The organism is Streptomyces sp. NPDC043908 (assembly GCF_056435525.1).
The window spans coordinates 284,325-341,995 of sequence record NZ_JBWKEI010000008.1; the positions used below are offsets into that span (position 1 = coordinate 284,325).

Annotated in this window: 46 protein-coding genes, 1 tRNA gene and 1 other RNA gene (1 of these 48 only partly in view); 12 read left to right on the forward strand and 36 right to left on the reverse strand. The window is 72.2% G+C overall.

The window, feature by feature from the left end; all coding sequences use genetic code 11:
* A protein-coding gene (locus AC069K_RS19865; protein ID WP_478617936.1) for a nicotinate phosphoribosyltransferase crosses the window boundary here: on the forward strand, window positions 1–167 show its end. 1,162 nt of this gene lie to the left of the window's left edge; only the last 167 of its 1,329 coding nucleotides appear in the window; the start codon falls outside the window, past its left edge; its stop codon occupies window positions 165–167.
* Between the two features lie 99 nt (window positions 168–266).
* Entirely contained in the window at window positions 267–854 is a 588-nt protein-coding gene (locus tag AC069K_RS19870; RefSeq protein WP_478617939.1) for a nicotinamidase, read from the forward strand.
* Between the two features lie 27 nt (window positions 855–881).
* Here the strand turns inward: AC069K_RS19870 and AC069K_RS19875 are convergent, their stop codons facing one another.
* Window positions 882–1,184 (reverse strand): hypothetical protein, encoded by a 303-nt coding sequence (locus tag AC069K_RS19875; RefSeq protein ID WP_344078477.1) that lies wholly within the window; start codon window positions 1,182–1,184, stop codon window positions 882–884.
* 122 nt (window positions 1,185–1,306) lie between these two features.
* Window positions 1,307–3,715, reverse strand: coding sequence for an immune inhibitor A domain-containing protein (locus AC069K_RS19880; RefSeq protein ID WP_365109174.1), 2,409 nt, complete (start codon window positions 3,713–3,715; stop codon window positions 1,307–1,309).
* 402 nt (window positions 3,716–4,117) lie between these two features.
* On the opposite strand from AC069K_RS19880, the gene AC069K_RS19885 reads away from it, so the two are divergent.
* Window positions 4,118–4,381: a hypothetical protein gene (locus tag AC069K_RS19885; RefSeq protein ID WP_365109176.1), complete on the forward strand. Its 264-nt coding sequence runs from the start codon at window positions 4,118–4,120 to the stop codon at window positions 4,379–4,381.
* A gap of 30 nt (window positions 4,382–4,411) precedes the next feature.
* Here AC069K_RS19885 and AC069K_RS19890 read toward each other — a convergent pair whose 3' ends face one another.
* Together AC069K_RS19890 and AC069K_RS19895 are read right to left on the reverse strand one after the other, a co-directional pair.
* Window positions 4,412–5,176 carry an RDD family protein gene (locus tag AC069K_RS19890; protein WP_365109178.1) on the reverse strand — a complete coding sequence of 255 codons (765 nt, stop codon included), beginning with the start codon at window positions 5,174–5,176 and terminating at the stop codon, window positions 4,412–4,414.
* Window positions 5,177–5,284: 108 nt separating this feature from the next.
* Window positions 5,285–6,973, reverse strand: a complete 1,689-nt coding sequence (locus tag AC069K_RS19895) for an RDD family protein (protein ID WP_478617947.1) — start codon at window positions 6,971–6,973, stop codon at window positions 5,285–5,287.
* A gap of 278 nt (window positions 6,974–7,251) precedes the next feature.
* Between AC069K_RS19895 and AC069K_RS19900 the strand changes: the two genes are divergently transcribed.
* Window positions 7,252–7,743 carry an SsgA family sporulation/cell division regulator gene (locus AC069K_RS19900; RefSeq protein WP_358837742.1) on the forward strand — a complete coding sequence of 164 codons (492 nt, stop codon included), beginning with the start codon at window positions 7,252–7,254 and terminating at the stop codon, window positions 7,741–7,743.
* A gap of 28 nt (window positions 7,744–7,771) precedes the next feature.
* Here AC069K_RS19900 and AC069K_RS19905 read toward each other — a convergent pair whose 3' ends face one another.
* A complete protein-coding gene (locus tag AC069K_RS19905) occupies window positions 7,772–9,181 on the reverse strand; it encodes an FAD-binding oxidoreductase (protein ID WP_358837743.1) in 1,410 nt (469 codons plus the stop codon).
* 97 nt (window positions 9,182–9,278) lie between these two features.
* Between AC069K_RS19905 and AC069K_RS19910 the strand changes: the two genes are divergently transcribed.
* Window positions 9,279–10,784 carry a tetratricopeptide repeat protein gene (locus AC069K_RS19910; RefSeq protein WP_478617951.1) on the forward strand — a complete coding sequence of 502 codons (1,506 nt, stop codon included), beginning with the start codon at window positions 9,279–9,281 and terminating at the stop codon, window positions 10,782–10,784.
* 135 nt (window positions 10,785–10,919) lie between these two features.
* Here AC069K_RS19910 and hppD read toward each other — a convergent pair whose 3' ends face one another.
* Entirely contained in the window at window positions 10,920–12,065 is a 1,146-nt protein-coding gene (gene hppD / locus AC069K_RS19915) for a 4-hydroxyphenylpyruvate dioxygenase (RefSeq protein WP_365109189.1), read from the reverse strand.
* Window positions 12,066–12,186: 121 nt separating this feature from the next.
* On the opposite strand from hppD, the gene AC069K_RS19920 reads away from it, so the two are divergent.
* The 4 genes from AC069K_RS19920 (at window position 12,187) to AC069K_RS19935 (ending at window position 14,966) form a co-directional block, all read left to right on the forward strand.
* Window positions 12,187–12,666, forward strand: coding sequence for an Lrp/AsnC family transcriptional regulator (locus AC069K_RS19920; protein WP_365109192.1), 480 nt, complete (start codon window positions 12,187–12,189; stop codon window positions 12,664–12,666).
* Between the two features lie 129 nt (window positions 12,667–12,795).
* The gene (locus AC069K_RS19925) at window positions 12,796–13,404 is read left to right on the forward strand and encodes an ArsR/SmtB family transcription factor (protein ID WP_478617956.1); all 609 of its coding nucleotides are present in this window, start codon (window positions 12,796–12,798) and stop codon (window positions 13,402–13,404) included.
* A 33-nt stretch (window positions 13,405–13,437) separates the two neighbouring features.
* Complete coding sequence (locus AC069K_RS19930; protein ID WP_478617959.1) at window positions 13,438–13,635, forward strand: hypothetical protein; 198 nt, start codon at window positions 13,438–13,440, stop codon at window positions 13,633–13,635.
* Entirely contained in the window at window positions 13,632–14,966 is a 1,335-nt protein-coding gene (locus tag AC069K_RS19935; protein WP_478617962.1) for an MFS transporter, read from the forward strand. The genes AC069K_RS19930 and AC069K_RS19935 overlap by 4 nt, the downstream gene beginning before the upstream one ends.
* A gap of 168 nt (window positions 14,967–15,134) precedes the next feature.
* On the opposite strand, the gene AC069K_RS19940 is transcribed toward AC069K_RS19935, so the two are convergent.
* The 4 genes from AC069K_RS19940 to AC069K_RS19955 all read right to left on the reverse strand — a co-directional run bounded on the left by AC069K_RS19940 (window position 15,135) and on the right by AC069K_RS19955 (window position 20,812).
* A complete protein-coding gene (locus tag AC069K_RS19940; protein ID WP_365109203.1) occupies window positions 15,135–15,923 on the reverse strand; it encodes a YlbL family protein in 789 nt (262 codons plus the stop codon).
* Window positions 15,924–16,125: 202 nt separating this feature from the next.
* Window positions 16,126–16,770, reverse strand: a complete 645-nt coding sequence (locus tag AC069K_RS19945) for an IclR family transcriptional regulator (RefSeq protein ID WP_190091831.1) — start codon at window positions 16,768–16,770, stop codon at window positions 16,126–16,128.
* A 360-nt stretch (window positions 16,771–17,130) separates the two neighbouring features.
* On the reverse strand, window positions 17,131–18,915 hold the full coding sequence (locus AC069K_RS19950) for a DEAD/DEAH box helicase (protein WP_478617967.1): 1,785 nt from the start codon (window positions 18,913–18,915) through the stop codon (window positions 17,131–17,133).
* A 397-nt stretch (window positions 18,916–19,312) separates the two neighbouring features.
* A complete protein-coding gene (locus AC069K_RS19955; RefSeq protein WP_365113949.1) occupies window positions 19,313–20,812 on the reverse strand; it encodes an MFS transporter in 1,500 nt (499 codons plus the stop codon).
* A 230-nt stretch (window positions 20,813–21,042) separates the two neighbouring features.
* Here AC069K_RS19955 and AC069K_RS19960 point away from each other — a divergent pair.
* A tRNA-Cys gene (locus tag AC069K_RS19960) sits at window positions 21,043–21,117 on the forward strand.
* 65 nt (window positions 21,118–21,182) lie between these two features.
* Here the strand turns inward: AC069K_RS19960 and AC069K_RS19965 are convergent.
* The 13 genes from AC069K_RS19965 to AC069K_RS20025 form a co-directional block, all read right to left on the reverse strand.
* Window positions 21,183–21,605, reverse strand: coding sequence for a hypothetical protein (locus AC069K_RS19965; protein ID WP_478617972.1), 423 nt, complete (start codon window positions 21,603–21,605; stop codon window positions 21,183–21,185).
* A 695-nt stretch (window positions 21,606–22,300) separates the two neighbouring features.
* Window positions 22,301–22,906: a hypothetical protein gene (locus tag AC069K_RS19970; protein ID WP_478617975.1), complete on the reverse strand. Its 606-nt coding sequence runs from the start codon at window positions 22,904–22,906 to the stop codon at window positions 22,301–22,303.
* A gap of 66 nt (window positions 22,907–22,972) precedes the next feature.
* Window positions 22,973–25,303 carry a hypothetical protein gene (locus tag AC069K_RS19975; RefSeq protein WP_478617977.1) on the reverse strand — a complete coding sequence of 777 codons (2,331 nt, stop codon included), beginning with the start codon at window positions 25,301–25,303 and terminating at the stop codon, window positions 22,973–22,975.
* A gap of 59 nt (window positions 25,304–25,362) precedes the next feature.
* Window positions 25,363–25,788 carry a hypothetical protein gene (locus AC069K_RS19980; RefSeq protein ID WP_358835172.1) on the reverse strand — a complete coding sequence of 142 codons (426 nt, stop codon included), beginning with the start codon at window positions 25,786–25,788 and terminating at the stop codon, window positions 25,363–25,365.
* 170 nt (window positions 25,789–25,958) lie between these two features.
* A complete protein-coding gene (gene mycP, locus AC069K_RS19985) occupies window positions 25,959–27,146 on the reverse strand; it encodes a type VII secretion-associated serine protease mycosin (protein WP_478617981.1) in 1,188 nt (395 codons plus the stop codon).
* 61 nt (window positions 27,147–27,207) lie between these two features.
* Window positions 27,208–28,806, reverse strand: a complete 1,599-nt coding sequence (locus tag AC069K_RS19990; protein WP_478617984.1) for a hypothetical protein — start codon at window positions 28,804–28,806, stop codon at window positions 27,208–27,210.
* Between the two features lie 109 nt (window positions 28,807–28,915).
* A complete protein-coding gene (locus AC069K_RS19995) occupies window positions 28,916–29,455 on the reverse strand; it encodes a hypothetical protein (RefSeq protein ID WP_365113960.1) in 540 nt (179 codons plus the stop codon).
* 302 nt (window positions 29,456–29,757) lie between these two features.
* Entirely contained in the window at window positions 29,758–32,088 is a 2,331-nt protein-coding gene (locus AC069K_RS20000) for a xanthine dehydrogenase family protein molybdopterin-binding subunit (RefSeq protein ID WP_365113962.1), read from the reverse strand.
* Window positions 32,085–34,013 carry a (2Fe-2S)-binding protein gene (locus AC069K_RS20005; RefSeq protein WP_478617988.1) on the reverse strand — a complete coding sequence of 643 codons (1,929 nt, stop codon included), beginning with the start codon at window positions 34,011–34,013 and terminating at the stop codon, window positions 32,085–32,087. The genes AC069K_RS20000 and AC069K_RS20005 overlap by 4 nt, the downstream gene beginning before the upstream one ends.
* Window positions 34,010–34,909, reverse strand: coding sequence for an FAD binding domain-containing protein (locus AC069K_RS20010; protein WP_358835166.1), 900 nt, complete (start codon window positions 34,907–34,909; stop codon window positions 34,010–34,012). Before AC069K_RS20010 ends, AC069K_RS20005 begins: the two co-directional genes overlap by 4 nt.
* A 279-nt stretch (window positions 34,910–35,188) precedes the next feature.
* Window positions 35,189–36,844 (reverse strand): beta-N-acetylhexosaminidase, encoded by a 1,656-nt coding sequence (locus tag AC069K_RS20015; RefSeq protein WP_478617992.1) that lies wholly within the window; start codon window positions 36,842–36,844, stop codon window positions 35,189–35,191.
* A gap of 399 nt (window positions 36,845–37,243) precedes the next feature.
* Window positions 37,244–37,537, reverse strand: coding sequence for a DUF3039 domain-containing protein (locus AC069K_RS20020; RefSeq protein ID WP_358837678.1), 294 nt, complete (start codon window positions 37,535–37,537; stop codon window positions 37,244–37,246).
* Window positions 37,538–37,567: 30 nt separating this feature from the next.
* The gene (locus AC069K_RS20025; protein WP_358837677.1) at window positions 37,568–38,128 is read right to left on the reverse strand and encodes a YqgE/AlgH family protein; all 561 of its coding nucleotides are present in this window, start codon (window positions 38,126–38,128) and stop codon (window positions 37,568–37,570) included.
* Between the two features lie 231 nt (window positions 38,129–38,359).
* On the opposite strand from AC069K_RS20025, the gene murA reads away from it, so the two are divergent.
* Window positions 38,360–39,700, forward strand: coding sequence for a UDP-N-acetylglucosamine 1-carboxyvinyltransferase (gene murA / locus AC069K_RS20030; protein WP_478617997.1), 1,341 nt, complete (start codon window positions 38,360–38,362; stop codon window positions 39,698–39,700).
* A 593-nt stretch (window positions 39,701–40,293) separates the two neighbouring features.
* Here the strand turns inward: murA and AC069K_RS20035 are convergent.
* From AC069K_RS20035 to AC069K_RS20090, 12 genes are all read right to left on the reverse strand, one after another.
* On the reverse strand, window positions 40,294–40,575 hold the full coding sequence (locus tag AC069K_RS20035; RefSeq protein ID WP_015033921.1) for an HU family DNA-binding protein: 282 nt from the start codon (window positions 40,573–40,575) through the stop codon (window positions 40,294–40,296).
* 363 nt (window positions 40,576–40,938) lie between these two features.
* Complete coding sequence (locus AC069K_RS20040; protein ID WP_358833520.1) at window positions 40,939–42,357, reverse strand: NAD-dependent malic enzyme; 1,419 nt, start codon at window positions 42,355–42,357, stop codon at window positions 40,939–40,941.
* Between the two features lie 428 nt (window positions 42,358–42,785).
* Entirely contained in the window at window positions 42,786–45,224 is a 2,439-nt protein-coding gene (locus AC069K_RS20045) for a HelD family protein (RefSeq protein ID WP_478618002.1), read from the reverse strand.
* A 95-nt stretch (window positions 45,225–45,319) separates the two neighbouring features.
* Window positions 45,320–46,078 (reverse strand): anti-sigma factor family protein, encoded by a 759-nt coding sequence (locus tag AC069K_RS20050; protein ID WP_365106989.1) that lies wholly within the window; start codon window positions 46,076–46,078, stop codon window positions 45,320–45,322.
* Window positions 46,075–46,638: a sigma-70 family RNA polymerase sigma factor gene (locus AC069K_RS20055; protein ID WP_101388525.1), complete on the reverse strand. Its 564-nt coding sequence runs from the start codon at window positions 46,636–46,638 to the stop codon at window positions 46,075–46,077. Before AC069K_RS20055 ends, AC069K_RS20050 begins: the two co-directional genes overlap by 4 nt.
* A gap of 139 nt (window positions 46,639–46,777) precedes the next feature.
* On the reverse strand, window positions 46,778–47,344 hold the full coding sequence (locus AC069K_RS20060) for a CGNR zinc finger domain-containing protein (protein WP_365106986.1): 567 nt from the start codon (window positions 47,342–47,344) through the stop codon (window positions 46,778–46,780).
* A 136-nt stretch (window positions 47,345–47,480) separates the two neighbouring features.
* The gene (locus AC069K_RS20065; RefSeq protein ID WP_358833516.1) at window positions 47,481–48,620 is read right to left on the reverse strand and encodes a uroporphyrinogen-III synthase; all 1,140 of its coding nucleotides are present in this window, start codon (window positions 48,618–48,620) and stop codon (window positions 47,481–47,483) included.
* 133 nt (window positions 48,621–48,753) lie between these two features.
* On the reverse strand, window positions 48,754–50,085 hold the full coding sequence (locus AC069K_RS20070) for an MFS transporter (RefSeq protein ID WP_478618007.1): 1,332 nt from the start codon (window positions 50,083–50,085) through the stop codon (window positions 48,754–48,756).
* Window positions 50,086–50,449: 364 nt separating this feature from the next.
* The gene (locus AC069K_RS20075) at window positions 50,450–51,652 is read right to left on the reverse strand and encodes an acyltransferase family protein (protein WP_478618008.1); all 1,203 of its coding nucleotides are present in this window, start codon (window positions 51,650–51,652) and stop codon (window positions 50,450–50,452) included.
* A complete protein-coding gene (locus AC069K_RS20080; RefSeq protein WP_365106969.1) occupies window positions 51,649–53,778 on the reverse strand; it encodes a bifunctional polysaccharide deacetylase/glycosyltransferase family 2 protein in 2,130 nt (709 codons plus the stop codon). Before AC069K_RS20080 ends, AC069K_RS20075 begins: the two co-directional genes overlap by 4 nt.
* 71 nt (window positions 53,779–53,849) lie before the next feature.
* Window positions 53,850–54,563: a hypothetical protein gene (locus AC069K_RS20085; RefSeq protein WP_365106967.1), complete on the reverse strand. Its 714-nt coding sequence runs from the start codon at window positions 54,561–54,563 to the stop codon at window positions 53,850–53,852.
* A 283-nt stretch (window positions 54,564–54,846) separates the two neighbouring features.
* Entirely contained in the window at window positions 54,847–55,806 is a 960-nt protein-coding gene (locus AC069K_RS20090; RefSeq protein ID WP_478618011.1) for a LysR family transcriptional regulator, read from the reverse strand.
* A gap of 99 nt (window positions 55,807–55,905) precedes the next feature.
* On the opposite strand from AC069K_RS20090, the gene AC069K_RS20095 reads away from it, so the two are divergent.
* Window positions 55,906–57,192, forward strand: a complete 1,287-nt coding sequence (locus AC069K_RS20095; RefSeq protein ID WP_478618014.1) for an MFS transporter — start codon at window positions 55,906–55,908, stop codon at window positions 57,190–57,192.
* A 96-nt stretch (window positions 57,193–57,288) separates the two neighbouring features.
* Here AC069K_RS20095 and ssrA read toward each other — a convergent pair.
* Window positions 57,289–57,658, reverse strand: a transfer-messenger RNA (tmRNA) gene (ssrA, locus tag AC069K_RS20100).
* Between the last annotated feature and the right edge of the window lie 13 nt (window positions 57,659–57,671).

Sequence of the window (57,671 nt, forward strand, 5' to 3'; positions counted from 1 at the left end):
TCGCGGAGCGGCAGCTGCTGGTGGAGCTGGTCAAGGGCGGCGCGGTGGTGGCCAGGGAGCCGCTGGACGCGGCCCGGGAGCGGCACATCGCCGCGCGCGGGACACTGCCGATGTCCGCGATGCAGCTGTCGCGGGGCGAGCCGGTGCTGCCCACGGAGTACGTGTGAGGCCGCACCCGGGGTCTTTGCGCACCAATTGCCCTCTGCCGCGGCGGGGGCGGAGTCTCTACGCTCGTTGAACAGCTCCCTGACCTAAGGACAGCCGACATGCACCGCGCGTTGATCGTCGTGGACGTTCAGAACGACTTCTGCGAGGGCGGCAGCCTCGCGGTCACGGGCGGCTCCGACGTCGCCGCTGCCATCACCGACCTGATCGGGCAGGCCGCCGGGTCCGTGTACCGCCACGTGGTGGCCACCCGCGACCACCACATCGACCCGGGCCCCCACTTCTCGGCGCACCCCGACTACGAGCGCTCCTGGCCGGTGCACTGCGTGGCCGGGACGGAGGGCGTGGGCTTCCACCCGAACTTCGCGCCCGCGGTCGCCAGTGGGGCCATAGACGCCGTCTTCGACAAGGGCGCCCACGCGGCCGCGTACAGCGGGTTCGAGGGGCGCGACGAGAACGGTGTGGGGCTGGCGGAGTGGCTGCGCGAGCGGGAGGTCACCGAGGTCGACGTGGTCGGCATCGCGACCGACCACTGCGTACGGGCGACGGCGCTGGACGCGGTGCGGGAGGGGTTCGCGGTGCACGTGCTGCTCGACCTGACCGCCGGCGTCTCCGGGGAGACGACGGCCCGGGCCGTCGAGGAGATGCGGAGCGCCGGCGCGGAGCTGTCGGGGAAGCCGGTGGGCTGACCCCGCCCCGCCGGCCGCGGCAGGGGGCTACGGCCGCAGCAGCGCCCTTATCGGGTGCCAGAGCTCGGCCCCCGGGTGCGGCGCCGTGCGCCACAGCAGCCCGTCCGGGTGGTGCAGGACGGCCGTGATCTCGTCCGGCGTCGGCGGCTCGGTGTTGCCGCGCAGATAGACCGCGCGCAGCCCCAGGTTCCGCAGCCGGGTCAGGGCGCGGGCCCGGTTGGCCGCATGGACCAGGACGCGCACCTTGCGGCCGTCCCCGGCGGGGGACGGCAGCGTGAGCGCGACGACGACGCTGCCGTTCGGCAGCTTGCTGAAACCTCCGCCAGGCATGGCGTACCGCTCCCCCGTGAGACGTCGTGTCAATAAGGACTCGTAGGACGCACCTAAACACGATCGGCCGCCGCCCGCTAGAGGGCGACGGCCGATCATGGTTTGACCTGCGGTTTTGAGAACTACTTGGTCGACGGACCCACCTTCACGGTGATCGACGAGCCGTCCTTGGGCTGCTGGACGATCGAGATCCGGGTGTTGGTGTCAGGAACCTGCACGCTTCCCGTGGGGTTCGCCTCGTACCAGTAGGTGCCCCGGTGGTCGTCGAACATCGGCACGCCCGGCTGCGAGCGGACCGTGGTCGCCACGTCGGCCTTGTGCAGCGTGATCGCGTTCGTCGGGTAGAAGCTGAACGCGGCGTCGAACGGCGTGATCTTGTTGCGCATCAGCGTGCCGTCGGCCCACTTCAGCGGCTTGGCGTGGGCGTCGATCGGAAGGATCTGGCCGTGGCCCGGGTGGACCGAGACGTTGTTGTCCTTCTGGGAGGTGTCCCACAGCCAGATCATCAGACCGGGCTGGTACGCGTAGTGCTCCACCCACGACGGGCGGGACTTGGCGAAGCCGAAGTTGTACGGGCCGACCTTGAGGGTCTGGTCGTACGACACGTACTGGCGGTTCTCCGCGATGTAGTACTGCGCGTAGTCGTTGGTGAACGACTCGCCGATGCGGGAGAAGTTCTTCGGCGTCCAGCCGTTGTCGTCGCCCTCGGCACCGTCGGTGAAGAGCGCGGCGCCGTCGGCGTTCACGGTGATCGCGTCGGCGGTGAAGCCCTTGCCGCCCGCGCCGCCGTCCGTGGCGTAGCGGAAGCGGAGGTCGATCTTCTTGCCCGCGAAGGCGTCCAGGTTGTACGAGAGCTTCTTGTACGCGCCGGACACGTCGGTCAGGGCCGGCTTGTCGCTGGGGTCGCGGCTGATCGGCTGGCCGTCGGCGGTGCCGTCGAGCGCGGTCCAGGTGGCGCCGCCGTCCGTGGAGGCCTCGGCGTACAGGAAGTCGTAGTCCAGCTCGATGTCCCACCAGCCGGACAGGTCCAGGGAAGCCTTGGACTTGCCGGTCAGGTCGACCGGGCGGGTCAGGGTGTTGTTGAGGTTGTCACCCGCGCCGCTCCACCACTGCTTGGTGCCCTCGGCGGGCTTCACGACCGTGGTGGTGACCGGCTTCTTCGGCAGCTCGACGACGAGCGCCTGCTTGTCCTTGGTGTTGTACTCCGACACGCCCAGCTTGGTGGTCGAGTGCGTCGCGGCCTTGACCGTGTCGTAGTTGAGCCAGCCCAGCTGGAGCTTGTCCCAGGCGGTCATGTCGCCCGGCATGTCGCCGATCGAGTCCTTGCCGGTGCCCAGCCAGGAGCCGGCCGACATCAGGGACCAGAAGCCGACCGAGTTCTCGGCCTGGTTGGTGGTGTCGTAGAGGTCCGGCAGACCGAGGTCGTGGCCGTACTCGTGCGCGAAGACGCCGAGTCCGCCGTTCTCCGGCTGCATCGTGTAGTCGCCGACCCAGATGCCGGTGTCACCGATCTGCGTGCCGCCGGCCTTGTTGTTCGAGGGGCCGGTCTTGCCCGCGTCCGTGCCGTAGGCGTACGAGCGGTGGGCCCACAGGGCGTTGGTGCCCTGGGCGCCGCCGCCGGCCGACTCGTCCTCGCCCGCGTGGACGATCTGGAAGTGGTCGATGTAGCCGTCGGCCTCGTTGAAGTTGCCGTCGTTGTCGAAGTCGTTGCGGTCCCACTGGTCGTACTGCGCCAGGGTCGCCTTGATCTGCTCCGTGGTCTGGCCCTTGGCCTTCTGGTCCGCGGCCCAGGCGTTGACGCCGTCGCGGACCAGGTCCATCACGTTCGAGCAGTTGGTGGCGCCGCAGTAGTTCGAGCCGTAGCGGGCCTCGTTCGCGGGGACGCGCACCCAGTCGGTGACGGTGCCGTCGACCGAGTAACGGCCCGAGGACGTCTTCTCGTAGTACGTCTTCAGGGAGTGCTTCTCGGTGCCGTCGGCGTTCTTGCCGGACCCGAAGTACAGGTCCTGGAAGTGCTGCCGGCTGTAGTCCGCCTGCCAGGCGGTGGAGTTGTCCTTGGTGCGGTCCGGCTGCTTGATCGTGTTGTGCGCCGGGCCGGGGGTGCCGCCGTACTTGACGACCGCGGGCTTGGGGCCGGTCGGACCGTCCGGGTCGAACATGGTGGTGCTGTCGACCTGGTCGCCGAAGTCCACCAGGACCGTGAAGATCTTGTCGGTCTTCTCCCGGGCGAGCTCGACGTACTTCTTGTCGTCCAGCTGGACGATCTTGGAGGCGCCGCGCTGCTGCACCTTCTTGTCGCCCGCGATGACCTTCTCCAGCGCCGCCTGGCGCTGCTGCTCACGCTGCTTGGTGAACGGGCCCGGGATGTTGTCGACGTGCTTGCCCGAGACGGAGCCCGGGTCCCGCCGCTCGACGGGTGCCGGGCTCTTGGAGTCGGCCTGGGCGGTGGCGAACGCGGAACCTATCGCGCCGGTCGTGGCAAGGGCCACGAGTATGGCGGCAGCTCTGACCGCTCGTCTGTTGCTGGTCACTTGATGATGTCCTCCCCCGCGGCCGCAGGCACGGACCGGGGGTGAGGGGTCTGGTCTCCGGTGCGCGGCACGCGTCTCAAGTGACGACATTGGACCGGAGTTGCCAAGGAAAAGACAGATCTTGACTTGAGTCAGGCAATTACATTATGCAGAGCGGACGTTCCGGTATCCGAACGGTTCCGATGTGCTACCCAACCGGGACATCAGGTGCGCCTGTCCCACCTGATGGAATGCCGAATGACTCCGTGCGCCCCCCGTGCTCCGGCACCGTGGGTTAGGTCACGCTTACCATCGGTTCCGCAGGGGCAAGCACCGACGTAGAGTCGCTTGACAGTGCGATCCGGTTGCCCGGTCGAGAGACCCGCCCCCATCCGATGCCTGCCCCCGAGGACGGATACCGCCATGCCGCGTCCGACTGCCGCACAGCTCGCCTACGGTTCGGCCACCGTCGTCTTCTCGACCGTGGCCATGATTCTTCTCTCCCGGACCGACTCGGGTGTCGGCGTGGGAGTGATAGTGCTCGCCGCGCTCCTGCTGGGACTGCTGGTCGCCATGACGGTGCCCATGCCGAAGGCGGCGCGCACGGTCCGTACGAACCGTGCCGCCGCCGCCGACGAGAGCGCCGAGCCGGGGGTGCGCGTCCCGGCCGACTCGGTGCGGAGCTGACGCGCCCCGCTGCCGGCCACCTGCGCGGGGTCAGTGGGCGGTGGACACCACCACCGTCTTGCCGGCCTTGTCGTGCAGGCCCTGCCGGTACGGCTTGTCCGTGAGGATCGTGATGATCAGGATGATCTGCCACAGGCACGGACAGCACAGCAGGGCGGGCAGCCACAGCACGGCCGTACGCGCCAGCGCGGCGCTCGTGGTGGGCACACTGCCGTCGTTGAGCATCGCGACCCGCAGGTTCAGCAGCTTCTTGCCGACCGTCTGACCGTCGCGCTTGAGCATGATGGTGTCGTACGCGAGATACGCCACGATGCCGATGAGGTTCCAGGCGAGTCCGCTGCCGCTGTACGCACGGGAGATGACGTCGGAGGTGTCCTCGCCGGTCCTCGTCTCGTACACCCAGCGGTCCGAGGACGCCCACTCCAGCAGCGCGAGCGGGATCGCGATCAGCAGCGCGTCGATGACGCGGGCGAGCAGGCGCCGCCCGAAGTCGGCGAGCGGCGGCATCCCGCTGAGCGGGTCGGGGCCGCCGTACTGGTTGCCGCCGCCGTACGGGTCGTACGGCGGCGGGGTGCCGCCGTACGGCGATCCGGGCGGCTGGTCGTAGGGGCTCCCGGGGGGAGGGCTTCCGTACGGACCGCCGCCGGGGGGAGGGGTGCCGCCGCCCGGAGGCGGGCTCGCGCCGCCGGGGGGCGGACCCTGGCTCCAGCCGGGAGGGGGCTGGGAGGGCTCGGACGGCTTCTTGAGGAACGGGTCGTCCTCAGGGGGCTGGCCGGGCGGCGGTTCGTTGCTCATGCCCGCAGTCGACCGCGCGGGGTGGGGCCCCGCAACGGCACGGGGCCCGTTCGGGGTACGGCCGCCGCCGGGCCCCGCTCCCCGGCTCCCCGCTCCCCGGCTCCCCGCTCAGGTCCCCGCGACGAAGGTGCGGGCCGCCTTGTCGTGCCAGCACTGGCGCCAGGGACGGTCGAAGAGGCACCACACGACGTTGAGCACCCCGACGGCGAGCACCCCGAGGACGCCGTAGACCAGCCAGCGGCGCAGGGCCGCGCCGAAGGCCGGGGGCTCGTGCGACTCGATGTCGCGCACCTGCACCCGCAGCAGCCGCTTGCCCAGGGTGCGGCCCCACTTGGCGGTGGGCAGCGCCTCGTAGACCACCCCGAGGAGCAGGAAGGCGCCGAGCACGATGGCGAGGCAGCCGGCGGTGGTGCCGTCCAGGAGGTAGACCGTCACCGTCTCGCCGGAGAGCTTCGCGGCGTCGATCTTCTCCTGGATGTGGTCCGCGGCCTTGATCCCGAGCGGTATGGCGAGCGCGGCGAGGGCCGCGCCGAGCACCGCGGTGTCCACCAGCCGGGCGGCGAGGCGCCGGCCGATCCCGGCGGGCCGGGCCGCGGTCTGCGCCCGCGCGGCCCGCAGGAACGGATCCTCCACGGGCGGCTTCCACGGCACCACGGGCTCCCCGGGGCCCGCCTGCTCCTCGGGCCGCGCCAGCTGGTGCACCTGCTGCGCCCAGGAGGCCGATCCCCCGCCGGGCCCGGTGGTGACCGGCGAGGCGGGCGGGGCGGACTGCTGCTGTACGGGAGCGGGCTGCGGTACGGGCGCGGGCTGCGGGGCGAGTGGCGCCGAGGGCAGCGCGGCCCGGGCGGGCGCCGAGGGGACGGCCTGCGGGGCACCCTGCGGCTCGGCCACGCGCGGGTCGGCCACGCGCGGGTCGGCCACGCGCGGGTCCCCGGACCTCGCCCGGCCGGGCAGCGGCTGCGCGGGCAGCGACTGCACCGGGACCGGCGCGCCGGACGGGCTCCCCCCGTGCCCCTGCCCCGGCGGGACGGGGGCCGGGCCGGCGGGCGACGGCAGGGGCGCCCCGGACCGCTCGGACGCCGACCCGGCGGGCAGCGGCTGCGGCTGGGACCGAGACTGCGGCAACGGCTGCGGCCGACCGGCCTCGGGCTGACCGGGGAACGGCTGGGGCCGACCCGCCTCGGGCTGGCCGGGGAACGGCTGAGCCGGGAGCGGCTGACTCGAAAGCGGCTGGGCGGGCCGTGGCTGAACGGGAAGGGGCTGCGCGGGAAGGGGCTGCGCCGGAACGGGCTGGAGCTCCTGTCCGCCCTGACCCGCATGCCCCACCGGCCCGGCCGGACCCGCGTGCCCGGCCTGACCACCCTGGCCGGCGTGACCCGTATGGCCCGCCTGCCCCGGACCGGGGTCACCCGGCTGCCCCCACGAGACCCGCCGCGCCGCGTCGTCGCCGAAGCCCGACTGGTGGGAGGCGTCCGCGTGCCAGGCCGGGCCGGGTTCGGGGCGGCTGCCGTGGAGGGGGGCGGCGCCGGTCTCGTCGAGGAAGACCGGGCCGGTCTCCTCCACGGCGGGCGCGGCGGCGGGCGCGGGCATCGGCGGGGCCGAGGCGAGGGCGGGCGCCGCCGGGGCCGCGCCGGCGGGCGGGACGGGCATGGCCTCGCCCTCCGCCGGGGCGGGCCGGCTCGTACCGGGCACCCAGGCGGCACCGTTCCAGTACCGGACATATCCGGGGATGGACGGATCTGGATAGAAGCCGGCGAGGGGGGTGCCGTCGCCGGTGGCCGGGGTGGGGGCGCTCATCACGGTCCCGTATCTGCTCGTGGGCCTCGTCAATACAAGGGTCCACATCTACCAGACGGGCGAGGGCCCCCGGGCGGGTCCTTCGGTACCGGTCCCTATCCGGTCACGCCGCGAACCCCTCCCGGCCGCCCCCGGGACCTGGCCACGGCCCCGTCCGGACCCGGCCCCGGGGCCGTCGGAAAAATCTTCGGGAAGTCGCGTCATAGCGGCGCCGCACCCCGCTCTCACCTGGTGCGGGCCGTTCCCGGTCCGCGTACGCGGAGAGGAAGGGCACTGTCATGCACACCGTGGTGGAACGCGAACTGGAGCTCAAACTCGTGCTGTCGCCCGAGCGCAGCATCCCGGTCCCGGCCCGGCTGACCTACCGCACGGACGACCCGTACGCCGTGCACATCACCTTCCACGTGGGCACCGACCACCCCGTCACCTGGACGTTCGCCCGCGAGCTGCTCGTCGAGGGGGTGTTCCGGCCGTGCGGGCACGGCGACGTCCGGATCTGGCCCACCAAGGTGGACGGGCGCAGTGTGGTTCTGATGGCGCTCAGTTCGCCGGACGGCGACGCGCTCCTGGAGGCGCCGTCCGCCCAGGTGTCGGCGTGGCTGGAGCGGACGCTGCGGGTGGTGCCCCCGGGTTCTGAGGCCGGGCGGCTCGGTATCGACGACGGCCTCACCGAGCTGCTCGCCACCACGACGGGCCGCAGCCGCGCCGAGGAGCTGTACCTGAACGACCCGTGGCCCTCGGACGAGTCCCGGCCGGAGGAGGGTGCGTGAGGGGCCGGGACGGTGCCGTAACGGTTTCTCAGAAGAGCTTGCCGGGGTTCAGCAGGCCCAGCGGGTCGAAGGCCCGCTTGACCGCGCGCTGCATCTCCACGCCCACCGGGCCGAGTTCACGGGCCAGCCACTCCTTCTTCAGCACGCCCACGCCGTGCTCCCCGGTGATCGTGCCGCCCAGTCCCAGACCGAGCGCCATGATCTCGTCGAAGGACTCCCGGGCGCGGCGCGACTCGTCCTCGTCGGCCGGGTCGAAGCAGACGACGGGGTGGGTGTTGCCGTCCCCGGCGTGCGCGCAGACGCCGATGGTGAGGTCGTACTTCGCGGCGATCGCGGAGGTCCCCGCCAGCATCTCGGCGAGCCGCGAGCGCGGGACGCACACGTCGTCGATCATCGTGGCGGGCTTGATGGTCTCCAGCGCGGTGAGTGACAACCGGCGGGCCTGGAGCAGCAGTTCGGACTCGGCGGCGGACTCGGCCGGCACCACCTCGACGGCCCCGGCCGCGGTGCACAGCTCCCCCACGGCCGCCAGGTCGGCGGCCGGGTCGGGGGTGTCGAAGGCGGCGAGCAGCAGCGCCTCGGTGGTGTCGGGGAGGCCCATGTTCGCGAGCCGGTTGACGGCCCGTACGGTCGTGCGGTCCATGAGTTCGAGCAGCGACGGCGTGTGGCCGCGCTCCATGATCGCGCAGACCGCTTCGCAGGCGGCGGCAGCGGAGGGGAACTCGGCGGCGAGCACCAGCTGCGGGGGCGGCGCCGGCCGGAGCGCGAGGACGGCCTTCACCACGATGCCGAGGCTGCCCTCGGAGCCGACGAAGAGCCGGGTCAGATCGTATCCGGCGACCCCCTTGGCGGTGCGCCGGCCGGTCTCCAGGAGGCGGCCGTCGGCGAGGACCACGTCCAGACCCAGGACGTACTCGGCGGTCACGCCGTACTTCACACAGCACAGTCCGCCGGACGCGGTGCCGATGTTCCCGCCGATGGTGCACTGCTCCCAACTGGACGGGTCCGGCGGGTAGTAGAGCCCGTGTTCCATGACTTTCCGGGAGAGCACGGCGTTGACGACGCCCGGCTCGACGACCGCGACCCGGTCGACCGGGCTGATCTCCAGGATGCGGTCCATCCGGACCAGGGACAGCACGAGACATCCCTCGGTCGCGTTGGCGCCGCCGGACAGGCCGGTGCGGGCGCCCTGCGGCACGACCGGGACGCGCAGCTCGGTGGCGGTCCGCATCACGTGCTGGACCTCCTCGACCGTGCGCGGCAGCACCACCGCGGCGGGCGCCCCGGCGGCGCAGAAGCTCGCCATGTCGTGGGTGTAGGAGGCGGTGACGTCCGGGTCGGTGATCAGCGCGTCGGCGGGCAGGCCCGCGCGCAGCCGGTCGAGGAGGACGCCCGGTTCGGGGGCGGGCACGGCGACGGGCTCGGCTCCATCGTTCATGATCCCAGCCTGGCACCCGGGGCCATCGGTGTGAAGTCTGCGCGGCCCGGCGGGCGCGGGCAGGATGTGCTCTTCGTATCGACGCACAGTGATCGCCATGGAGACCGAAGACGAATGGCCGCCGCGCCGACGGACCCTGACGCTGCCGCCGCCCGCCCGGCCGACGCCGCTGGAGCCGGCCGGACCGCCGCCCGCCCGCACCGCGCGCCGCACGATGATCGGCGCGGCGGTCGCCGCGCTGCTGACCGCCGGGGTCCTCGTGGTCCTGCCGCAGACCCGGCTCGCCGGCCACGACGCGCCGCCGCCCGCGCCGGGGCCGGTCGCGCGGGCGCTGACGGCGGTGGGGGCCGGGGCGCCCGCCTCGGCCACCGAGCTGACCGCGCTGATCGCCGACCGGCGGGCGTGGGTGCGCGCCCACCCCGCCGACGACGCCTCCTGGGCGGTGCTGGGCTCGGCCTATCTGGGGCGGGGGCTGCGGTCGGCGGACTCCTCGTACTACCCGCGCGCCGAGTGGGCCCTGCGGCGTTCGCTGGCGGTCCGCCCGGCCGCCCCGGGCAACGCGGCCGCCCGGATCGGCCTGGCGGCGCTGGCCAACGCGCGGCGCGACTACGCGGCGGCGCGGACCATCGCCGAGGAGGTGCGCCGGGGCGACCCCAAACGGTGGACCGTGTATCCGGTGCTGGTCGAGGCGTATTCGGGCCTGGGTGACCTCAAGGGCGCGGCCGGGGCGGTGGAGAAGCTGCTCGATCTGCGCGGTGGCTCCACGGCGCTGGCCGCGGCGGGCGCGGTGTACCGGGAGCGGGGCTGGCGCGAGGACGCGGCGGCGTCGCTGGCCGAGGCGGCCGCGTACGCCACCACACCGGTCCAGAAGGCGGACTGCCTGCGGCAGTTGGGGGACCTGGCGTGGGACCGGGGTGAGCCCGCGGAGGCGCTCGCGCACCACGCGGCGGCGCTGCGCACGGATCCGGGCGCGCACGCGGCGCTGGCGGGCCGGGCCCGCGCGGAGCTGGCGCTCGGCCGTACGGGGGCGGCGCGCCGCGACTACGCGGCGGCGGTCGCCCGTCTGCCGCGCCCCGAATACCTGCTGGAGCTGGGTGAGTTGTACGAGTCGCTGGGGCTCGCCGCCGACGCCCGCGCCCAGTACGCGCGGCTGCGGGCGCGGGCCGCGTCCGACGACGGCCACGGGGTGCGGGACGCGCTCGTCCTCGGCCGCTTCGAGGCGGACCACGGCGCCCCGGAGGCGGCGGTGGAGCGGCTGCGCGCCCAATGGCGGCGGGCGCCGAGCGCGGCGGTGGCGGACGCGCTGGGGTGGGCGCTGTACCGGGCCGGGGAGCCGGAGGAGGGCCTGGTGTTCGCCAAGGCGGCGGCGGAGAAGGGCGGCCGGACCGCGCTGTTCTCCTATCACCGGGGGGTGCTGGAGCGGGAGCTGGGCCAGTACGGTCCCGCGCGGCGCTACCTCGACGAGGCGCTGCGGACGAATCCGTACTTCTCCCCGCTGCTGGCGCGGGAGGCCCGGGAGCAGTTGGAGGGGCTCGGAGAGCTGCCGGAGGGGGGCCCGAAGGACATGTACGGGTCGGCGGCGCCGCCCAAGCAGGCGCAGTAGCCCCGCCCGGGCCGCCGCCCCCGAACACCTGCGGCCGGCAGACAGGAACAGCCGCGGCCCCCACGGGTCAGGTCCGTGGGGGCCGCGTGATCGTGAAGGTACTTCAACTGGCCCGCGCGCGAGGCGGGTTGCGGCTCACAGGTTGCCGCGCTTCTCCTGCTCGCGCTCGATCGCCTCGAACAGCGCCTTGAAGTTGCCCTTGCCGAATCCCATGGAACCGTGCCGTTCGATCATTTCGAAGAAGACCGTCGGCCGGTCCTGCACCGGCTTGGTGAAGATCTGGAGGAGGTAGCCGTCCTCGTCCCGGTCCACCAGGATCTTCAGCTCGCGCAGGGTCTCCACCGGCACCCGGGTCTCGCCCGCCCACTCGCCCAGCGTGTCGTAGTACGAGTCCGGCGTGTCCAGGAACGCCACGCCCGCCGCGCGCATCGCCCGTACCGTCGCGACGATGTCGTTCGTGGCCAGCGCGATGTGCTGGACGCCCGCGCCGCCGTAGAACTCCAGGTACTCGTCGATCTGCGACTTCTTCTTCGCGATCGCGGGCTCGTTGATCGGGAACTTGACCTTCAGCGTCCCGTCCGCGACGACCTTCGACATCAGCGCGCTGTACTCGGTCGCGATGTCGTCGCCCACGAACTCCTTCATGTTCGTGAAGCCCATGACCTTGTTGTAGAACGCCACCCACTCGTTCATCCTGCCGAGCTCGACGTTGCCCACGCAGTGGTCGATCGCCTGGAACGTGCGCTTGGCCGGCGGCTCGACGATCGGGTCGGCCGCGACGAAACCGGGCAGGTACGGGCCGGTGTAGCCGGACCGGTCGACCAGGGTGTGGCGGGTCTTGCCGTACGTCGCGATCGCGGCGAGCACGACCGTGCCGTTCTCGTCCTTCACCTCGTACGGCTCGGCCAGGCCCGTCGCGCCGTGCGCCGTGGCGTACGCGTAGGCCGCGCGCGCGTCCGGCACCTCGATCGCGAGGTCGACGACGCCGTCGCCGTGCTCGGCCACGTGGTCGGCCAGGAAGCGGCCGTGGTCGGTGGACGCCTTGATGACGGAGGTGAACACGAACCGGGCGGAGCCGTTGGTCAGGACGTACGAGGCGGTCTCGCGGCTGCCGTTCTCCGGTCCGGAGTACGCGACGAGCTTCATGCCGAAGGCGGTCGAGTAGTAGTGCGCGGCCTGCTTGGCGTTGCCCACGGCGAAGACGACCGCGTCCATTCCCTTCACCGGGAAGGGGTCGGCCTGCCGGGCGGTGTCGGGCGTGTGATCGATGGTCTCAGTCATAGCGGCAGGCTCCCCCCGTCCTGCAAGGTGCGCAATAGTTTGCGTCAGCGGTGGACAATCTGCCCAGCCGGTCCCTGCCGACTTCCTGCTTTCTGTACATCGTGACCATCCGGAGAGGCTCATGGCGATCGATCATCTGGACGGGCGGCTCATCGTGCTGCTGGCACGGGAGCCGCGTATCGGGGTTCTTGAGGCGTCCCGCAGGCTCGGCGTGGCGCGCGGCACGGTCCAGGCCCGGCTCGACCGGCTCCAGTCGAACGGGGTGATCCGGGGGTTCGGCCCGGACGTCGACCCGGCGGCCCTCGGCTACCCGGTGACCGCCTTCGCGACCCTGGAGATCAAACAGGGCCAGGGTGCCGACGTACGGGCGCACCTGGCCACCGTGCCCGAGGTCCTGGAGCTGCACACCACCACCGGCCACGGGGACATGCTCTGCCGGCTGGTGGCCCGCTCCAACGCCGATCTCCAGCGGGTGATCGACCGTGTCGTCGGCTTCGAGGGGATCGTCCGGGCCTCCACGGCGATCGTCATGGAGAACCCGGTTCCGCTGCGGATCATCCCGCTGGTGGAGCAGGCCGCGGAGGACTCGGCCAGGGGGTGACGGACGGACGCGCCGGTCCGCCCGGCAGGGTTCGATCCGTACAAAGATTCCGATGCAAAGAAGTAGATGCAAAGAAGTAGATGCAAAGAAAGGGTTGCAACAGATCCTTTGCAGCCCTACGGTTGCCCCATGACCGAGAACGACGACCCGCGACCGGACACCGCCCAGCCCGGGCCGCGCGAGCGGAAGCTCGACGCGCACTCGCTGCGGGGCCTGGCCCACCCCCTGCGCATCCGGCTGCTGGGCGCGCTGCGGCACGACGGCCCGGCCACCGCCTCCCAACTGGGCGAACGGCTCGGCGAGTCCAGCGGCGCGACCAGCTACCACCTGCGCCAGCTCGCCGCGCACGGCTTCGTCGAGGACGCGCCCGAGCACGGCAAGGGCCGCGAGCGCTGGTGGCGGGCGACCCACGAGGGCACGAGCTTCACCGAGGAACTGCACCACGACAAGGACCCGGAGGTGCGCGGCGCGGTCGACCTGTTCAAGCACGAGATCGCGACCATCCACACCCAGGAGCTCTCCACCTGGCTGGGGACGATGAACGAGTGGTCCGACGAGTGGTCCGCCAACGCCGACATGAGCGACTTCACCCTGCGGCTGACCGCCGCGCAGTTGCGCGAGCTGAACGAGAAGACCCACGCGCTCATCGAGAGCTACCGCGACCTGGCCCACCAGGACACCGACGACACGGCCCAGGTCCGCGTCCATCTGCACGCGTTCCCGCGCAAGAGCTACTGAAGCGAACCCCCGACCGGCGAAGGGATCACGCACATGCTGCCCGACACGTACACGTACCTCACCCTGCACGAGTACCGCGCCGCCGAACTCCGCGAGGAGGCCGCCGCACACGCGCTCGCACCGCGCCCCGAACCCCACCGCCTACGTACGCAGGTGGGCCTGAAGCTGGTCGCGTTGGGCACACGCCTCGCCCAGCCCGCCCCGCCGCGCCACCGCACCCGTATCGCATGAGCGGCGCCGGGGGGCACGGGGAGGAGCACGGGGAGCGCGGGGAAGGAGGCGGCCGGGGGCGTAGCCGCACTCCCCTGGCCGCCGTCCTGACGGCCAACACCATCTCCACCGCCGGAAGTTCCCTGACCCTGATCGGCGTTCCCTGGTTCGTCCTGGAGACGACCGGGAGCGCCGGACGGGCCGGGGTGGTGGCCTTCTGCGCCACGCTGCCGATCGTGGTGGCCGCGCTGGTCGGCGGCCCGGTCATCGACCGGCTGGGACGGCGGCGGGTGAGCGTCGGCTCCGACCTCGTCTGCGCGTTCGCCGTCGGCGCGGTCCCGCTGCTCCACTTCGCGGGAGCGCTCCCCTTCTGGCTGCTGTGCGCGCTGATGGCCGTGGAAGGGCTGGCCGCGACGCCCGGCCGGACCGCCCGGTACGTCCTGGTGCCCGACCTCGCCGAGCGCGCCGGTACGACCCTGACCCGCGCGGCCAGTCTCTTCGACGCGGTGCAGCGCGGCGCCCGGATGGCGGGCGCGGCCCTCGCCGGGCTGCTGATCGCGCTGGCCGGCGCCGAATCCGTCCTGCTCCTGGACGCGGCGACGTTCGGTACGTCCGCGCTGCTGGTCGCCCTCGGCCTGCGCGGCATCCGCGCGGCCGAGCCGGTACGGAACGCGGCGCCGGTCTCCCTCACCACCTACCGGGCCGAACTCCGCGAGACGTACGCCTACTTGCTGCGCGCCCGGCTGCTGCTCGCGGTCAGCGTGATGGTCATGGTCACCAACGGCCTCGACCAGGGCTGGAACGCGGTCCTGCTGCCCGTGCACGCCGAGCGCGAACTGGGCGGCTCGACGCAACTCGGGCTGCTGACCGCCGCGTTCGGGGCGGGCGGACTGCTGGGCGCGCTGCTGTACGGCGCGGTCGGTCACCGCTTCCCCCGGCGCGCGGTGTTCACCACCGCCTTCGTCCTGGCGGGCGCGCCCCGCTTCGTGGTGGCCGCGCTGACCGGCTCGGCGCTGCCCCTCGCGGTCACGATGGCGCTCGGCGGCCTCGCGGGCGGCATGCTCAACCCGATCCTGACGACGGTGACGTACGAGCGCGTCCCCCAGGAGCTGCGCAGCCGCGTCTCCGGCGCCCTGACGGCCGGCTGCGAGCTGGCGATGCCGCTGGGCGGCCTGGGCGCGGGCCTGCTGGTGGACGGCGCCGGGGCGCGGGGGGCGCTGCTGGTCGCGGGCGCGGTGTATCTGGCGACGACACTGAGCCCGCTGGTGTTCCCGGCGTGGCGGCAGATGAACGACCAACTCCCGCCCTCGGGCACCGGGTTGAAGCCGGAACCGGCGCGCGCGGCGCACTGAGCACCCGGGCCGGGCGGCGCGCCGGATGGTCGGGCGTCTGGCCGGACGGTCGGGCGTCGAGCCGGGCAGTCAGGCGTCCAGCCGGGCAGTCACGCGCCTGGCCGGACGGTCGGGCGTCTGGCCGGGCAGTCAAGCATCTAGCCGGGGGACGGTTGCGCAGTCACGCGCCTAGCAGCTGGGAACGTCCCCGCCCTTGTCCAGGGCCTTCAGCGCGGAGACCGCCCCCGAGAGCGTCGTGACCGGGATCAGCCGCAGACCGCTGGGCAGCTCGGCGCGCGCGTCCGCGCACTCGTCCTTCGGTACGAGGAAGACGCTCGCCCCGTCCCGCCGCGCGGCCCGCGTCTTCAGCGAGACGCCGCCGACCGCGCCGACGGTGCCGTCCGCGTCGATCGTGCCCGTGCCGGCGATCGTCCGGCCGCCGGTGAGGTCGCCGCCGGAGCCGTTGCCATGGAGCTTGTCGACGATGCCGAGGGAGAAGAGCAGCCCGGCGCTGGGGCCGCCGACGTCGGCGAGGTTGAGGGTGACCTTGACCTGCTTCGGACCGAGGTGGAGGTAGTTCAGCGCGGCGGCGGTGGCGCTGTCCTGCGACTCCTTCATCTCGGCCCGGTTGTGCTCGCTGATCTCCTCGTCGCTGCCGCCGCTCGGGTAGACCGAGTCGCGGGGCATGACGGCCTGGTCGGTGCGGAACCAGGCCCGGACGACGTCGGAGATCCCCACGCTGGTGGAGGGGCCGGTCGCCACGATGGTCACCATCCGCAGCTGCCCGGTGGTGGGCCGGGCGGGCCTGCCCTCGATGGTGATCACCGGCTTGCCCTTGTCGTCCCCGAGCACGTTCGCGGTCGGCCCCGGCTCGGCCACGGAGAACGGCAGCGGCGCGAAGCCGACGACGGCGAGCAGCGCGACGACCGGGGCGGAGCCGATGGCGAGGTTGCGGAGGCGTGAGTGACGGGGATGCACGGACCCAATGTATCGGGGCGCGGCGGATGCCCTGGGGGGCTGGGGTGCGACACCGGGGCGACCCGAGCGCCGGACTCCCGGGCCGGGCCAGGGCGCCGGACTTCCGAACCGGGCCGGGGCGGCGGACTCCCGAACCGGCCAGGGCGCCGGAATCCCGCGGCTCGCGGCCGCGTTCCCCTCCCGGCCCCTCCCCGCCCAAGGATCACCGCAGCGCGTCCGCGACCTCCCGGGCCGCGTCCACCACCCTCGGTCCGACCCGTTCGGGGACCGCGTCCGCGAGCATCACCACGCCCACGCTCCCCTCTATCCCCGTCACCCCGACCAGCGGCGCGGCGGCGCCGCTCGCCCCGGCCTCCAGCTCGCCGTGGGTGAGGGTGAAGCCGGGGTCGACGAGGCCGCCGGCCTGGCGGGCGGAGAGGATGGCGCGGCCCGCGGCACCCCGGTCGAGGGGGTGGCGGAACCCGGCCCGGTAGGCCACGTGGTAGTCGGTCCAGGTCGGCTCGACGACCGCGACGGCGAGCGCGTCCGCCCCGTCGACCAGGGTGAGGTGCGCGGTCGCCCCGATGTCCTCGGCGAGGGAGCGCAGCGCCGGCAGGGCCGCCTCCCGTACGAGCGGATGGACCTGCCGGCCCAGGCGCAGCACCCCGAGGCCGACCCGGGCGCGGCCGCCCAGATCACGTCGTACGAGAGCGTGCTGTTCCAGTGTGGCGAGCAGACGGTAGACCACCGTCCGGTTGACGCCGAGTTTGTTGGACAACTCGGTGACGGTCAGGCCGTGGTCGGTGTCGGCGAGCAGCTTGAGGACACGCAGTCCCCGGTCGAGCGTCTGGGAGGTCTCCGCGGTCACGACGCCCACTCCTTATGGTGAGTCGCGGCGGCTCCCCACGGGCTCGCGGCACCGGTCCCATCGGCGACGCGCACAGAGGCCGCCGGCAGGCCATGGCACCGGCTGCGCTCCGCGGCGGCGCTGCCACGGGGCGTTTTGCATGGCCGGGACAGTAGCGACCGGTCCCGCTCAGCGGAAGCCCTCGTCCAGAATCCGGGCGCGCACGGTGCCGACCCGGGGTTTTCCTCCTGGTTCGGGACCGGATTCCAGGGTGCCGGGGCCGTACGCAGGACCGAGGTGACGGGGTCGACCGGGGGCGACCCGAACCCTCCCCCACCGCAGGAGGGTTAACGGGATCGGATCAGCCCACACCCCCACCGGTCACTTCATCCGCGTGGCCCACTCCTGCACCTTCTTGATCCGCTCACGGATCTGCCCGGCCGTGGCCTCCGCGCTCGGCGGTCCGCCGCACACCCGCCGCAGCTCGGTGTGGATGACGCCGTGCGGCTTGCCGCTCTGGTGGACGTACGCGCCCACCATCGTGTTCAACTGCTTGCGCAGCTCCAGCAGCTCCTTGTGGGAGACGACGGGCCGCCGATCGGCGGGCATCTCCAGGAGGTCGGCCTGCTCGGCGGGCTTCTGCCGGCTGTGCGCGATCTGCCGGGCCTGCCGCTTCTGGAGCAGCAGCTGCACCTGGTCGGGTTCGAGGAGCCCGGGAATTCCGAGGTAGTCCTGCTCCTCCTCGCTGCCGGGGTGGGCCTGCATACCGAACTCGGCCCCGTCGTAGAGCACCCGGTCGAAGACGGCGTCCGACTCCAGGGCCTCGAAGGGGAGCATGTCCTGGTCGCCGGTGTCCTCGTCCTGCTGCTTCTCGGCCTCGGCGAGGAGCTTGTCCTCCTCGGCGTACGGGTCCTCCTCCCCCTCCTTCTTCGGCTTGTCGAGCACATGGTCGCGCTCGACCTCCATCTCGGAGGCGAAGCCCAGCAGGGTGGGGATGGTCGGCACGAAGACGGAGGCGGTCTCGCCGCGCCGCCGCGACCGTACGAAACGGCCGACGGCCTGGGCGAAGAAGAGGGGCGTGGAGATGGTGGTGGCGTAGACGCCGACGGCGAGCCGGGGCACGTCGACGCCCTCGGAGACCATCCGGACGGCGACCATCCACCGGTCGTCGCTGTGGCTGAACTCGTCGATCTTCTTGGACGCACCCGTGTCGTCGGAGAGGACGACGGTGGCCTTGTGGCCCGTGATGTCCCGGATGAGCTTGGCGTAGGCGCGGGCGGAGTCCTGGTCCGAGGCGATGACGAGGGCGCCGGCGTCCGGGATGCCCTTGCGGACCTCGGTGAGCCGCTGGTCGGCGGCGCGCAGCACGTTCGGCATCCAGTCGCCGCGCGGATCGAGCGCGGTGCGCCAGGCCTGGCTGATGGCGTCCTTGGTGAGCGGCTCCCCGAGCCGCGCCTCGATCTCGTCACCGGCCTTGGTGCGCCAGCGCATGTTGCCGCTGTACGAGAGGAAGATGACCGGCCGGACGACACCGTCGCCGAGGGCGTTGCCGTACCCGTAGGTGTAGTCGGCGGAGGACCGCCGGATGCCGTCGTTCCCCTCCTCGTACGTGACGAAGGGGATGGGGTTGGTGTCGGACCGGAAGGGGGTGCCGGTGAGGGCGAGCCGCCGGGTGGCGGGGTCGAACGCCTCCAGACAGGCCTCACCCCAGGACTTCGAGTCACCGGCGTGATGGATCTCGTCCAGGATGACGAGGGTCTTGCGCTGCTCGCACCGGTTGCGGTGGAGCATGGGGCGCACGCCCACACCGGCGTACGTGACGGCGACCCCGTGGTACTCCTTGCTCAGCGGCCCCGCGCTGTAGTCGGGGTCCAGCCGGATGCCTATCCGCGCGGCGGCCTCCGCCCACTGCTTCTTCAGGTGCTCGGTCGGCGCGACGACGGTGATCTGCTGCACGACGTGGTGGTGCAGCAGCCACGACGCGAGCGTCAGCGCGAAGGTCGTCTTGCCGGCGCCGGGCGTGGCGACGGCGAGGAAGTCGCGCGGCTGCTCCTGGACGTACTTCTCCAGCGCCCCCTGCTGCCAGGCACGCAGCTTGTTGGCCGTACCCCAGGGGGCACGCCCGGGAAAAGCGGGCGAGAGGTGGTGGGAGGCGGTAGTAGTCACGGTCTCCGGTTCGTGCGCTCGGGTGCGGCGGCCGACCCGACCCGACCCCGGGCCCTCGACCACGTACGTACGACAACCGGGCCACCTTACCGGTGGAGCGGGGGTGGGGGTGGGGTGGCGGGGCGGGTGGGGCGGTGGGGGTGAGGGGGGTCACAGTGGGGTGGGGGGCCCGGCTGGCGGGGGTGCCGGGGCGGAACTCCGGCAAGGGCAGGGGCGCGGCCCCGCCGGGGGTGCAGAGGTGCGGCCCCGCCGGGGGTGAGAGGTGCGTCCCCGGCGGGGTGCAGGGGCGGAGCCCCGCCGGGGGTGCAGGGGGCGGAGCCCCCGCTCAGGGGTCCGGGGACGGAGTCCCCGGGTAAACCCCACCCTTCCACCCCTCCACCCCCCACCCCCGGAGGGTTTAGGGAAGGGGCGGGGAGGGGCGAACCTCCCGAAGCCGAACCCCCACCCACGCCCCCACCCCCGCGACAACCGCCATGGGCAGAAACACCGCCACGAACGCCCCGGGGTGCCCACCCCCAACAGCCCCACCAACCCCGCCCACCTCATGCGCAGCCCCCACCGACCCCCCACCCAGCGCCGCGAACGCCGCCCCACCCCCCGCGAGCAGCAGCACGTTCGACAGGCCGTCCGAGATCTGGAGGGCGGCGGAGTTCGTCCCCGCCTCCCCCGGCGCGGAGAGCTTCAGCAGCAGCACGCTCGTAGCGGCGATGACCATGCCCATCCCGAAGCACCCCACGCCCCAGGCGACCGCCACCACCCACACCGGCACCCACGACACCAGCACGCTCGGCGCCGCCGCGATGGCCGAGGCGACCATCAGCATCCCCACCACCATGAGCCGCTCCCGGTACGGCTCGGCCCACGGCCGCGCCTGTACGTACGATCCGAGCGCCCACGTCCCCCCGCCCGCCGCGAGCGACAGCCCGGCCAGGGTGGGCGACATCCCCCGCTGCGTCACGAGCATCAACGGTACGAACGACTCGGCCGCGATGAACGACCCCGCCGCGATCCCCCGCAGCAGCACCACGGACGGCAGCCCCCGCACCGCCCGGTACGTACCGCGCGGCAGCAGTGCGCGCCGCCCCGCGACGGCGGGCACCAGCAGCGCGGCGCCCGCGACCGCGGGCAGGAGGGAGAGCGGGCGCAGGTCCTGCCCGGCGTACTGGAGCAGCCCCGCGCCCAGCGAGATCATGAGCGCGAGCCGGATGCGGCGCCGGTCGAAGGGCTCGACGGGCGCGCCCGGGTCGGCGGGCCCGGACGCCATCCGCCGGATCGCGGGCAGCGCGAGCGCCAGCGGGAAGACGACGAGTACGGGAATGCCCACGAACACCCACCGCCACCCCAGGTGCTCGGTGACGCTGCCGGCCGCCAGCGGTCCGACCACCGACGGCACCACCCAGCTCGCCGCGAAAGCCGCCATGATCGCGGGTCGCATGTGCTCGGGGTAGGCGCGCCCGACCACGACGTACAGCGCCACGATGACCAGCCCGCCCCCGAGCCCCTGCACGGCCCGCCCGCCGATGAAGGTCCACATGTTCACGGCGGTCCCGGACAGCAGCAGCCCCGCCCCGAACGCCGCGATCCCGACCGCGAGCGCCCCGAGCGGCCCGCGCCGGTCGGCCCACTGCCCGGCGACGACCATGCCGAAGAGGCTGGTGGTGAAGTACGCGGAGAAGGCGAACGCGTACAGCGACACCCCGTCCAACTCCCGCGCCGCCACGGGCATGGCGGTCCCGACGGCGGTCGCCTCGAAGGCGATGAGGACGACGACGGCGATGGTGCCGACGCTGAGCGCGCGATGGGTTTTGCCGAGGATGCCGGGGGTGCCCGAGGGGCCGGAGGGGTCGGGGGTGCGGGAGGGGGTGACGTCCGCGTCGGCTGATTCCAGGGCGCTCATGGGCCCACAGTAAGGGCCGAGAACCCCTTTGACCCCTGTCCAGAGACGGTCGCCCACCTCAGCATTTGGTCGTAAGCCCCAGCACTCACTTCCGCCCCGGCCCCGGGCGGCCCCTATGAACGGGCCTCTATGAACACGACTATGAACACGACATGGCAGTCACATTGCAGCCCCCACCCACCCCTTCCCCCGCCCCTCCCCGCCCCCTACGGTCAAAGAAGTCAACACCCGGCCGTGTGCCCGAGTGGCTCAGGGGCTCGCCTGCAAAGCGAGTAACGCCGGTTCGATTCCGGTCACGGCCTCCAGCAACACGCGGGAGCGGGCGCCCCCTTGATGGGGGCGCCCGCTCCCGCACGCGCATGCAGGGGGATCAAGGCCTGTTCGCGCATTTCAACGCGCGCTCGGCGAACCGCACGTACTGCTTGATCAGGCGGGTGAAGGTCTCTATCGCCTTGCCGGGGTCGGGGGCGTCCTGAGCGACCAGCACCAACTCCACGTACTTCTGTTCCTTGAAGCGGCCGGGCTTGCCGTTCAGGTCCGGGCGCTCGCAGAGGAATACCGCAGACGCACCCGTGTCCCAGACGAATCCCTCATCCCCCACCGGAATCAGCGTGGTCGACCTCCCCCAGTGATTCCAGTCCGTACCCTTTCCGCTACTCCGGCGATCGGCCCAGGCAAGGAAACTTGGGCGTAGGTCACTGGTGACGAAAATCTTGCAATACGTGCTCGACCGGTGCTCGAAGACATCGAAGGCCGGGTCGGTCGGCATGAGGAGTCGTGCGTTCTTGCCCACCGGCAGAAGTGGCCTGACGGAGTCCCCGGTGAACGATCCTGTCCAGCAGATGTTCCTCGGAAGACTCGGCACGGATGCGTCGTCCGAACAACCACCGACCAGAAGCACCCCGGCAAGCGCGCACGCAGTACCCCTGCGGCCGGCCCGTATCACCGTGCACCGCCGAAGGCGGTCGCCGTGTGTTTGCAGCCGTTGGAGAAGGCGTCGTCCGTCTGGGACGAAGCAACGGCCCTGATACTCATGGACGTCCTGCGGCGCGGGGCCGGCGCTCTTCCCCCGCGGTCTCCGCGGCATCGGCCGCGGACTGCTTCGCACGGGTCTCCGCGTTCGAGTAAGCCTCCTCGGCCTCCTGGTCGGCCTGCTCCGAGGAGCCCTGCTGCTCCTTCGACGACGGGTTTCGTGATGTCTTCCTTCCGCCTGTCGATGGCGTCACCGCCGAACGGCACCAGTTCGATGGACTTTGCCCCCACGGAGTTGAACATCCGGTCTACCCAGTTCGCTTTTCCCTGGACCACCTCATTGGATGCCTTGCCCTCGGCCGAGTGCGACTCGAATACCGCGTGGGCGCGCGCTTGGGCCATGATGCCGGCTGTGTCCCCACCGAGATGGACTGTATTGTTCGGACTCGCGCAAGACCGAAGACCACACGCCCCGTTGACGCGGAGGCGTGGCGTCCACTCTTGCCGTTCACGGCCTCAGTCCACCGGGGTCAGGACCAGCCGATCCGGCAACCCACCGGTGTTCTCGCAACCCATTTCCTTCGCCACCTTCAGCGATGCTGCATGCAACACACGCAAGGACGCCTCCCGGAGTTCCCGGGTGTTCGGCATCTTCCGAACACCCTGGGTTCCCACCCCTCCATGGATCCGAACAGGCTGAGCCCGAGTCCCACCCGACTCCGAGCTCACGCACTCGAAGTACAGGTCTGACTTTCCGGCGTCCGCGGAGGCTTGCTTCCCCAGCCGGAACAACTGGGTGTCCTCGGAGTGCCGGGTGTCCGCCGCATCCCAAGGGGCGTAAATGTCGTACCCGATGCGAAATCTCCCCCGCCGTTCTTCTCCTGCGAGCACGCAGAGGGTGGAACTGGAACGCGACCAGTTCACGCCTTTCCGATGCTCGGACTCCAGGAACTTCGCCGTCGCCGGGAGCCCGTCCGCAGACGTATCGACAAATAGGCTCGCCCCTACTAGCTTCTGCAGGGCGTTCGCCGCCGCAGCATCCGAAAACAGGCCGTCACAAACACGCGAAGCGGTTACGGGCTTGACTTCATTACTACCACAAGCAGAGAGCACGACCGCCATGATCAACGGGGCTCCCGCAACCCAGACACCCTTCCGCCCATGCACAATCCGCCCCTTCCCGCGCGATCAATCAGTCTCGGGATCATTACCCTGCTGGTTCTCCCTGTCGTTTCCTTTCGCGTAACCGATATCGAAGGAATCTTTCAGGTCTCGTGAGAAGTCGCTTTTGAGATCGATGCCCTGTTGCTGCCGAAAGTGATTGAGTGGCGCCTCCGCACTGCGTTCGCCCCCACGGTAGATCAGAGTCTTATCGTCTCTGATCTCACCTTCGATCTGCTCTTTCCGTTTCTCGGCCGACTTGTCCGACCAGTCACCGACCACGTGACCGGCGACCTGCTCGATCGCACCGTGACCCGTGTCGACTGCGAGCGGAACGCAGATCGCGGCCGCCCCCGCTGCCGCAGCGGATGCCGGCAGGAAAGCGACGCCTGCGGCGATCGCCGAGGTCGTGCCGAATTCCACCCAGGCCGATCGCTTCTCGTGCGCCTTCTCATACTCCTCGTACTTCTTGTTCCCTTCCGCTTCTACCTGGTCCGCACGCGATTGGTCGAGCATGCCCTGCACCTCGGCGCCCATGCCGACCGCAGCGCGGGCCCCACCGTGAGCGATCCCGCCATCTGCCCCGACCTGGGCCTCCAGCACGCTGGTGGTGTACAACCGCTCGGCCGTCGAGACGGCGGCATACGCATCCGGGTGCTGTCCGAGCGCACTGAGAAACCTCCGGGTCGGCAACTGATCGAACCTGGCGTGGGCGTCGGGCGACTTGTGGGGCACGAAGACGCTTTGGCGTTCGTTCCCATCGAGCCCCCAATTGATGTCGTCCACGTACCCGGCGGCCATATTGCCCAGACTGTCAGCCAAGGCTTCCTGATGCTTGAGCAACTTCGCATCTTTCCCGTACTTCGAGACGACGTCCTCCATAATCCCGGCCGCAGTCTCGTCCCGGTGCAACTGCGGGCGCGGGTCGTCCCATGCGTGCCCGAGTGTTGCCGACTCCAACGCGTGACCGAAAGCGTCTGTCGTATAGGTGGCGGATGCCTTGACGTCGCTTGGGCTGTGACTACCGGTATCGGGGAATGACTTATACCCCTCATTACCGAAGTAATCAAGGTAATTGGCGACCGGATCTCCGGACTGGTCCTTCCCGAGATCCGCCGCCCCGGCGCTGACAGTTCCGTCCTCGTTGTACGCGGTCGGGTCCGCCGAGAAGAACTGCTTCGACGCTTCGGGGCTGTGCCCGAGTGCCTCCAGCATGGACGTCACCGGGTCGTAGCCGGAACCGTTGACCCCAGAGGGGTTGAAGGGGTTCTTCTGCCAGCCGCCGACCGGCTTCGTGTCAGCGAACAGGTACGGGTTCTTCTGGTGCAGCTGAACCACATGCTCAGCGATGGGATTGAGGAACCTGGGGTCGTAGTTCCCGTACCTCATGATGCCGCCGAGCAGCTGATAGCCGTACGGGGGATTCATGTCGTACTTTGCCAGCGGAATCCTCTGCGTGCCGAGCCTGCGCAGCTCAGGTCCCCAGCCGTCCGACAGATGCCACTTGTTGTCGGGATCGGTCGCCGTGGCCAGATTGAGCCCGAGGTTCTTCTGCAGCTCCTGGACGTCCTTGAGCCGCTCCTTGTCCACCTTGGCATAGTCGTACGTGTCGGTCGACAACTGCCCGAAGAACTCCAGCGCGCCCTTGGGCCCCAGCTTTGAATAGAAGGTCGTGGCGAACTCCGCGGAGTCGTGGTTGTCCCGCAACAGCTCGTTGAGCTGGTTGAGCTCGGTGTGGGTGAGGGCCCGCCCCTTGGAGGCCAGGGCAAGCGCACGCTGCGCCTCCTCCGCGTCCAGACTGGAGAACCGTGGCGCGGTGAAGTTGTTGGCGTCGGTGACGTTCGCCGCCAGCGCCCGCCGCAGCGACTCGTCCGCATCTTCGCACTCGTCGACCAGTGCCTTGATGCGGTTCTGCCACTGCTCCAGGTTGTCCTTCTGTTTCTGGAGTTCGAGGGAGATCTGCGGATCGTGGCGCGCGGTGTAGTCACCGGAGAGCGAATAGCGGGCGGTCACCCGGCCCTGGGAGTCCACGACGATTCCCGACTTCTCCGAGCCGTCGACGATCTTCTGTAACTCGTCCCTGGCCCGCTTGAACGCCGCGTACCCGTCCGCGAGAACCGCGTGGATCCCCTTCGCCTCCGCCGCCGCGTCCTCGAACTCCTTCGCCGTCTTGTCGATGAAGTGCTTGGTGACGCCCGCGTTCACTCCCGCCCAGTCCGCCTTGTCGGCGTGCGCCTTCATGCCCTTGCGGGCCTCCTCGGCGAGGGTCTTGAGACGCGTGACCATGTCCGACCAGTCGTCGACCGCGGTCTTCAGCTTGTCCAGCGGTGCGTTCACCACGTCGTCGTACGTGAGCATGTCCTGATACCGACCTTGGTGGTTCGAAGTCCCGTTGACGGTTGACCCGTGTCAGGGGCCTACTTCAGGTATTCGTCGATCCGCGACACCGCGAGCAGTTCGCCCCCGACCCGTTGGTCGTCCTTCGCGTGGGCGGCCATCGAATAGTCGAGGTGGTTGGAGATCTGCGCGCACGCGTCGCTGAGCGTGCGCAGCTGGGTGTCCCACTTGGCGCGGACCTTCGCGAGTTCGCCCCCGCTGGTGAAGTTGCGGGCGGTGAGCGCTGTCGCCGCGGCGCCGGTGGATTCGCGGGCGTGATTGCCGTCGCGCTTGAGCCCGTCGTGCAGCTTGAACGCGTCCCCGCCCACCACACCCAGGTCGTCGCGCCGCACGCTGAGGTCGGCACCGGCCGGGGCGCTCGGCCCGTTGTCGGCGCGGTTGAGCCGCGTGGACCCCTTCGTGGCCGCACTCGCCTGTGCCTGACGCCACTCTTCCTCGAACGACATGCGGATCCCGCCCCCGACCGACTCTGCAACGACCTCAAACCGTAGGGAGGGTTCGCCCTTCGCGCCAGCACATGCTCCGGCTATGGGAGGACGTGGCCGTTTCATCCCCCCTGAATGGCTGGGATGGGATGGGTGAGGTGTTGACGGTGACCGGTGAGGTGCCGGTCGTCTTACGGGGTGCGGCGACGCGACCGTACGAGCAGTACAGCGACGGCCACCGCGACGACACCCGCCGCGCCCAGGCCCACCCACAGGCCCGTGTTGCCGCCACCACCGGAATCGGACGCGGCGGCACCGGCGGGGGTGGCGGGTGCGGGCTTGTGCGAGGCGGTGGGCGCGGGGGTCGGGGAGGCGGATCCCTGCGGTGCCCCGGCCGGCGCCAGGTCGGGCAGCGGCCATTCGTTCGCCGGGCCCGGGTCGCCGGGGGTCTTCAGGGCGATGCGGGGGCGGACGACGCCGTACCCGATGTAGTCGCTGCGCTTCTCCCCGTTCTTGGGGCCGCCGGCGGTGTTGAGCAGGACGCGGAGGACCTGGTTGTTGGTCCACTGGGGGTACTTGGACCAGATGAGGGCGGCGGAGGCGGAGGCGAGGGCGGTGGCGTCGCTGGTGCCGTGGCTGAGGCAGATCTGGGTGCCGCCGCCGCAGGCTTCCGTCATCTCGTCGCCGGGGGCGGCGAGGTCGACCTGCGGGCCGTGCTCGGACTCCTTGGTCGCCTCGATCTTCTTGTCCACGGCTGCTACGCCTACGACGCCCGGGGTTGCTCCGGGGTACTCGACCTGGTTGCCCTTGTCACCGCTGTTGCCAACGGAGGCGAACACCAAGGACCCCTTGGCCGAGGCGTACTTCACCGCGTTGGTGAGTTCGTCCGACCCTTCCTCCGCGCCCAGCGAAACATTGATCACTTTGGCGCCGTGATCCGCAGCGGAGCGGATCGCTTCGCTCAGCTTCTGGACGAATTTGGCGACGTCCCTGAGCTTCGAGCCTTCGTCCGACGGCGGCATCCGAATGGGAAGAATTTTCACGCCGGGCGCCAAACCATAGGCACCGTTCCCGCCCGACCGCTTTCCCGTTCCGGCGATCAAGGAGGCCATGGCCGTTCCATGGCCTTTGTAGTCGGTGTGGGCGTCCCCCTGCTGCTTGGAGAGGTCGATTCCCGGCAGCACCTGGCCCTGGAGGTCGGGCAAATCGCCTTCAACTCCGCTGTCGATGACCGCGACGGTGATCCCCTTGCCCGTGCTGGTCTTCCACATCTCCTCCGCCTGCATGGCGTCGAGATGCCACTGGCGCTCGCGGACCGTGTCCGCATGCGCGGGCGTGGCGGCAGTGCCCACCAGCAGCGCCCCCGTGAGGAGGGACACGGCACGGCCGTGCCTCATTACCCGATGGCTGCTGGTAGGCATGCGCTTCCTTCGTAGAGGCTCAGTCGATTACAGGCGGCACGATACGGCGGTCGCTCTGCTGCCAGGTCTCCTCGTCCTCAGTGAGGTAGTCCGGGCGCTCGCCCTCGCGCTCGTCGCGACGTCCGGCCGGGCCATGCGTGCCGGGCGGAATCATGCCTCGGCTGCCCGAACGGGCGGCGCTCGCATTGCCCTCGGCAGTGCCGTTGCGTACGAGACCCGAGCCGCCCTCCGTGAACGGACGGCCGGTCCGGGTGCCCGGCTCGGTCGGGCGACCGCCGACGATGCCGCCGGGCTCGGCCGCCAGACGGCGTCCCCCGGAGAAGCCGCCCCGGCCTCCACCGCCTCCCACGTGGCCGCCCGGGCCATGACCCATAGGCGGACGGCCCTGCATGCCCTGAGTGCCCCTGAGGCCCTGCCGACCCTCGTCTCCCACGACAGTGCCCCGGGGGATGCCGCTGGTGGGCCGCCCTTCGCCGGGCGGTACGGGACGGCCGCCGACGATGCCGGGCTCTCGTGGCAGCGCGCTCGGCGGCAGGCCACCCACCGTGCCGCGCCCGGGAAGTCCGGGGCCACGCAGACCGCCTGTCGCCTGTCGGCCGCCCAGGACGCCTGGTCCCGGCACCCCGCCCTTACCGCCTCCGGTGAACGTGGGCGGGATGACTCCGACGGGCGGCATCGGCCCGATGTCTGGCCTGCCGACAGGCAGCGACGCGGGGGTGGCAGTCGGGCCGGTGGGGGTGACATGGGTGGGCGGCGGCAGGGTGTTGACGCCGTCGATCGCCGTCCCCACAGGCCTCTCGTGGACAGGGATGGGCGTCGCCACGCTCGGCGTGACGGTGTGCGGCAACCCTGTGACAACGGTCGTGCCGCTTGGCGTCACGCCGGCCTTGGAGTGCCCGCCGGTCTGCGTCACGGAAGGTCCGCCGCTCCGGCTCGATGACGACTGGCTGCCGCCCACGTACGTCATCCTGTTGCGCCCGTCGTCCACGGGAACAAAAGCCGCAGGCGGCGGCGGAAAAACCGGCGGTCGCAACCCCGCCACCTGCTCCCCCGACTGCACATACACATCCGCCAGCCGCTTCAGCTCGCGCACCGCCTCCTGGCGCTGGCCCTCCATCTTCTCGTTCAGGCCCGTCAGCTTGGCCGACGCCTCGCGGGCGTCCTTCTGGCCGTCGGGGTCGTGGTGGGCCGCGATGTACAGCTTCTGGGTGTCGGTCGCCTGCTGCTTGAGGGCCGGGTCGTACTCCGGGACCGCCGACTTCGCCTGGGTGATCGCGTGGGAGACCGAGGCGAGCCAGCCCGACGCGTCCTGGCTGTACTTGCCCAGCTCCAGCGTGGCCATCGCCGCGTCGTGGCCCCAGTTCGTGAACGCCTTCGCGCCCTCGCCCTGCCAGACCACCCGGCTCATGTGCAGCTTCAGGTCCTCGCCGATCTTCGTGATCGTCGTGGCGGCCTTCGCCAGCTTCTGGGCCAGGCCGTGGGCGGAGTCGCCCTTCATCCCCTGGACCATGGCCCACAGTTCCTGATGGGACTTGGACTCGAAGTCCGTACGCTCCACCGGCGGCGCCTTCGGCGCCCCCTGCCCGCCCTCGCCGCTACGGCCCTTGTTCTCAGCCATCCCGTCGCACCACCATTCCCCGACTTCCGTCGTCCCCCGTCACGTACGCCGCGTGTGCCGCGCGCGCCGCGTCCATCAGATCCCGCCGGCCATCAGATCCCACCGGTCATCAGATCCCGCCGACCGTCGCGCCCTTGTCCGGCGCGGGCCCGTTGGCCTGCGGCGACGCGCCCGGGGTCGAGCCCGGGCCGTACCTCTCGTACTGCTTGTGCAGCTCGTCGCTGATGGCGCGCATGCGGTCGCGGACGTCCGCGTCCACGCCGTCGTACCCTTTCTCCGCCGCCAGTACGGCGATGCACAGGCCCTCGATCTGCATGCCCAGCGCCTTGGAGAGCTGGCCGATCTGCTCGTGGACGACCTCGTACACCCCGTACAGGAACGCGCTCTCCTTGAAGGAGTCCGGTCCCAGCTCCGACTTGGCCAGGCGGTCCGCGCCGATCTTGACCGACGAGGCCTCGGACTCGTTGAGCTCCGTTAGCAGCGCGTCGACCCGCTTCTTGAAGGTCAGCATCGACTCGGCCTCGCGGGCCATGTCCGCCGCCGCGGCCACGGCGGCACCGGCCGCCGCTCCGAACCCGGGCATCATCCCGAGCACCGGCGCCAGCGCGCTCATCCCGGGCGCCACGCCCCCGCTGCCATCCTGCGCCACAGTCGCCTCCCCGTTCGCCGTTCCCCGTACAGCTCCGAAAGCAACTGTAGTCAGCGCCGCTGACAGACTGAACTCCTCCCTCTGCTTTCGGTCTTGACCGATCCCTTCTCGTACGAGGACACCTGGGTGACCGGTTGGGTTCCCGTGGCATGACAAAGCCGGGCGGGACCCGTCGGCCCCGCCCGGCAACCTTCAGCGAGCTCAGCACCCTTCAGCCGCCGTTAGACGTCCGTCATCTGTCGTCAGACGTCAGACGTCAGACGACAGACGACAGTCATCAGACGTCAGACCCCGTCACCCGCCTACGCGCCCCCCACCGTCACCACCGCCGCCTGGGGGCGGATCGGGAGGCGGTTGACCGGGCGGCCCGTGGCCGCGCGGACCGCCGAGGCGATCGCCGCGGGGCTCGTCACCACCGGTACCGCGCTCGCCGCCTTCGCGCCGAAGGGGGCCACCACGTCGCGCTCCTCCACCAGCTTCACGATGCGGATGTCGGGGGCGTCCAGGGCCGTGGGGAGGGCGTAGCCCGTCAGGTCGGGGTGGCGGACCAGGCCGCGGGCCGTGCGGAGGTTCTCCGTCAGCGCCGCGCCCACGCCCTGCGTCACGCCCGCCTCGATACGGGCCGCCAGCTGCGCGGGGTTGAGGACGCGGCCCACGTCCTGGGCCACCGCCAGCTCCACCACGCGGACCGAGCCGATCTCGATGTCCACGTCCACCACCGCGCGGATCGCGCAGAAGGCGAGGCCCACGAAGGCGTCGCCCTGGCCCGTCTCGTCCAGGGGCTCGGTGGGGTGCGGGCGGCACTGGGCCGTGGCCCACAGCTCCTTGCCGTCCATCGCCTCGGTGACCGTCGTGGACAGCACGCCGTCGTACGACGTGATCTTGCCGTCGGCGATCTGGAGCAGCTCCGTCGACATGCCGAACTTGTGCGCCAGGGGCTGCAGCAGCTGGGTGCGGACCATCTTGGCCGCGCGTTCCACCGCTCCGCCCGACACCCAGGTGTGGCGGCCGTGCGACGCCGGGCCGGCCGGAGGCTGGTCCGTGTCGACGGGGGCGACGTGGACCTCCTCGATGCCCAGCGTCTCCTGGACGATCTGGCGGGCCAGCGTGGTGAAGCCCTGGCCCGTGTCGACCGCCGCGCAGATCACCGTGGCCACGCCGTCCTGCACCTTGACCGTGGCCGTCGACACCTCGTCGGTGCCCTCGGCGCCGAGCATGTGCACCATGCCGAGGGCGTAGCCGACGCCCCGGCGCACCGCGCCCGGCTCGCCCGCGCCCTCGGGGCCGCCCGGCAGCAGCCAGTCGTCCTCCGGGTCGTCCTTGGGCAGGGTGGGGAGCGGGAAGTCGCGTACGGCGGTGAGGAGTTCGGCCACGGGCGCGGGGCACGTCACCGTCTGGCCGGTCGGGAGCAGATCGCCCGTCGCCAGCACGTTGCGCAGGCGCAGCTCCGCCGGGTCCAGGCCCAGCTTGGCCGCCAGCTTGTCCATCTGGCCCTCGTACGCCGCGCACACCTGCATCGCGCCCTCGCCGCGGACGTGGCCGGAGGGCGGGTTGTTCGTACGGACCGCCCAGCCCTCGACGAAGGCGTGGGGCACCACGTACGGGCCGCAGGCGAAGGCCACGGCCGCCGCCAGGGATTCCGAGGACGCCTCCGCGTACGCGCCCGCGTCCAGCAGGATCTGCGCCTCCACCTTGACCAGGCGGCCCTCGGCGTCCGCGTGGTGGCGGTAGCGCAGCAGCGTGGGGTGGCGGTGGGCGTGGCCGAGGAAGGACTCCTCGCGGGTCGCCGTGAGCTTCACCGGGCAGCCGGTGCGCAGGGCGAGCAGGCCGAGCGGGAGCTGGAAGCCCAGGTCCTCGCGGTCGCCGGTGGCGCCGGGCACGCCCGTGACGACCACCTTCACCCGCTCCGGGTCCAGGCCGAAACACGCCGCCGCGAGGTCCCGGTCGGCGTGCGGGTCGGTGGAGGCGGTGTAGAGCTCCACCCCGCCGTCGGGGCGCGGCACCGCGAGCCCGGCCTCGGCGCCGATCGGGGCCGGGTCCTGGCGGCCGATCCGGTACAGGCCCTCCACCACGACCTCGCCGGTGACGTCCGGATCGCCGTACTGGAGCGGGATGTGGCGGATCAGGTTGCCGTCGGGGTGCAGCGGTTCGGCGCCGAACGCCTTCTCCGGGTCGGTGACCGGTTCGAGCGGCTCGTACTCGACGGCGATCGCCGCCGCCGCCAGCCGGGCCGTGTCCGGGTGGTCGGCGGCCACCGCGGCGATCGGCTCACCGTGGTGGCGTACGACGTCGGAGGCGAAGACCGGGCGGTCGGCGATCCCCCGGCCGTGGGAGGCGTCGCCGGGGACGTCGGCGTGGGTCACCACGGCCCGTACGCCCGGCATCGCGGCCGCGGCCGAGGTGTCGATCGAGACGATCCGGGCCGAGGCGTGCGGCGAGCGCAGCACGGCCGCCCACAGCAGGCCCTCGGCCCACAGGTCGGCGGCGTACGGGAAGGTGCCCTCGGTCTTGGCGCGCGCGTCGGCGGGGCGCAGCGAGGCGCCGAGGCCGTGGGTGGGCGCGGCCGGCTGCTCCGGTCCGGTGCCCGTCCCGTCGACCGCCGCGGTCGTCGCGGTGGCTGCGTCGTTGCTCACGCCATGCCTCCGTCGTGCGTGTGCGGGGGCTGGACGCCGCCCGCGCCGGGCCCCGCCTGGTGCGGAATGCGGGCTTCTTCGCCGGTCGCGGCGGGGTGCCCCGGTGTCTGACCGGACGACTGGGCGGCCGCCGCCTCGCCCGCCGCGGCCGTCTGCGCCTCGCGCCCGGCGACCACTTCGCGTACGGCGTCGAGCACGCCCCGGTAGCCGGAGCAGCGGCAGAGGTTGCCGCAGAGCGCCTGCCGGGTCTCCAGCTCGGTCGGCGCGTGGTTGCCCTCCAGCAGGTCGTGGAGGGTCATGGCCATGCCGGGGATGCAGAAGCCGCACTGCACGGCCCCGCACGCGGCCAGCGCGCGCTGGACGTCGGAGGGCCGGCCGTCGGTGGCGAGGCCCTCGACCGTCCGTACCTCGGAGCCCGCGGTGGTGGCGGCGGGCACCAGGCAGGAGGCGACCAGCCGGCCGTCGACCTGCACGTTGCACGCGCCGCACTCGCCCTGCGAGCAGCCGTCCTTGGCCCCGGCGAGCCCCAGGCGCTCACGCAGCACGTAGAGCAGCGACTCGCCGACCCACGCCTCGGTGACGGGCCGGTCGGTGCCGTTGACGCGCAGGACGTAGGAGGCACGGGGGTGCTCCAGGTCGGCGGCGGGCGGCAGCTGCGGCTCGGGCTCGGGGTGGAGAGCGGCCACGGGTACGGGCCCGGGGTCCGGTGCCGCGTCCTGGAGGGGGTCCGGGGCGGGCTCGGGCTCCGGGAGCGGCTGGGCCTGCTCGGCGTGGGCGGGCCGCTCGTCGGCGTGGACGGGCGGCTCGTGGGCGTGGACGGCCTCGGGCAGCGGGTGGTCGGCGGGCAGCGGCTCGGCGACGGGCAGCGGGTGGGCGGCCGGGGCGCTGCCGACCGGCTCCCCCTCGGCCGGCTCCGCCTCGGACCCGTCCGGCTCCTCCGCCTGCGCCCGCACGTCGTGCTCGCGTACGTCCTCGTGCTCGCGTACGTCCTCGTGCTCGTGCTCGGGTACGGGCAGCTCCTCGGGGAGCTCCTGGCGTACCTCCGTGGCCAGCGCGGCCGCCCAGGGCGCGGGCGCGCCGCCGGGCAGGGTCGCGCCGGGGCCGGGCGCGTTCCAGGACAGGACCGGTTCCTCGCGTACGGGCGCGGGGGCCGCCGGGGCGTCCAGGGGCTCCGAGAGGTCGAGGGAGGCCTGGTGGGCGTCGAGGGAGGCCTGGTGGGCATCGAGGGACGCCTGGTGGTGGGCCTGCGCGAAGTCCTCCACGCGCGCGTCACCGGCCTCGGGGCCCGCCTCCGTGAGGGGCTCGGGGTGCGGCGACGGCTCGGGGTGCGGCTGCGGCTGTTCGGTCGCCCAGGGCGCGGACGCGCCGCCGGGCAGGGTCGCCGGAGGCGTCGTACCCCACTGCTCGATCAGAGAGGATGTACTGAATTCGCCCGATTCATCCGGCAGTTCACCACCGGCGACCGGGATCGTCCACTGGCCGGACATCTGCCCGTTCAGCGCCGGGTCGTCCGGATACGTCCACTGACCGGTGGCGTGCGGGTCCTGCGGCGCGTCCCCCAGCGGATCGTTCAGCGGGTCCGGCTCGGGCCGCGGGTGCGCGGACGCGTCGGGCCACCGCACCGAGCGCACCTGGCTCTCGCCCCGGTCCGGCTCGGCGGGCTGCGCCGGGAACGTCCAGGTGCCGGTGGAGGCCGGGTCGGTCGCGGCGGCGGGCGTCAACGGCACGATCATCGGCGGCACATAACCGTGCCCGGGCGCGGCCAGCGGGTCGCCGCCGAGCAGCGCGTCCAGGTCCGCGGGCAGCTGGACGAAGGCGGTCGCGCCGTCGTCGTACTCGCCGCCCTGCGGGACCGGCTGCCAGCCGCCCGTCCCCCGCACGCCCTCGTCGGCGTGGTTGCCGTGGTTGCCGTGGTTGTCGCTCACGACAGCGCCCTCCCCAGTGCTCGTCGGGCCAGTGCGGCGACCGTGCGCCGCAGGTGCAGGACGGCGGGCGACAGCGCGGGGGGCTCCGTGCCGTCGGCCGCCGGTGCCGGGTCCGGGATGCAGGCGGCGGCCACGTACTCGCCGAAGGCGCTCAGCGCCTCCTGGGCCAGCGCCGCCCGCTCGCCGTCCCAGTCGATCAGGGAGGCGATCCAGCGCTCGGCCTCCAGGGGCCGCAGCGGCATCGGCGCGATCGCGCCGACCGCGCAGCGCACCCCGCGCCGGGCCGGGTCAAGGACGACCGCGACCGAGGCGGTGGCGCGGCCGGGGCCGGTGCGGCCGGTCGCCTTGAGGAACACCTGGGGGGCGTGCAGCAGCGGCACGCGGACGTGGCCGATCAGCTCGGCGGGGGCCAGCAGCTCGCGTCCGGCCAGCAGGTGCGAGACCGGGATCTCCCGGCGTGCGCCCTCGGGACCGGCGATGACCAGCGTGGCCTCCAGCGCGGCGAGCACGGGCAGCGCATCTCCGGTGGGCGCGCCCGAGGCGATGTTGCCGCCCAGGGTGCCCGCGTTGCGGATCTGCGGGGGGCCGGCGGCGCGCGCGGCGGCGGCGAGCGCCGGGATGAGCGCCGCGAAGTCCGGGCGCCCCATCCGCGCGTGCGTGAGCCCCGCGCCGAGCAGGGCGTGGCCGTCCTGGTACTGCCAGCCGCGGATCTCGTTGATCCGGCCGAGGCCGACGAGGCCCGCGGGGCGCAGCAGGCCCCGGTTCACCGCCGCCATCAGATCGGTGCCGCCCGCGACGGGCACGGCGGCGGGCATGGCGGCGAGCGCCGCCACGGCCTCGTCGAGCGAGGCCGGCAGTGTCACCGACTGCGCCGCCTGCGGTGCGTGCGTGGTCAACCCAGCTGCCCCTTCCCGGTGTCCCGGCCGTCCCGGCTGTCCCGCCGGTGTGTGGCTGTGTTGCTGCGCGTTGGCCGTACGGTACGTGCTCACAGCCCGGACGTGGCAACTCTGGCACATCTTCCGAGCCGCCCGACGCGAGGGTCCGCGAAGGACAGTTCCGTCCCCCACCAGGGGATTGGTCCGGATTCACGGTGGTTGTGCGACTTATCCGTACGGGACTGCCACCGATCACCGTTCCAGGGTCGCGGGCGGCCGGTCACCGTCTTGCCCCTCACCTCACACGTTCGGGGGCGGCCCGTCGATCGGGCGTCCGAGGCCGCCTTCCCTTTCCTCCGGAGCGGGGCGCCGCTGCCACGGCAACGGGCCGCCGGGCGGCCGGTAGTCGACGCCGAGGGCGTCAAGTCGGGCGTAGTGCGCGCGCATTCGGCGCTCGAACCCGGCGAAGTCGCGCGCGGAGGGGGCGGGCAGCGCCGACCACGCGACCTCGGCGAACGCCGCGAGCCGGGGGAACACCTGGTAGTCCACGCGCCCCTGGTCCTGCATCACCTCGGTCCAGACGTTGGCCTGCGTGCCCAGTACGTGCCGCGCCTCGGCCGCGGTGAGCTGGGGCGGCACGGGCTCGAAGCGGTAGACGTCCTCCAGGGTCCGTACGTAGCCGATGGGCATCGGCTCGTCGGGCCCGTCCGCCTGCCGGTGGTCCAAATAGACCTGCTGCTCGGGGCACATCACCACGTCGTGACCGGCGCGGGCGGCCTCGATGCCGCCCGCGTAGCCGCGCCAGGAGGAGACGGCCGCGCCGGGCGCCAGGCCGCCCTCCAGGATCTCGTCCCAGCCGATGAGGCGGCGGCCCCGCTCGGTGAGCCAGCGGTCGAAGTGGCGGATGAACCACGACTGGAGCTCGTCCTCGCCGGCCAGCCCCAGCTCCTCGATGCGCGCCCGCGCGGCTGGGGACTCCTTCCACTGGTCCTTGGGGCACTCGTCGCCGCCGATGTGCACGAAGGGCGACGTGGCGGCGGGGAAGAGCGCGAGGACTTCTTCGAGCACTCCCTCGTAGAAGCGGAGGGTGCTGTCAGTGGGGGCGAGTACGTTCGGATTGACGCCCCAGGTGTCCCAGACGGAGAGGCGGGTGGTGTCGATGACGTCGGTGTTGCCCAGGTGCGGGTACGCGGCGATGGCCGCCTGCGAGTGGCCCGGGATGTCGATTTCCGGAACCACCGAGATATGCCGCTCGGCGGCGTACGCGACGATCTCGCGGATGTCGTCCTGGGTGTAGAAGCCGCCGTGCGGCGCCTCGTTCCACAGCGGCGACGCGCGATGGCCGTACTTGGTCCGCGAGCGCCAGGCGCCGACCTCGGTGAGGCGCGGGAAGCGCTTGATCTCCAGGCGCCAGCCCTGGTCGTCGGTGAGGTGGAAGTGGAAGACGTTGAGCTTGTGCGCGGCGAGCAGATCCAGATAGCGCAGCACGCCGTCCTTGGGCATGAAGTGGCGTGAAACATCCAGCATCAGGCCGCGCCAGGCGAACCGCGGCGCGTCCTCGACGACTTGGCAGGCGACGGCGCGCTCGGCGCCCGGGTCCGCGCACGCCCTGCGGTACGCGTCGGGGCCGAGCAGCTGGCGGAGGGTCTGCGCGCCCCAGAACACCCCGGCGGGGCCGCCGCCGGCGAGTTCGACCGCCGCTGTCCCCACGGTGAGCCGGTACGCCTCGGGGGCGAGGGCCGGGTCGAGGCGCAGGGTCACGGTGTCCGGGGCGCCGGGCTGTCCGGGCGGCAGCGGGCGGGCGAGCGCCGCGCCGAGGGCCGCGCGCAGCCAGCGGGCCACGCCCTCGGTGCCGGGGGCGGCCGCGAGCGCGGTCGCCTCCCCCAGGACGAAGACGCCCTCCCCGGGGTGCACGGAGGCGGGCGCCGGAACGAGATCCACGTGGTCCATGGCCATGGGGCACACGGTAGCCCGGGGGCGCCGGGGGGCTGCGGGGAGCCCTGGGGGGCGGGGGGCTGCGGTGCGGGGACTGCGGGGCGGGCGGCGTAGGGGTGCGGTGACGCGCGGGGGCGGGCCGCCTTAAGGCGCGGGGGCTTACGGGGGCGGGCCACCTACCAGCGCGGGAGCCTGCGCGGGCGGGCCACCTACCGGCGCGGGATCCTGCCGGGGGCGGGCCCAGGGGCGCGGGGCCTGCGCGGGCGGGCCGTCTGTGGCTGGTCGCGCCGTTCCCCGCGCCCCCGCGTTCCCCGCGCCCCCGCGCCCCCGCGCTCCCAGGGCCCCGGGGCGCGGGAAACGGCGCGGGCAACCGACCCGGGCACGGCCCGCCGACGACAGCGCGCCGCACCCCGCAGGGCGCTACTTCTTGCCCTTGCCGTCCCCGCCCTTGTCCTTGTCGCCGCCGGCGCCCATGGACTCGTAGATCTCCTTGCACATGGGGCACACCGGGTACTTCTTCGGGTCGCGGCCCGGCACCCAGACCTTGCCGCAGAGCGCGACGACGGGGGTGCCGTCGAGCGCGCTCGCCATGATCTTGTCCTTCTGGACGTAGTGGGCGAAGCGCTCGTGGTCGCCGTCGCCGTTCGACACCTGCGGCGTCGGCTCGACGAGGGTCCCCGTACCTGCCCCGCGCTCGGGCTCAAGAGTGCTCATAAGTTCCTAGCCTACTGAAGCGCGGCGGCATCAGTTCAGCGAAGGGTCGTCCGGGTACGTCGCCACCATCGCCAGCTCGCTGCGCTGGCGGCGCAGCACCGCGCGCCACAGGGACTCCGGCTCCGGGGAGGAGACGTCGCCGGGTTCGGACTCCACCACGTACCAGGCCCCGTCCGTCAGCTCGGCCTCCAGCTGGCCCGGGCCCCAGCCCGCGTACCCGGCGAAGATCCGCAGCGAGCCGAGGGCGGCGGCGAGCAGCTCCGGGGGCGCTTCCAGGTCGACGAGGCCGATCGCCCCGTACACCCGGCGCCAGCCGAGGGGGCCCTCGTCGCCGGGGATGACGGCGACGCCGAGCGCGGAGTCCAGGGAGACCGGGCCGCCCTGGAAGACCACGCCGGGCTCACCGGCCAGGGACGCCCACGGCTCCAGGATGTCGCCGACGCCCACCGGGGTCGGACGGTTGAGGACCACGCCGAGCGAGCCCTCCTCGTCGTGGTCGAGGAGCAGCACCACCGCGCGGTCGAAGTTCGGATCCGCGAGGGCGGGGGTGGCGACGAGCAGCCGCCCTGTGAGCGAGGACACCTCGGTCATGCGGACATGATCCCGCATCTTCGCCCCCGAGGGGGAGCGCACGGCAGCAATGGGGCGCACCGGCTCGCCCGGCGGGCCCCGGTGGTGACCCTCCGCCGAACGGGGCTGAGCGGAGCGTGTTGTGGCGAATTCATTACGCTTGCGAACCCCCCTTGGCCATACAGGACATGGGTAGAAGCCCCTTACCCTTTTCTCTGGCCCCCTGCCCGACGATTCCGGAACGCGAGATACATGACCGGCACAGACGATGTACTGCTTGTCCACGGCGGCACTCCGCTGGAGGGCGAGATCCGCGTTCGCGGCGCCAAGAACCTCGTGCCGAAGGCGATGGTCGCCGCCCTGCTCGGCAGCGGTCCGAGCCGGCTGCGCAATGTGCCCGACATCCGTGACGTGCGCGTCGTACGCGGGCTGCTCCAGCTGCACGGCGTGACGGTCCGCCCCGGTGAGGAGCCGGGTGAGCTGGTCCTCGACCCCTCGCACGTCGAGAGCGCGAACGTCGCGGACATCGACGCGCACGCGGGGTCCTCCCGCATCCCGATCCTGCTCTGCGGCCCGCTGCTGCACCGCCTCGGCCACGCCTTCATTCCGGGCCTGGGCGGCTGCGACATCGGCGGCCGGCCGATCGACTTCCACTTCGAGGTGCTGCGGCAGTTCGGCGCGACGATCGAGAAGCGCGCGGACGGCCAGTACCTGGAGGCCCCGCAGCGGCTGCGCGGCACCAAGATCCGGCTGCCCTACCCGTCGGTGGGCGCGACCGAGCAGGTGCTGCTCACGGCCGTGCTGGCCGAGGGTGTGACCGAGCTCTCCAACGCGGCCGTGGAGCCCGAGATCGAGGACCTCATCTGCGTACTGCAGAAGATGGGCGCGATCATCGCCATGGACACGGACCGGACGATCCGGATCACCGGTGTCGACAAGCTCGGCGGGTACACCCACCGCGCCCTCTCGGACCGTCTGGAGGCCGCCTCCTGGGCGTCCGCCGCGCTGGCGACCGAGGGCAACATCTACGTCCGCGGCGCCCAGCAGCGCTCGATGATGACCTTCCTGAACACGTACCGGAAGGTCGGCGGGGCCATCGAGATCGACGACGAGGGCATCCGGTTCTGGCACCCGGGCGGCTCGCTGAAGTCGATCGCGCTGGAGACGGATGTGCACCCCGGCTTCCAGACCGACTGGCAGCAGCCGCTCGTCGTGGCCCTGACGCAGGCCACGGGCCTGTCGATCGTCCACGAGACGGTGTACGAGTCGCGGCTCGGCTTCACGTCGGCGCTGAACCAGATGGGTGCGCACATCCAGCTGTACCGGGAGTGCCTGGGCGGCTCGGACTGCCGCTTCGGGCAGCGCAACTTCCTGCACTCGGCGGTCGTGAGCGGGCCCACGAAGCTCCAGGGCGCGGATCTGGTGATCCCGGACCTGCGGGGCGGGTTCTCGTACCTGATCGCGGCGCTGGCGGCGCAGGGGACGTCGCGGGTCCACGGGATCGATCTGATCAACCGGGGCTACGAGAACTTCATGGAGAAGTTGGTGGAGCTGGGGGCGAAGGTGGAGCTGCCCAACGGGGCGCTGAGCTGACCCCCGGGGTCTCCCCCACCCCGCCCCTTCCCTAAACCCTCCGGGGGCAGGGAGGGGGCGGCCCCATTTCCGGGGGCCACACCCCCGGAAATGGGGCCGCCCCGGCCCCCTTTCGGGCCTGCGCCCCCGGCCCCCGTCCCGGACCTGCGCTCCGGCCCCGTCCCGGAGCCTTCGGCCCCGGCCCCGAATGCTTTCGTCCGCGGACCGTGCTGGGTTGCTCGCGCAGTTCCCCGCGCCCCTAGGCACCCAGGGGCGCGGGGAACTGCGCGCTCAGCCACCCACAACCCGCAGACAAAGACCGGGCCCCGAAGGGGCGCGGGGAACGGCGCGACCAGCCACAGCGCACCCGCAGACGAACCACCGGCCCGACAAGGGGCGCGGGGAACTGCGCGGCCAGCCCACCACCCGCCCGCAGACGAACCACCGGCCGACTAAGGGGCGCGGGGAACTGCGCGACCAGTCGGCCACCCGCCCGCAGGCGAAGAGGGGCAACAGGCGGCCCGCGCACGCCCCTGGGCGCGACGGAGGGCGGCCACCCCCCTCCACGGGGGTGGCCGCCCTCGTCATTCAGCCAAGCGGCCTGCTCAGGGCGCTTACTTGCCCTTCGCGGCTTCCTTGAGCTTCGAGCCCGCGGAGACCTTGACGCTGTAACCGGCCGGGATGTCGATCGGGTCGCCGGTCTGCGGGTTACGAGCGGTACGAGCGGCACGGTGGGTGCGCTCGAACGTCAGGAAGCCGGGGATGGTGACCTTCTCGTCGCCCTTGGCGACGACCTCGCCGACCGTCTCGGCGAGAGCGGCCAGAACGGCGTCGGCGTCCTTGCGGGTCACCTCGGCGCGGTCGGCCAGCGCGGCCACCAGCTCACTGCGGTTCATGTTCTTACTCCCGTGTTCTTCTTGCCTGTGAGGCGTGCCACGCGGCGGAAGCCGCATGTTGGGTACAGCGAAGCCGATGCTGCCAGGGCCCTCGGACAGTCCCCGGACCCGGGTCCGTGTGCACGACCTCGCGTCCTGGGGGTCCCCCCTGGACGAAGTCCTTGGGGGAGCATCCTGCCCCCACCTGTGGCGGTAAAGCCAATCCGGCACCCTTCGGAGTCACACGAAAAGCGCCAGACCCCCGTCGTGGTGACGCTCCGTCGACTCCCTGGAGACTCGCTGGAACCGCCGGGGCGGATGCGGTTCATGGTCCGCCACCCTACGGGCGGCCCCACAGCCCCGCATCCCACGACGCGCCGGAGCTCAGGCGGACGCTGCCTGGGCCGCCGTACGCACCGCGCCCGCCACCGCGCCCGCGACCTTGTCGTTGAAGACCGACGGGATGATGTAGTTCGGGTTGAGCTCGTCCTCGGTCACCACGTCGGCGAGCGCCGTCGCGGCGGCCAGCATCATGTCCGTGTTGACCGTACGCGACTGGGCGTCCAGGAGGCCGCGGAAGACACCGGGGAAGACCAGCACGTTGTTGATCTGGTTCGGGAAGTCCGAGCGGCCGGTGGCGACCACGGCGGCGGTCTGGCGCGCGACGGCCGGGTCGACCTCGGGGTCGGGGTTCGCGAGCGCGAAGACGATGGCGCCCTCGGCCATCGTGGCCACGTCGTCGCCGTTCAGGACGTTGGGGGCGGAGACGCCGATGAAGACGTCCGCGCCGGCCACGGCCTCGCGCAGCGTGCCCGTGAGGCCCTCGGGGTTGGTGTTCTCGGCGATCCAGCGCAGCGCGGCCATGTCGGAGCCCGCGCCGGCGCCGTTCAGGTCCGCGCGGCCCGAGTGGACGACGCCCTGGATGTCGGCGACGACCGCGTTCTTCACGCCGGCCGCCAGCAGCAGCTTGAGGATGGCCGTACCGGCCGCGCCCGCGCCGGACATGACGACCCGTACGTCCCCGATGCCCTTGCCCACCACGCGCAGCGCGTTGGTGAGCGCGGCCAGGACCACGATCGCGGTGCCGTGCTGGTCGTCGTGGAAGACGGGGATGTCCAGCGCCTCGCGCAGGCGTGCCTCGATCTCGAAGCAGCGGGGGGCGGAGATGTCCTCCAGGTTGATGCCCGCGAAGCCGGGGGCGATGGCCTTGACGATCGCGACGATCTCGTCGGTGTCCTGGGTGTCCAGGCAGAGCGGCCAGGCGTCGATGCCGGCGAACCGCTTGAAGAGGGCCGCCTTGCCCTCCATGACCGGCAGCGCGGCCTTGGGGCCGATGTTGCCGAGGCCGAGGACGGCGGAGCCGTCGGTGACGACCGCGACCGAGTTGCGCTTGATGGTGAGGCGGCGGGCGTCCTCGGGGTTCTCGGCGATCGCCATGCACACCCGGGCGACCCCCGGGGTGTAGATCATCGAGAGGTCGTCACGGTTGCGGATGGGGTGCTTGGACGCCATCTCGATCTTGCCGCCGAGGTGCATCAGGAACGTACGGTCGGAGACCTTGCCGAGCGTGACGCCCTCGATGCCGCGCAGCTTGCCGACGATCTCGTCGGCGTGCGAGGTGGAGGTGGCCGCGATGGTGACGTCGATCCGCAGCTTCTCGTGGCCGGAGGCGGTCACGTCGAGGCCGGTGACCGAACCGCCGGAGGACTCCACGGCCGTGGTGAGCTGGGAGACCGCCGTTCCGCTGGCGGGCACCTCCAGCCTGACCGTCATCGAGTACGAGACGCTGGGCGCCGTTGCCATGACCGGGTTCCTCTGCTTTCCCTAGCTTCGTTGCTAACGCCGACCCGGGCTGTGGCCGGGCAACGCCATCCGATGTTCGCACCTACCGGCTGGTAGCCGGTAACGGGGCCCTCGTTCCGGAAAACAGTTTCCACCATACGAGAGATGATCGATCGGCGGAAGACCCGGACAGCACAACAGGCCCACGCCATCCGAGGATGACGTGGGCCTGTCGCTCACGCTGAGACACCGGCCCGCCATGCTCGCCTCGCGGCAAGTGGTCGCTCGAAGCGACTAAGGTTGGGCCCGGGGGCTTGGATCGAGCCGGTGCCACAACCAGGCTAACAAACCACTCCGGCAAGTGATTCGACCATCGCGCGTTGACTTCGGCGGATTTTTCGGGGCTCCCGGCATTCCGGACTTCTCCGGCGTCCCGGCGCTCCCCGCCCTCAGTCCCGCAGCAGGTCCGGCACCCCGTCCGCGTCCGGCTCGTCGCCCTCGCCCGAGACCACGGTGAGCTGCTGGGTCGCCCGGGTGAGCGCCACGTACAGCACGCGCAGCCCGGCGGGCGACTCGTCGGCGATCTCCGCCGGGGAGACCACCACCGTCGCGTCGTACTCCAGCCCCTTCGCCTCCAGGCTGCCGAGCGCCACCACCCGCTCCCCGAGACCCGCCAGCCAGCGCGCCGCCTGGTCGCGGCGCCGCATCGCGACGACCACGCCGACCGTGCCGTCGACCCGCTCCAGCAGCCGGGCCGCCTCCTCCCGCACCGACTGGGCGAGATCGGGACCGGCCACCGCGAAGCGCGGCTCGACGCCGGTGGAGCGGACCGCCGCCGGGGACTTCATGCCCGGCATCGCCAGCGCCAGCACCCGGGCGGCCAGCTCGGCGATCTCCGCCGGGTTGCGGTAGTTCACGGTCAGCTCGAAGCGCCGGCGCGGGCGCGAGCCCAGCGCCTCGTCGCGGGCGGCGGCCGCCTCGTCCGGGTCGGACCAGGACGACTGGGCCGGGTCCCCGACGACCGTCCAGGTGGCCGTGCGGCCCCGGCGGCCGACCATGCGCCACTGCATCGGCGTGAGGTCCTGCGCCTCGTCGACGATGACGTGGGCGTACTCGGTGCGCTCGAGCGCCAGCCGCTCGGCCCGTTCACGCTGGGTCTCCTCGCGCTGCGGCATCAGCTCCTCCAGGCCGGTGAGCGCGTCCAGCGGGTCGTACTCGCGCTTCTTCCTGGGCCTGGCCGGGGTGCCCAGCAGCGTCTGGAGCTCGTCCAGGAGCGCCACGTCGTGCACCGACAGGGGTCCCTGGCCGCTCGCGTCGAGCCGGGAGAGCGAACGGGCCAGACGACGGGTCTCCCCCGGCGTCAGGACCCGCCGCGCCCAGCGGCCCAGACGCCGCTCGTCGCCCATCGCCGCGAGCACCCCGCGCGGGGTGAGCTCGGGCCACCAGGCGTCCAGGAACGCGATGAAGGCGTCCTCGGAGGTGATGTCGTCGTCGAAGGACGAGCGCAGCTCGGCGGCCAGCTCCGGGTCCGTGTGGCGGCCGGCCGCGCCCGATCTGCTCCACAGGGCGTCCAGGAGCAGCTTGCGGGCGCGCGGGCGCAGCAGGTTGACCGGCGCGGTGCCGGACAGCGCGGCGTGCCGGATGCGGCGCAGCTCCTCGGCCTCCAGCTCCACGCGCCGCCCGAAGGCGACGACGCGCAGCCGGGTGGGGGTCGCGACCGCCCGGGCGGCGCTCTCTCCGGTCTCCCCGGTCTCCCCGGCGACCCCGGCCTCCGCGCCCTCCTCGCCGAGGGCGAGCTGCCCGTGGTCGCGGGCGGGGGTGCCCCGCCGGTTCCTGGCGCGCGCCGGATCGGCCGTCTCCAGGGCTCCGCGCGCCGCCTTGCGCAGCACGTGGAGCATCCGGGAGGAGCCCTTGATCCGGGCGACGGCCGGCTCGTCGTACGCCGTGGCCTCGGCGCCGTCGACCAGGCTGCCGACCGCGCGGATCGCCACCTGGCCCTCCTCGCCGAGCGAGGGCAGCACGCCCTCGGTGTACGCCACGAGCAGCGGGGTCGGGGAGACGATCAGGATGCCGCCCGCGTACCGGCGGCGGTCCTGGTAGAGCAGGTACGCGGCGCGGTGCAGCGCGACGGCGGTCTTGCCGGTGCCGGGGCCGCCCTCCACGTAGGTGACGGACGCGGCGGGCGCCCGGATCACCAGGTCCTGCTCGGCCTGGATGGACGCCACGATGTCCCGCATGGTGTGGCTGCGGGCCTGGCCGAGCGCGGCCATCAGGGCGCCGTCGCCGACCACCGCCAGCTCGGCCCCGTCGAGCGTCGCGGTGAGCTCCGGGCGCATCAGGTCGTCCTCGACGCCGAGCACCTTGCGGCCCTTGGAGCGGATGACGCGGCGGCGCACCACCCGGCCGGGGTCGACCGGGGTGGAGCGGTAGAACGGCGCTGCGGCGGGCGCGCGCCAGTCGATGACCAGCGGGGCGTAGTCGGAGTCCAGGACGCCGATACGGCCGATGTGGAGCGTTTCGGCGATCTCGGCGTACTTGCCGCTCGCGTCCTCCCGTACGGCCCCCTCGGCGGGCTCCACGGCCGTGTAGGCCCCGTCGGGGCCCTTCTTGCCGTCCTGGCCGAGGAGGAGGTCGATCCGGCCGAAGAGGAAGTCCTCGAACTCGTTGTTGAGGCGGTTGAGGTGGATCCCGGCCCGGAAGACCTGGGCGTCCCGTTCCGCCAGGGCTCCGGGCGTTCCCACCTGGCCGCGCTGGGCGGCGTCGTTCATCAGGAACTCCGCCTCGTGGATCTTCTCCTCCAGGCGGCGGTACACCCTGTCCAGGTGTTCCTGTTCGACTCCGGTCTCACGGTCTCTGACCGAGTCGACAGCGGCTTCCTGCGCGGCCACCGGGGCCCCCTTCTGACGTGCATTGGGCAGCCGTCAACCGTACGCCAAGGGGGCGGGTCTGTCAGGCGGTGACCGGCCGCCCGGCCGGTCACCGCTCAGGCCGGGACGTCCACCAGGGCCTTGCCGTCGAGGGTCCGGACCTCGAAATGATCAATCTGGTCCCGGTTCATGGCGGTACCGCCGTGCACATAGAGCGGGTACTCCGCCTCCTTGTGCGGGCTGTCCTTGATCCCGTACCCCCACTTGGGCACCGCCCAGGTGGTCACCGTCTCCTGCGCGCCGTCGCGGCCGACCGCGACGAGGCTGCACTTGAGCGGGCCCTTCACGTTCTTGAGCTGGAGGACGGTGTGGGTGCCCCAGCCCTTCTTCTCGGTGCCGACGGTCGCGGTGACCCCGGTCGTGGCGTCGGTCGCCGCCACCTTCTGGGTCATGTGGTTGAAGAAGGCGTCCTCGGCGGGGCTGGTCGGGTGCGGCTCGGCGCCCGCGCTCTGGCGCGTACCGCCGTCGGAGGTGGCCACCACGGCGATCGCCGGGCCGCCCACGATCAGCGCGGCGGCCGCCGCCACCAGGTAGGTGGTGCGGCGCCTGCGCCTGGCCCGGCGCGCCGCCACCTCGTCGATGAGCCGCTCGCTCATGCTCGGCGGCGCCGGGCGCAGCGGCCGCGTGGCGGGTCCGGGGAACTCCTTCAGGGTGGCCAGGAGCGGCTCCAGCCCGCCGAGCCGGTCGAGCTCGGCGGCGCACAGCTCGCAGCCCGCCAGATGGGCCTCGAAGGCGGTGGCCTCGGCGTCGTCGAGGATGCCGAGCGCGTACGCGGCGACCGCCTCGTGCTCGGACTGGTACTCCGGCGTGCTCATGCCGTCACCCCCCGTTCCTCCAACGCGAGTTTCATGGACCGCAGGGCGTAGAACACCCGGGACCTGACGGTCCCGCTCGGCACACCCAGCACTTCGGCCGCTTCATTGACCGTACGTCCTTTGAAGTACGTCTCGACCAGCGCCTCGCGGTGTGCGGGTGTCAGGTCGTCGAGCGCGTCCGAGAGCGTCATCAGCCACAGCGCCTTGTCGATCTCGTCCTCCGCGGGCATGACCTCCAGCGGCGACGGATCGACCTCCTGCGGCCGGGCCTGCCGGCTGCGGTGGCCGTCGATGACGATGCGCCGTGCGACCGTCACCAGCCAGGGGCGGACCGAACCGGTCGCTCTGTTGAGCTGACCGGCGTTCTTCCAGGCACGGATGAGCGTCTCCTGCACGACGTCCTCGGCCCGCTGGCGGTCGCCGGCGACGAGACGGAGCACATACGCGAGCAGCGGGCCCGCGTGTTCGCGGTAGAGCGCCCGCATCAGCTCCTCGTCGGGGACGGAGCGGTGCCGGGCGCCTTGCGGACGGTCATCGGCCACGGCGGCATCCTTGCGCACCAGAACCTCCCGGTCGAGACCCGGCCGGCGCGCGGGTCGCGTTCCGGCTCACCTCTCCATACGGGCGGTTGACCGCAACCATTCAAACGACGGCCGAGAAATGTTTGGCGGGCCCGCGGCCCGGCTGACCGGCCGGGTCTCACAGAGCCGCGGCCGCTGTGCGCCGCCGGTGGCGCGCCACGCGCTCGCGGTTGCCGCACACCTCGCTGGAGCACCAGCGCCGGCGCCGCCCGCGCGAGGTGTCGAGGTAGAGCCGGAAGCAGTTGTCGCCCTCGCACCGGCGCAGCCGGGACCGGTCCTGCGGGTCGGTGAGCAGCTCCACCGCGTCCCGGGCGACCACGGCGAGCAGCGCGGTGCAGTCGGGGGCGTCGCTGAGGCTGCGCACCAGCCGCCCGTCGGCGCCGCGGATCGCACGTACGCCCGGGGGTGCGGCGGCGGCCAGGGCATTGACCCGCTCCAGCGCGGCCGTGGCCGTCCCGCCGCGCCCGCCGAGCTCGGCGTCGACCACCTCCCGGATGTGCTCGCGCAGTTCCGCGAAGCGCGCCGGCCACTGTCCGTCCGCCTCCGGGAGGGGGGTGCCCGGCGGCACGAGTCCGGCGCCGACGAGCCACTGTCCGAGCCGCCCGGCGCCGTCCAGCTGATCGCTGTCGTACGTCCCGGTCGCCACCAGATCCAGACAGATCCGCCCGGAGTCGAACCGCAACATGCGCCACCGCCTTGGGGGTTGCCGGTGCGTGCCGTACCCCCAGAGTGCCCGCCCATCGGCGGCGCCGGAAGCCCTCCTGTCGGCCGCGCCCCGACCGGCGCCCGCCCGGGGGCCGGCTGCCCCGGGCGGCCGCTCCTCAGCCGTCCGCGTACTTCGCGTCCGCCGCGGGGTCGAGGGCCAGCCGGTAGCCGCGCTTGACCACGGTCTGGATGAGCTTGGGCGCGCCCAGGGCCGTACGCAGCCGGGTCATCGCGGTCTCCACGGCGTGCTCGTCGGTGCCCGAGCCGGGCAGCGCCCTGAGCAGGTCGGCGCGGGAGACGACCCAGCCGGGCTGCTGGGCGAGGGCGCGCAGCAGCGACATCCCGGCGGGCGGGACGGGCCGCACCTCGCCGTCGACCAGGACCGCGTGGCCGCGGATCTCCACCCGGCGCCCGGCGATCGGCAGGGCCCGCGCCCGGGCGGGCAGTTCGCAGCAGAGCAGCTGCACCAGCGGCCCGAGCCGGAACCGCTCGGGCGAGACCGTCTTGATCCCGCGCGCCTGGAGCGGCAGCGCGGTGACCGGCCCGACGCACGCGGCCAGCACGTCCCGGTCGAGGGCCCGCAGCAGCTCGGGGAGCTGCCCGCGCTCCTCGGCCCGGGAGAAGAGGGAGGCGGCGGCGGGCGCGCTGGTGAAGGTGAGCGCGTCCACGCCGCGGCTCAGGGTGAGGTCGAGCAGCCGGTCGAGCGGGCCGAGGTCCTCGGGCGGCAGCCACCGGTAGACGGGGACGCCGACGACCTGGGCGCCGCCGGCCCGCAGCGCCTCCACGAAGCCGGGCAGCGGCTCGCCGTGCAGCTGCACGGCTATCCGGCGGCCCTCGACGCCCTGCTCCAGGAGCCGGTCCAGGACCTCGGCCATCGAGTCGGACGAGGGCGACCACTCCTCGGTGAGCCCGGCCGCCCGTATCGCGCCCTTGACCTTCGGGCCGCGCGCGAGCAGCTCGGTGGCGCCGAGCCGGGCCAGCAGCGACTCGCCGAGCCCCCAGCCGTCGGCGGCCTCCACCCACCCCCGGAAGCCGATCGCGGTGGTGGCGACGACGATGTGCGGCGGCTCGTCGATCAGCTCCTTGGTGGCCGAGAGCAGTTCGCCGTCGTTGGCGAGCGGCACGATCCGCAGGGCGGGCGCCTGCACCACGGCGGCGCCGCGCCGCTGCAGGAGCGCCCCCAGCTCGTCGGCGCGGCGGGCGGCGGTGACTCCGACCGTGAACCCGGCGAGGGGTCCGTGCTGTGTGTCGACCATGGCTCTCCAACCGGGGTGGTGCGGCGGCTGGCCCGAGCCTGCCAACCCCGCGTGACAGGCTCGGTTCGCGCGCGTGTCCCCCGCGTTACGGCGGGGGCGGGCGCGCGCGCTCCGTAGGACCTATTAGACCTCGTCAGACCTCGGCGTATACGGGCTCGGACGCGGTCGGTGCGCTGACCGGGCGGCGAAGGTATACCGCCCAAGTGGTCGTGAAACAGGCCGCGTAGAAGGCGAGGAAGGAGACGAAGGCGGCGGTTCCGGTACCGCCCGTCATGAACGACTGGCGGAAGGCGAGGTTGATCCCGAGGCCGCCGAGCGCCCCGACGGCGCCGATCAGCCCCATGGCGGCCCCGGAGAGCCGCCGCCCGTACGCCGCGGCGGCCTCGCCCTCCATGCCCCGGGAGACGGCCGTGGCCTGGAAGATCGCCGGGATCATCTTGTAGGTGGAGCCGTTGCCGAGCCCGCTGAGCACGAAGAGCGCGATGAAGCCGACGAGGAAGACCCCGAGGGACTTCTGTACGGAAGCGAAGATCACCACCCCGGTCGCGGCGGCCATCGCGGCGAACGTCCACAGCGTGATCCGCGCCCCGCCGACCCGGTCGGCGAGCGAGCCGCCGATGGGCCGGATCACCGAGCCGAGCAGCGGCCCGATGAAGGTGAGGGAGGCGGCCTGGAGCGGGGTGCGCCCGAACTGCGTCTGGAGGACGAGGCCGAAGGCGAAGCTGTAGCCGATGAACGACCCGAAGGTCCCGACGTACAGGAACGCCATGATCCAGGTGTGCCGCTCGCGGACGGCCTCCAGGGCGGCGCCGGTGTCGTTCTTCACGGGCGCGAGGTTGTCCATCTTCAGCGCGGCGCCGAGGGCGGCGGCCACGATGAGCGGCACGTACACCCCGAGCACGATCCGCGGGTGCGTGGCCCCGGCGGTCCCGATGACGAGCAGCCCGATGAGCTGCACGACGGGCACCCCGATGTTGCCGCCCCCGGCGTTGAGCCCGAGCGCCCACCCCTTCTTCCGCAGCGGGAAGAACGAGTTGATGTTGGTCATGGAGGAGGCGAAGTTCCCGCCGCCGATGCCGGCGAGGGCGGCGACGAGCATGAAGGTGGTGTACGAGGTACCGGGCTCCATCACCGCGAACGCGGCGCCCGCGGGCACCAGCAGCGACAGCGCGCTGAAGATGGTCCAGTTCCGGCCACCGAACTTGGCGACGGCAAAGGTGTAGGGAATCCGCACGACCGCGCCGACGGCGGTGGCGGTGGAGATCAGGAAGAACTTCCCGGCGGGGTCGACGTGGTAGGCGGGCCCCATGAACAGGACCATGACCGACCACATGGTCCAGATGGAGAACCCGATGTGCTCGGAGAACACCGAGAACCACAGGTTGCGCCGGGCGATCCGCTCCCCGGTCCGCTCCCAGAACACCTCGTCCTCGGGATCCCACTCCTCGATCCAACGGCCTTTCATGACGCCTCCCTGATCGACGGGTCGTAGCGCTGCGGCGCGCGGGACCGCCCCCGCTGGCTGTTTCCGGACACCGACGGTAGGGAGGCCGCATTTCACCCCCGTGCCGCCGCGTGACCACGGGGCAACCTTGTGTTCACGGACGAGGGCCGGATGCGGTGAGGCCGCCCCCCCCTCCCCCGCCCTCACGGCACCGGTCCCCGCTGTGTGAGCACGCCTGTACGGGGTGATCCTGGGGGGAGGGGGGGTTTGTCGGGAACGGGGGGTGTCCGCAGTCGCACAGGGACGGGGCGGGGCCGGGTACGCGCGAGGGCCCGGAGCAGCGCTCCGGGCCCTCGGGTACCGCGATCCGGCCGACGGGCCGCCGTCAGTGCTTGCGGCGGCCCCGCGCCCTGCCGTCCGGCCACAGCCGGGGGCTGCGCTTGGCCGCCACGTCCTCGATCCAGCCCGTGGACAGGATCATCAGCCCGATCAGCGGCCAGACCAGGACGAACATCCACTCGTCATAGGTCGTGGTCAGGAATCCGTCGAAGTGCGAGCCGATGCCGGGGACGTTCCACAGCTGGTCGAGGAGCGGCACGGCAGCCGCGATCAGCGCGTTGTGCCACAGGTAGATCGTGACGGCCCGGTTGTTGGAGAGCGTGACCAGGCGGTCGTAGCGGGCCAGCCGGCCCGGCAGCTGCGGCCAGGAGGGCGAGTACGCCAGCAGGATCGCGCAGAAGCCGAACGACCAGGTGGCCTGGGCCAGCGGGATGTCGTTGAGGTCCCAGCCGTCCTGGGTGGGGTGCCCGGAGGCCCACCACAGGCCGAACGCCATCACCATCGAGGCACAGGACACCAGCAGATAGCGCGGCAGCTTCTGGATCAGCCGGTCGTGGTGCGCGAAGCCGAGCACCCAGCAGGCCGCGTAGGTGACGAAGTCGGTGATCACCGCGCCGGTGTCGCCGGGGATGGTGACCACACCGGTCCCCAGGACCGCCGTCAGCGCCAGCGGGGCCAGCAGCACCGCCCAGGGCAGCTTGCGGAACAGTTTCAGCAGCAGCGGCGAGGCGAGCACGAACCACAGATAGGCCCGCAGGTACCAGAGCGGCTCGGCCGCCTGGACGGCCCAGGTCTGCTCCAGCATGCCGTCCTTGTGGCCGATCGACCACGGGAAGGGCGGGGTGCCCACCGGCACCAGGTAGTTGAAGAGCTTGGCCCACCACCACAGGCCCTGCTCCTTGTCCGGCTTCCAGCCCGCCGCGAACATCGCGGTCAGGATCACCGCGCCGAACGCCCACATCGGCGGCAGCAGCCGCCGCAGCCGGCCGCGGATGACGCTCCAGGCGGGCCGGCTCAGCGAGCGCGCCATCAGCGATCCGGCGAGCGCGAACATCACGCCCATCGACGGGAAGACGATCGAGAGCCAGGCGAAGCCGAAGAGGTGGTAGACGACCACGCGGACGAGCGCGAGCGAACGCAGCAGGTCCAGATAGCGGTCGCGGCCCGACGCCTTGGGCTTCGTCTCGGCGCTCACCGCGGCCACGGCCGCGGGCACCTCGACGAAGGGCTGGGGTATCGGTGCGGTCATGCGACGGGCCTCCGGTCGACGTTCTCCTTGCTGCCGCGCTGGCTGGGGATGCCCCCCGGCGCCTCCACCACACCCGTGCGCCGCAGCTTCTGCCAGCGCAGGCGGCCGCCGGTGAGGGCGGTGATCCAGGACTGGAGGAGCACCACGTACATCAGCTGGCGGTAGAGGATCTGCTGGAGCGGGAGCGACACCAGGTGGGTGAGGCGTTCGCGGTCCAGGCGGAAGGCGTAGGCGGCGCAGACCAGTTGGATCAGCAGCACGCTCAGCCACGCCACGACGGTCTTCTGGGTCGGGCCGAAGACCAGGCCGTAGAGGAGGAACACGTCGATCAGGGGGGCCAGCAGGGGGGCCAGGACCATGAACAGCGACACCAGCGGCAGGCCCACGCGGCCGAAGCGGCCCGAGGGGCCGCGCTCGAAGACGGCGCCGCGGTGCTTCCAGATCGCCTGCATCGTGCCGTACGACCAGCGGTAGCGCTGGGACCAGAGCTGCTGGACGGACTCGGGCGCCTCGGTCCAGGCGCGCGCGTTCTCCGCGTACACCACGCGCCAGCCGTCGCGGTGCATGGCCATGGTGACGTCGGTGTCCTCGGCGAGGGTGTCCTCGCTGATGCCGCCGACCCGCTCCAGGGCGGTGCGGCGGAAGGCGCCGACCGCGCCGGGGATGGTCGGCATGCAGCCCAGCACGTCGTACATCCGGCGGTCGAGGTTGAAGCCCATCACGTACTCGATGTGCTGCCAGGCGCCGATGAGCGAGTCGCGGTTGCCCACCTTGGCGTTGCCCGCGACCGCGCCGACCTTCGGGTCGCCGAACGGCTGCACCAGCTCGCGTACGGTCGACGGCTCGAAGACGGTGTCGCCGTCCATCATCACGACGATGTCGTAGCGGGCGTTGCGGATGCCGTTGTTGAGGGCGGACGGCTTGCCGCCATTGGGCTGGCGGATCACCCGGACGTTCGGCAGCCACATCGCCTCGACGATGTCCGCGGTGCCGTCGGTGGAGCCGTCGTCGACGACGAGGACCTCGATGGGGTGGTCGCTGGCCATCAGCGAGCGCACCGTGTTGGCGATGCACTCGCGCTCGTTGTACGCCGGGACGATCACCGAGACGGGCTCGGTGACCTCCGGGCCCCAGCGGAAGCCGCGCCCCCGCACCTTGCGCGCGTGCAGGAACGACAGGATCAGCATCAGGCCGAACCGGGCGAAGACCAGCACGCCGATCACGGCGAGGCCGCCGACCAGGACGTCGGTGGTGCGCTCGGAGACCTGGACCGCGAAGACGAACGCCTTGCCCTTCCACAGGTCCATGCCGGTGACCGGGGTGTGCGCGCTGGGCGCGTTCAGGGCCTCGGTCAGGTTCACGAACGTGTAGCCCTTGCCCTGGAGCCGGGGCAGGAAGGTGTCGAGCGCGGCCACGGTCTGCGAGCGGTCGCCGCCGGAGTCGTGCATCAGGACGATGGCGCCCCTGCCGTGCTTGGGCGTGGCGTTCTTGATGATCGCCTCGATGCCCGGGCGCTGCCAGTCCTCACTGTCCGTGGAGTCCAGCGCGGTGATGTACCCGCGGCTGCCCACGTACTGGATGACCGGCCAGTTCTGGTCGTCGATCGCATCCGCGAACGACGAGTACGGCGGCCGGAAGAGGGAGGTGCGGATGCCGGCGGCGCCTTCGAGGGCGAGCTGGTTCTGCGCGAGCTCCCAGTCGATGCGGGCGTGCGACTGGTAGGAGAGGTCGGGGTGGTTGAAGGTGTGCAGGCCGACCTCGTGGCCCTCGTCGACCATCCGCTTGATCAGTCCGGGGTAGCGGGCTGCGTTGGCGCCGGTGACGAAGAAGACGCCGTGCGCGTGGTACTTCCTCAGCTGGTCGAGCACCTTCGGGGTCCAGGTGGGGTCCGGACCGTCGTCGAAGGTGAGCACCAGCTTGTGCTGGGGGATGTCGAGGCTGGTGGGCTTGGCCGTGCCCCGCGCGTCGATGACCGGGCCGCCGTCCAGGATGCGCTCGGGCACCTTGCCGGTGGATGCCTCGGGGCGTATGCGGTGGTCGGCGAGTATCTCGTTGTGGACGTACCCGCGCAGCATCAGCATCGCGAAGAGGGCGACGAGGAAGAGCAGGGGCAGCAGATACCGCATGGGCAGCCTGCGGCGCCTGGGCTTGCGGGACGTACCGGGACCCGTGCGAGGGGTCCTGCGGCGAGGGGCTTTCACGTACTGGCTCCAGAGGGCGGAGTCGGCTTCGTCGACAGTCCTGTCGGGCTGCCGGACGAAGCGGTGGGGAGGCCGGGGCCCGCCGAGTGGCCGCCGGTCGGCTTCGCGGTCTGCGAGGTGCGGGGGCGCGGGGAGGCGGTGGCGGGCTTCGCGGGGTGGCTGGACTTGGCCGGCTTGGGGGTGCCGGAGGCCTTGGGCCGCCCGGATCCGGTGGCCGAGGGGTGCGTCCTGCTCTTGGCGGGGACGCCGGGCCTGACGGTGGCGGGGCGGGGGGTGTGCGACTCGGTGGGGGCGGGGGTGACCTGGACGGTCTCGGTCTTCTTCTCCTTGGCGGCGGGCCCGGGTATGCCGAGCCAGGGCGCGCGGGAGCTGCCGCCGAGCAGACTGCCGACGAGCATCACGGCGTAGCAGGTGCATGCCAGGCCGAAGACCCAGCCGAGCCGGCGCAGGTTCTTGCCGCGGCGGCCGCTCTCGTCCACGAAGACGGGGCCGTCCGGGTCAGCGCCCGCGACCGGCGCCTGGATGTCGACCCGCACCTCGGGCTGGACCTGCGTCTGCACCCGGGGCTGGACCTGCGTCTGCGCCTGCGGCTGGACCTGGGTCCGCTCCTCGGACGGGGACCAGCCCTGCGTCGGGATCCGCGTCCCGGTCCGCACGGGGTCCTGCGCCGACGGGCCGTCCGGCAGTCGTCCGGCGACGTTCAGTTCCATCGTGAAGTCGTCGAGCGGGCCGCGGGGCTCCTCGACCGGGTTGGGGGATCGCCCCTGAGATATGTCTTTTCGCCAATTGTCCACTTTGCGTACGCACTTCCCCACTGGATGATTCGCGGGTTGCGCGCACTCCTCTAGCGGGCGCTGCGTTCCGGATCGGGTCCCCACCCGTTCCACGCACCCCCACTACCACACCGCACCCGGGGAATGAATGTAGCGCACGCCGCTGTGAGCCAGGTTCACGCACGATGTGTTGTTCCTCAACTGGAACACCAGAGTGGCATCAGCGAGACATGAGCGACACATCCCCCTCCGGAAGCCAGCTGTCGGGGGGCAGATCCAGCCATCCGGATCCTTCCCCCATCCGCCGGGCGACCTCGCGCAGAACCCGCAGGCCCGGGTGGGTCAGCCCCTTGCGCCACACCAGCGACACCGGGGACAGCGGTACGGGAGCGGTCAGCGGCCGGAGCACCATCCCGGGGATCTCCAGGAAGTCCGTGCTGGCCAGCACCGACCAGCCGCGCGCCAGCACCACCCGGGCGAACTCCTCCTTGCCGGAGATCTCCGGGAAGGGAGCGGCCAGTTCCGTACCCCGCCCGGCGAAGAGCCGCTTGGCCAGATCCGTCCACTCCGCGGTCGCCGGATTGCCCGCCCCCGCATAGAGCGTCTCCCCCGCGAGCGCGTCCACGGGCACCTCCGCGAGCCCCGCGAGGCGGTGGCCCTCGGGCAGTAGCACCGCCATCCGCTCGTACCGGACCGGCTGGTGCGACAGACCCGCGAGCACCGAGGGGTCGAGCCCGGCGACCCGGCCGAAGGAGACGTCGAGGCGCCCGGCGAGGATGTCGGCGGCGGCCCCGGTGAGCCCGCTCAGATAGCGCGCCACGAACTCCTGCCCGGCCGCCGCCTCCCGGGCCCGCGTCAGCACCCGGTGGCCGGTGCCGACGGGGGCGCTGATGTCGACGAGCAGCGGCCGGGACTCGGCGGCCCAGCCCGCCCGGAGTTCGTCGTGCGCGGCGAGCACCCGCCGCGCGTACGGCAGCAGCCGCTCCCCGTCGGCGGTGAGCTCCACCGCGCGCGTGGTCCGCACGAACAGCTCGGCGCCCAGGTCCCGTTCGAGCCGCCGCACATCCCGGCTGAGCGCCTGCTGGGCGACGAAGAGCCGGGCGGCGGCCCGGGTGAAGTGCAGCTCCTCGGCGACGGCGGTGAACGCGCGCAGCAGCCGGGGGTCGATGTCCTGGGTCACGGACGGCAGTCAACCGTACGGCCGTTGGCAACGGAAGTGCGTGAATGGCCTCTGATCAGGTGTTGGACGCCCGCGCCCGGGTCCGGGGAAGCTCGGTGCATGCCGCAGCTGATGACCGTCTCGGGCTCGACCCTGGTGCTCGCCGGACCCGTTCCCTACGAGCGCGCTCCCCGCGGGCCCCGCCGCACGGCGCCCGCGAGAGCCGCCCGGACCGCCCCCTACCGCCGCCTCTTCGCCGTCCCCGGCGCCCGCGCCTTCACCCTGGGCAACCTCATCGCCCGGCTGCCCATGGGCATGTTCACCGTGAGCGCCGTGATCATGATCGCCGGGTCGCGGGGCTCGTACGCCCTCGCCGGGGCCGTCACCGCCACCGGTCTCGCCGCCACCGCCCTGGTCGCGCCGTGGACCGCGCGGCTGGTCGACCGCCACGGCCAGGCCCGCGTCGCCGTGCCCGCCACCGCGGTCGCGGTGCTCGGCTCACTGGCGCTGCTGCTCTGCGTCCGCCTCGGCGCGCCCGACTGGACGCTCTTCGCCTCCTACGCCGCCACCGCCACCACCCCGAACACCGGCGGGATGTCCCGGGCGCGCTGGGCGCACGTCCACCGGGGCGACCCGGCGGCCCTGCACACCGCCAACTCCTTCGAACAGGCCGTGGACGAGCTGTGCTTCATGCTCGGCCCGGTCGCCGCGGCCTTCCTCTGCACCGCCCTGTTCCCGGAGGCGGGGACGCTGGCCGGGGCGGTGCTCCTGATGACGGGCGTGCTGGTCTTCTCGGCCCAGCGCGCCACGGAACCGCCGGCCGCCCCGCGCACCGCCGCCCGCCCGCCGCTGCGCCTGCCCGGCCTCGTCCCGCTGCTCGGCGTCTTCCTCGCCACGGGCGCGGTGTTCGGCTCGATGGAGGTGGTGACACTGGCGTACGCGTCGGGGCTCGGCCACGGTCCCTCCGGTGGCGCGGTGCTCGCCCTCCAGGCGGCCGGGTCGGGGGTGGCCGGACTGCTCTACGGCTCGGTGCGGCCCGCGCGTTCGGTCTCCCGGCGGCTGCTGGTGTGCGTGGGGGCGATGACGGTGCTGATGTGCCTGCCGCTCCTCGCGGCGGCCACCGGTTCGCTGGCGGTGCTGGCCGGCGCCCTGCTGCTGGCCGGGGCGGCGACCGCGCCGACCATGGTCACCGGGATGACCCTGGTCCAGCGGCTCACGCCCGAGGGCCGGCTGAACGAGGGGATGACCCTCGCGGTCACCGCGATCCTGGGCGGCATCGCGGCCGGCTCGGCGACGGGCGGCTGGCTCACCGACCACGCCCCGGCCACGACCGCGTACCTCGCGCCGCTCTGCGCCGCGGGTCTCGCGCTGGTGGCGTGCGCGGCGGGCCCGGCGCGGCGGCGCTGAGGGCGGGTGGTCCGTACCGTACGACCAGGGCGGGCCCGGCACGTACGACGAAGGCCCGGCCGCTCAACGCGGCCGGGCCTTCGCCTCAACATGGGAAAGTGGAGATGGCGGGAATCGAACCCGCGTCCAACGGTGCTGAATCAGGGCTTCTCCGTGTGCAGTTCGCTGCGCTTTTCTCGGCCCCGGAGATCACGCGAACAAGTCTCCGACGGGCTCAGCCACTGTTTGATTTCCTTCTGGGCCCCGTGGCCGGGCTCAGAAGTTTAGATCCCTTGATGATGCCAGGATCCGGGTCGGGATCACCCCCGGGCTGACACTTCGCAAGTCGCTACTTAGGCAGCGAGGGCGAAGGAATCGCGCTTGGTGTTGGCGATTATTGGTTGCGACATATGGTTAACGAGATCATTGCCGCTTCCTCGACACGCTTCCCCTGCTCCGACATCCGCTGTCGAAACCGATCATCCCCATGTTTTGTTAAC

What these genes read in the sequence shown, in the direction of transcription:
- AC069K_RS19870 (WP_478617939.1), top strand. Translation starts at nt 267, where the DNA reads ATGCACCGCGCGTTGATCGTCGTGGACGTTCAGAACGACTTCTGCGAG.
- AC069K_RS19875 (WP_344078477.1), bottom strand. Translation starts at nt 1,184, where the DNA reads ATGCCTGGCGGAGGTTTCAGCAAGCTGCCGAACGGCAGCGTCGTCGTC.
- AC069K_RS19885 (WP_365109176.1), top strand. Translation starts at nt 4,118, where the DNA reads ATGCCGCGTCCGACTGCCGCACAGCTCGCCTACGGTTCGGCCACCGTC.
- AC069K_RS19890 (WP_365109178.1), bottom strand. Translation starts at nt 5,176, where the DNA reads ATGAGCAACGAACCGCCGCCCGGCCAGCCCCCTGAGGACGACCCGTTC.
- AC069K_RS19895 (WP_478617947.1), bottom strand. Translation starts at nt 6,973, where the DNA reads ATGAGCGCCCCCACCCCGGCCACCGGCGACGGCACCCCCCTCGCCGGC.
- AC069K_RS19900 (WP_358837742.1), top strand. Translation starts at nt 7,252, where the DNA reads ATGCACACCGTGGTGGAACGCGAACTGGAGCTCAAACTCGTGCTGTCG.
- AC069K_RS19905 (WP_358837743.1), bottom strand. Translation starts at nt 9,181, where the DNA reads ATGAACGATGGAGCCGAGCCCGTCGCCGTGCCCGCCCCCGAACCGGGC.
- AC069K_RS19910 (WP_478617951.1), top strand. Translation starts at nt 9,279, where the DNA reads ATGGAGACCGAAGACGAATGGCCGCCGCGCCGACGGACCCTGACGCTG.
- hppD (WP_365109189.1), bottom strand. Translation starts at nt 12,065, where the DNA reads ATGACTGAGACCATCGATCACACGCCCGACACCGCCCGGCAGGCCGAC.
- AC069K_RS19920 (WP_365109192.1), top strand. Translation starts at nt 12,187, where the DNA reads ATGGCGATCGATCATCTGGACGGGCGGCTCATCGTGCTGCTGGCACGG.
- AC069K_RS19925 (WP_478617956.1), top strand. Translation starts at nt 12,796, where the DNA reads ATGACCGAGAACGACGACCCGCGACCGGACACCGCCCAGCCCGGGCCG.
- AC069K_RS19930 (WP_478617959.1), top strand. Translation starts at nt 13,438, where the DNA reads ATGCTGCCCGACACGTACACGTACCTCACCCTGCACGAGTACCGCGCC.
- AC069K_RS19935 (WP_478617962.1), top strand. Translation starts at nt 13,632, where the DNA reads ATGAGCGGCGCCGGGGGGCACGGGGAGGAGCACGGGGAGCGCGGGGAA.
- AC069K_RS19955 (WP_365113949.1), bottom strand. Translation starts at nt 20,812, where the DNA reads ATGAGCGCCCTGGAATCAGCCGACGCGGACGTCACCCCCTCCCGCACC.
- AC069K_RS19970 (WP_478617975.1), bottom strand. Translation starts at nt 22,906, where the DNA reads ATGGCGGTCGTGCTCTCTGCTTGTGGTAGTAATGAAGTCAAGCCCGTA.
- AC069K_RS19975 (WP_478617977.1), bottom strand. Translation starts at nt 25,303, where the DNA reads ATGCTCACGTACGACGACGTGGTGAACGCACCGCTGGACAAGCTGAAG.
- AC069K_RS19980 (WP_358835172.1), bottom strand. Translation starts at nt 25,788, where the DNA reads ATGTCGTTCGAGGAAGAGTGGCGTCAGGCACAGGCGAGTGCGGCCACG.
- AC069K_RS19990 (WP_478617984.1), bottom strand. Translation starts at nt 28,806, where the DNA reads ATGGCTGAGAACAAGGGCCGTAGCGGCGAGGGCGGGCAGGGGGCGCCG.
- AC069K_RS20015 (WP_478617992.1), bottom strand. Translation starts at nt 36,844, where the DNA reads ATGGCCATGGACCACGTGGATCTCGTTCCGGCGCCCGCCTCCGTGCAC.
- AC069K_RS20020 (WP_358837678.1), bottom strand. Translation starts at nt 37,537, where the DNA reads ATGAGCACTCTTGAGCCCGAGCGCGGGGCAGGTACGGGGACCCTCGTC.
- AC069K_RS20025 (WP_358837677.1), bottom strand. Translation starts at nt 38,128, where the DNA reads ATGACCGAGGTGTCCTCGCTCACAGGGCGGCTGCTCGTCGCCACCCCC.
- murA (WP_478617997.1), top strand. Translation starts at nt 38,360, where the DNA reads ATGACCGGCACAGACGATGTACTGCTTGTCCACGGCGGCACTCCGCTG.
- AC069K_RS20035 (WP_015033921.1), bottom strand. Translation starts at nt 40,575, where the DNA reads ATGAACCGCAGTGAGCTGGTGGCCGCGCTGGCCGACCGCGCCGAGGTG.
- AC069K_RS20040 (WP_358833520.1), bottom strand. Translation starts at nt 42,357, where the DNA reads ATGGCAACGGCGCCCAGCGTCTCGTACTCGATGACGGTCAGGCTGGAG.
- AC069K_RS20050 (WP_365106989.1), bottom strand. Translation starts at nt 46,078, where the DNA reads ATGAGCACGCCGGAGTACCAGTCCGAGCACGAGGCGGTCGCCGCGTAC.
- AC069K_RS20060 (WP_365106986.1), bottom strand. Translation starts at nt 47,344, where the DNA reads ATGTTGCGGTTCGACTCCGGGCGGATCTGTCTGGATCTGGTGGCGACC.
- AC069K_RS20065 (WP_358833516.1), bottom strand. Translation starts at nt 48,620, where the DNA reads ATGGTCGACACACAGCACGGACCCCTCGCCGGGTTCACGGTCGGAGTC.
- AC069K_RS20070 (WP_478618007.1), bottom strand. Translation starts at nt 50,085, where the DNA reads ATGAAAGGCCGTTGGATCGAGGAGTGGGATCCCGAGGACGAGGTGTTC.
- AC069K_RS20075 (WP_478618008.1), bottom strand. Translation starts at nt 51,652, where the DNA reads ATGACCGCACCGATACCCCAGCCCTTCGTCGAGGTGCCCGCGGCCGTG.
- AC069K_RS20080 (WP_365106969.1), bottom strand. Translation starts at nt 53,778, where the DNA reads ATGCGGTATCTGCTGCCCCTGCTCTTCCTCGTCGCCCTCTTCGCGATG.
- AC069K_RS20085 (WP_365106967.1), bottom strand. Translation starts at nt 54,563, where the DNA reads ATGGAACTGAACGTCGCCGGACGACTGCCGGACGGCCCGTCGGCGCAG.
- AC069K_RS20095 (WP_478618014.1), top strand. Translation starts at nt 55,906, where the DNA reads ATGCCGCAGCTGATGACCGTCTCGGGCTCGACCCTGGTGCTCGCCGGA.